The organism is Kribbella sp. VKM Ac-2568 (assembly GCF_004345365.1).
Taxonomy (GTDB): Bacteria; Actinomycetota; Actinomycetes; order Propionibacteriales; family Kribbellaceae; genus Kribbella; species Kribbella orskensis.
The window spans coordinates 736330-792088 of record NZ_SLVF01000001.1; the positions used below are offsets into that span (position 1 = coordinate 736330).

General features: G+C 67.7%; 64 protein-coding genes and 1 pseudogene (2 of these 65 running past the window's edge). 54 read left to right on the forward strand and 11 right to left on the reverse strand.

The genetic code is table 11. The annotated features are described in order from the left end of the window. From EV648_RS03515 to EV648_RS03555, 9 genes are all read left to right on the forward strand, one after another. Positions 1-140, forward strand: partial view of an MCE family protein gene (locus tag EV648_RS03515; protein ID WP_132284877.1) — the 3' end only. Its footprint begins 1072 nt before the window's first position; only the last 140 of its 1212 coding nucleotides appear in the window; the start codon falls outside the window, past its left edge; the stop codon is at positions 138-140. Next, positions 137-1429 (forward strand): MCE family protein, encoded by a 1293-nt coding sequence (locus EV648_RS03520; protein ID WP_132284879.1) that lies wholly within the window; start codon positions 137-139, stop codon positions 1427-1429. The genes EV648_RS03515 and EV648_RS03520 overlap by 4 nt, the downstream gene beginning before the upstream one ends. Then, the gene (locus EV648_RS03525) at positions 1426-1977 is read left to right on the forward strand and encodes a hypothetical protein (RefSeq protein ID WP_241994848.1); all 552 of its coding nucleotides are present in this window, start codon (positions 1426-1428) and stop codon (positions 1975-1977) included. Before EV648_RS03520 ends, EV648_RS03525 begins: the two co-directional genes overlap by 4 nt. Then, positions 1977-2651, forward strand: a complete 675-nt coding sequence (locus EV648_RS03530) for a hypothetical protein (protein ID WP_132284881.1) — start codon at positions 1977-1979, stop codon at positions 2649-2651. Before EV648_RS03525 ends, EV648_RS03530 begins: the two co-directional genes overlap by 1 nt. 261 nt (positions 2652-2912) lie before the next feature. Further along, on the forward strand, positions 2913-6395 hold the full coding sequence (gene rpoB, locus EV648_RS03535) for a DNA-directed RNA polymerase subunit beta (RefSeq protein ID WP_132284883.1): 3483 nt from the start codon (positions 2913-2915) through the stop codon (positions 6393-6395). A gap of 68 nt (positions 6396-6463) precedes the next feature. Continuing rightward, a complete protein-coding gene (locus EV648_RS03540) occupies positions 6464-10324 on the forward strand; it encodes a DNA-directed RNA polymerase subunit beta' (protein ID WP_132284885.1) in 3861 nt (1286 codons plus the stop codon). Between the two features lie 81 nt (positions 10325-10405). Next, positions 10406-10813, forward strand: coding sequence for a DUF1801 domain-containing protein (locus EV648_RS03545; protein ID WP_132284887.1), 408 nt, complete (start codon positions 10406-10408; stop codon positions 10811-10813). Positions 10814-11018: 205 nt separating this feature from the next. Then, entirely contained in the window at positions 11019-12371 is a 1353-nt protein-coding gene (locus tag EV648_RS03550; RefSeq protein WP_132284889.1) for a nuclear transport factor 2 family protein, read from the forward strand. Beyond that, complete coding sequence (locus tag EV648_RS03555; RefSeq protein WP_132284891.1) at positions 12364-13146, forward strand: maleylpyruvate isomerase family mycothiol-dependent enzyme; 783 nt, start codon at positions 12364-12366, stop codon at positions 13144-13146. Before EV648_RS03550 ends, EV648_RS03555 begins: the two co-directional genes overlap by 8 nt. Here the strand turns inward: EV648_RS03555 and EV648_RS03560 are convergent. Both EV648_RS03560 and EV648_RS03565 read right to left on the reverse strand, forming a co-directional pair. Then, complete coding sequence (locus tag EV648_RS03560; protein ID WP_132284893.1) at positions 13143-14510, reverse strand: DUF1501 domain-containing protein; 1368 nt, start codon at positions 14508-14510, stop codon at positions 13143-13145. The two genes, EV648_RS03555 and EV648_RS03560, sit on opposite strands and share 4 nt — an antisense overlap. A 45-nt stretch (positions 14511-14555) precedes the next feature. After that, a complete protein-coding gene (locus tag EV648_RS03565) occupies positions 14556-16283 on the reverse strand; it encodes a DUF1800 domain-containing protein (protein ID WP_132284895.1) in 1728 nt (575 codons plus the stop codon). Between the two features lie 569 nt (positions 16284-16852). Between EV648_RS03565 and rpsL the strand changes: the two genes are divergently transcribed. From rpsL to EV648_RS03720, 31 genes are all read left to right on the forward strand, one after another. Continuing rightward, entirely contained in the window at positions 16853-17227 is a 375-nt protein-coding gene (rpsL, locus tag EV648_RS03570) for a 30S ribosomal protein S12 (protein WP_012923692.1), read from the forward strand. After that, positions 17227-17697: a 30S ribosomal protein S7 gene (gene rpsG, locus EV648_RS03575; RefSeq protein ID WP_112243231.1), complete on the forward strand. Its 471-nt coding sequence runs from the start codon at positions 17227-17229 to the stop codon at positions 17695-17697. Before rpsL ends, rpsG begins: the two co-directional genes overlap by 1 nt. A 71-nt stretch (positions 17698-17768) precedes the next feature. Beyond that, positions 17769-19880, forward strand: a complete 2112-nt coding sequence (gene fusA, locus EV648_RS03580; RefSeq protein ID WP_132284897.1) for an elongation factor G — start codon at positions 17769-17771, stop codon at positions 19878-19880. Between the two features lie 72 nt (positions 19881-19952). After that, positions 19953-21146, forward strand: a complete 1194-nt coding sequence (gene tuf / locus EV648_RS03585; RefSeq protein WP_132190614.1) for an elongation factor Tu — start codon at positions 19953-19955, stop codon at positions 21144-21146. Positions 21147-21262: 116 nt separating this feature from the next. Then, positions 21263-24487, forward strand: coding sequence for an isoleucine--tRNA ligase (gene ileS / locus EV648_RS03590; RefSeq protein WP_132284899.1), 3225 nt, complete (start codon positions 21263-21265; stop codon positions 24485-24487). Between the two features lie 478 nt (positions 24488-24965). After that, complete coding sequence (gene rpsJ, locus EV648_RS03595; protein ID WP_012923688.1) at positions 24966-25274, forward strand: 30S ribosomal protein S10; 309 nt, start codon at positions 24966-24968, stop codon at positions 25272-25274. A 16-nt stretch (positions 25275-25290) separates the two neighbouring features. Further along, positions 25291-25947: a 50S ribosomal protein L3 gene (gene rplC / locus EV648_RS03600; RefSeq protein ID WP_241994849.1), complete on the forward strand. Its 657-nt coding sequence runs from the start codon at positions 25291-25293 to the stop codon at positions 25945-25947. Further along, positions 25944-26639, forward strand: a complete 696-nt coding sequence (gene rplD / locus EV648_RS03605) for a 50S ribosomal protein L4 (protein ID WP_132284901.1) — start codon at positions 25944-25946, stop codon at positions 26637-26639. Before rplC ends, rplD begins: the two co-directional genes overlap by 4 nt. Further along, positions 26636-26941, forward strand: a complete 306-nt coding sequence (gene rplW / locus EV648_RS03610) for a 50S ribosomal protein L23 (RefSeq protein ID WP_132190617.1) — start codon at positions 26636-26638, stop codon at positions 26939-26941. The genes rplD and rplW overlap by 4 nt, the downstream gene beginning before the upstream one ends. Continuing rightward, entirely contained in the window at positions 26941-27774 is an 834-nt protein-coding gene (rplB, locus tag EV648_RS03615; protein ID WP_132190618.1) for a 50S ribosomal protein L2, read from the forward strand. The genes rplW and rplB overlap by 1 nt, the downstream gene beginning before the upstream one ends. Positions 27775-27791: 17 nt before the next feature. Then, on the forward strand, positions 27792-28073 hold the full coding sequence (gene rpsS, locus EV648_RS03620) for a 30S ribosomal protein S19 (protein WP_132190619.1): 282 nt from the start codon (positions 27792-27794) through the stop codon (positions 28071-28073). 58 nt (positions 28074-28131) lie between these two features. Then, a complete protein-coding gene (rplV, locus tag EV648_RS03625; RefSeq protein ID WP_370452689.1) occupies positions 28132-28638 on the forward strand; it encodes a 50S ribosomal protein L22 in 507 nt (168 codons plus the stop codon). Next, on the forward strand, positions 28638-29489 hold the full coding sequence (gene rpsC / locus EV648_RS03630; RefSeq protein WP_132190621.1) for a 30S ribosomal protein S3: 852 nt from the start codon (positions 28638-28640) through the stop codon (positions 29487-29489). The genes rplV and rpsC overlap by 1 nt, the downstream gene beginning before the upstream one ends. A 3-nt stretch (positions 29490-29492) precedes the next feature. Next, complete coding sequence (gene rplP, locus EV648_RS03635) at positions 29493-29912, forward strand: 50S ribosomal protein L16 (RefSeq protein WP_132190622.1); 420 nt, start codon at positions 29493-29495, stop codon at positions 29910-29912. Next, entirely contained in the window at positions 29912-30226 is a 315-nt protein-coding gene (gene rpmC, locus EV648_RS44910) for a 50S ribosomal protein L29 (RefSeq protein WP_132284905.1), read from the forward strand. Before rplP ends, rpmC begins: the two co-directional genes overlap by 1 nt. Beyond that, a complete protein-coding gene (rpsQ, locus tag EV648_RS03645) occupies positions 30223-30519 on the forward strand; it encodes a 30S ribosomal protein S17 (RefSeq protein ID WP_132190624.1) in 297 nt (98 codons plus the stop codon). Before rpmC ends, rpsQ begins: the two co-directional genes overlap by 4 nt. Before the next feature lie 91 nt (positions 30520-30610). Then, the gene (gene rplN / locus EV648_RS03650; protein WP_077019238.1) at positions 30611-30979 is read left to right on the forward strand and encodes a 50S ribosomal protein L14; all 369 of its coding nucleotides are present in this window, start codon (positions 30611-30613) and stop codon (positions 30977-30979) included. 1 nt (position 30980) lies between these two features. After that, positions 30981-31382 carry a 50S ribosomal protein L24 gene (gene rplX / locus EV648_RS03655; protein ID WP_132284907.1) on the forward strand — a complete coding sequence of 134 codons (402 nt, stop codon included), beginning with the start codon at positions 30981-30983 and terminating at the stop codon, positions 31380-31382. Continuing rightward, entirely contained in the window at positions 31382-31954 is a 573-nt protein-coding gene (rplE, locus tag EV648_RS03660) for a 50S ribosomal protein L5 (protein ID WP_132284909.1), read from the forward strand. The genes rplX and rplE overlap by 1 nt, the downstream gene beginning before the upstream one ends. 1 nt (position 31955) lies before the next feature. Next, entirely contained in the window at positions 31956-32141 is a 186-nt protein-coding gene (locus EV648_RS03665) for a type Z 30S ribosomal protein S14 (RefSeq protein ID WP_012923674.1), read from the forward strand. Between the two features lie 121 nt (positions 32142-32262). After that, the gene (gene rpsH, locus EV648_RS03670; protein WP_132190627.1) at positions 32263-32670 is read left to right on the forward strand and encodes a 30S ribosomal protein S8; all 408 of its coding nucleotides are present in this window, start codon (positions 32263-32265) and stop codon (positions 32668-32670) included. Between the two features lie 27 nt (positions 32671-32697). Beyond that, positions 32698-33240, forward strand: a complete 543-nt coding sequence (gene rplF, locus EV648_RS03675; protein ID WP_132284911.1) for a 50S ribosomal protein L6 — start codon at positions 32698-32700, stop codon at positions 33238-33240. Positions 33241-33242: 2 nt separating this feature from the next. Next, positions 33243-33626, forward strand: coding sequence for a 50S ribosomal protein L18 (gene rplR, locus EV648_RS03680; RefSeq protein WP_132190629.1), 384 nt, complete (start codon positions 33243-33245; stop codon positions 33624-33626). A gap of 33 nt (positions 33627-33659) precedes the next feature. Beyond that, the gene (rpsE, locus tag EV648_RS03685) at positions 33660-34259 is read left to right on the forward strand and encodes a 30S ribosomal protein S5 (RefSeq protein ID WP_132190630.1); all 600 of its coding nucleotides are present in this window, start codon (positions 33660-33662) and stop codon (positions 34257-34259) included. Beyond that, complete coding sequence (gene rpmD / locus EV648_RS03690) at positions 34259-34441, forward strand: 50S ribosomal protein L30 (RefSeq protein WP_012923669.1); 183 nt, start codon at positions 34259-34261, stop codon at positions 34439-34441. The genes rpsE and rpmD overlap by 1 nt, the downstream gene beginning before the upstream one ends. Position 34442: 1 nt before the next feature. Beyond that, complete coding sequence (gene rplO, locus EV648_RS03695) at positions 34443-34883, forward strand: 50S ribosomal protein L15 (RefSeq protein WP_132284913.1); 441 nt, start codon at positions 34443-34445, stop codon at positions 34881-34883. 133 nt (positions 34884-35016) lie between these two features. Beyond that, positions 35017-36318: a preprotein translocase subunit SecY gene (secY, locus tag EV648_RS03700; RefSeq protein WP_132284915.1), complete on the forward strand. Its 1302-nt coding sequence runs from the start codon at positions 35017-35019 to the stop codon at positions 36316-36318. Further along, entirely contained in the window at positions 36318-36890 is a 573-nt protein-coding gene (locus EV648_RS03705) for an adenylate kinase (protein ID WP_132284917.1), read from the forward strand. Before secY ends, EV648_RS03705 begins: the two co-directional genes overlap by 1 nt. A gap of 12 nt (positions 36891-36902) precedes the next feature. Next, a complete protein-coding gene (gene map, locus EV648_RS03710; protein ID WP_199234422.1) occupies positions 36903-37724 on the forward strand; it encodes a type I methionyl aminopeptidase in 822 nt (273 codons plus the stop codon). A gap of 88 nt (positions 37725-37812) precedes the next feature. Beyond that, a complete protein-coding gene (locus EV648_RS03715; protein WP_132284921.1) occupies positions 37813-38265 on the forward strand; it encodes a DUF1707 domain-containing protein in 453 nt (150 codons plus the stop codon). Continuing rightward, the gene (locus EV648_RS03720; RefSeq protein WP_132284923.1) at positions 38262-39086 is read left to right on the forward strand and encodes a hypothetical protein; all 825 of its coding nucleotides are present in this window, start codon (positions 38262-38264) and stop codon (positions 39084-39086) included. The genes EV648_RS03715 and EV648_RS03720 overlap by 4 nt, the downstream gene beginning before the upstream one ends. Here the strand turns inward: EV648_RS03720 and EV648_RS03725 are convergent. Further along, the gene (locus EV648_RS03725) at positions 39083-39976 is read right to left on the reverse strand and encodes an NAD(P)-dependent oxidoreductase (protein ID WP_132284925.1); all 894 of its coding nucleotides are present in this window, start codon (positions 39974-39976) and stop codon (positions 39083-39085) included. The genes EV648_RS03720 and EV648_RS03725 overlap by 4 nt on opposite strands. 90 nt (positions 39977-40066) lie before the next feature. Between EV648_RS03725 and EV648_RS03730 the strand changes: the two genes are divergently transcribed. From EV648_RS03730 to EV648_RS03785, 12 genes and pseudogenes are all read left to right on the forward strand, one after another. Then, complete coding sequence (locus EV648_RS03730; protein WP_132190638.1) at positions 40067-40405, forward strand: helix-turn-helix domain-containing protein; 339 nt, start codon at positions 40067-40069, stop codon at positions 40403-40405. Positions 40406-40647: 242 nt separating this feature from the next. Beyond that, the gene (gene infA, locus EV648_RS03735; RefSeq protein ID WP_012923661.1) at positions 40648-40869 is read left to right on the forward strand and encodes a translation initiation factor IF-1; all 222 of its coding nucleotides are present in this window, start codon (positions 40648-40650) and stop codon (positions 40867-40869) included. Positions 40870-40901: 32 nt separating this feature from the next. Then, complete coding sequence (gene rpmJ / locus EV648_RS03740) at positions 40902-41015, forward strand: 50S ribosomal protein L36 (protein ID WP_008361054.1); 114 nt, start codon at positions 40902-40904, stop codon at positions 41013-41015. 198 nt (positions 41016-41213) lie between these two features. Then, on the forward strand, positions 41214-41585 hold the full coding sequence (gene rpsM / locus EV648_RS03745) for a 30S ribosomal protein S13 (protein ID WP_020388083.1): 372 nt from the start codon (positions 41214-41216) through the stop codon (positions 41583-41585). A gap of 59 nt (positions 41586-41644) precedes the next feature. After that, on the forward strand, positions 41645-42052 hold the full coding sequence (gene rpsK, locus EV648_RS03750; RefSeq protein ID WP_012923659.1) for a 30S ribosomal protein S11: 408 nt from the start codon (positions 41645-41647) through the stop codon (positions 42050-42052). Between the two features lie 24 nt (positions 42053-42076). Beyond that, positions 42077-42685: a 30S ribosomal protein S4 gene (rpsD, locus tag EV648_RS03755; RefSeq protein WP_132190640.1), complete on the forward strand. Its 609-nt coding sequence runs from the start codon at positions 42077-42079 to the stop codon at positions 42683-42685. Between the two features lie 103 nt (positions 42686-42788). Next, a complete protein-coding gene (locus EV648_RS03760; RefSeq protein ID WP_112243143.1) occupies positions 42789-43814 on the forward strand; it encodes a DNA-directed RNA polymerase subunit alpha in 1026 nt (341 codons plus the stop codon). A 72-nt stretch (positions 43815-43886) separates the two neighbouring features. Beyond that, a pseudogene (gene rplQ / locus EV648_RS45030) lies at positions 43887-44441 on the forward strand (50S ribosomal protein L17); the annotation flags it as partial. 296 nt (positions 44442-44737) lie between these two features. After that, positions 44738-45475, forward strand: a complete 738-nt coding sequence (locus tag EV648_RS03770) for a tRNA pseudouridine(38-40) synthase TruA (RefSeq protein WP_370452690.1) — start codon at positions 44738-44740, stop codon at positions 45473-45475. After that, positions 45468-46088 carry a class I SAM-dependent methyltransferase gene (locus EV648_RS03775; RefSeq protein WP_132284931.1) on the forward strand — a complete coding sequence of 207 codons (621 nt, stop codon included), beginning with the start codon at positions 45468-45470 and terminating at the stop codon, positions 46086-46088. Before EV648_RS03770 ends, EV648_RS03775 begins: the two co-directional genes overlap by 8 nt. 16 nt (positions 46089-46104) lie before the next feature. Then, positions 46105-46626 (forward strand): SigE family RNA polymerase sigma factor, encoded by a 522-nt coding sequence (locus EV648_RS03780; protein ID WP_241994850.1) that lies wholly within the window; start codon positions 46105-46107, stop codon positions 46624-46626. After that, entirely contained in the window at positions 46619-47383 is a 765-nt protein-coding gene (locus tag EV648_RS03785) for a hypothetical protein (protein ID WP_132284935.1), read from the forward strand. The genes EV648_RS03780 and EV648_RS03785 overlap by 8 nt, the downstream gene beginning before the upstream one ends. Here EV648_RS03785 and EV648_RS03790 read toward each other — a convergent pair whose 3' ends face one another. Then, on the reverse strand, positions 47384-48403 hold the full coding sequence (locus EV648_RS03790; RefSeq protein ID WP_132284937.1) for a hypothetical protein: 1020 nt from the start codon (positions 48401-48403) through the stop codon (positions 47384-47386). A 5-nt stretch (positions 48404-48408) separates the two neighbouring features. Next, the gene (locus EV648_RS03795) at positions 48409-48822 is read right to left on the reverse strand and encodes a hypothetical protein (RefSeq protein WP_132284939.1); all 414 of its coding nucleotides are present in this window, start codon (positions 48820-48822) and stop codon (positions 48409-48411) included. A gap of 71 nt (positions 48823-48893) precedes the next feature. On the opposite strand from EV648_RS03795, the gene EV648_RS03800 reads away from it, so the two are divergent. Continuing rightward, entirely contained in the window at positions 48894-50576 is a 1683-nt protein-coding gene (locus tag EV648_RS03800) for an ABC-F family ATP-binding cassette domain-containing protein (RefSeq protein ID WP_132284941.1), read from the forward strand. 34 nt (positions 50577-50610) lie between these two features. Here EV648_RS03800 and EV648_RS03805 read toward each other — a convergent pair whose 3' ends face one another. Genes EV648_RS03805 through EV648_RS03820 form a run of 4 tightly spaced genes read right to left on the reverse strand, consistent with a single transcriptional unit; the run spans position 50611 to position 53448 of the window. Continuing rightward, positions 50611-51156, reverse strand: coding sequence for a GNAT family N-acetyltransferase (locus EV648_RS03805; protein WP_132284943.1), 546 nt, complete (start codon positions 51154-51156; stop codon positions 50611-50613). 59 nt (positions 51157-51215) lie between these two features. After that, positions 51216-51797 carry an ABATE domain-containing protein gene (locus tag EV648_RS03810; RefSeq protein ID WP_132284944.1) on the reverse strand — a complete coding sequence of 194 codons (582 nt, stop codon included), beginning with the start codon at positions 51795-51797 and terminating at the stop codon, positions 51216-51218. Positions 51798-51826: 29 nt separating this feature from the next. Further along, entirely contained in the window at positions 51827-52858 is a 1032-nt protein-coding gene (locus EV648_RS03815; RefSeq protein WP_241994851.1) for a hypothetical protein, read from the reverse strand. 26 nt (positions 52859-52884) lie between these two features. Next, positions 52885-53448 (reverse strand): TetR/AcrR family transcriptional regulator, encoded by a 564-nt coding sequence (locus tag EV648_RS03820; RefSeq protein ID WP_132284946.1) that lies wholly within the window; start codon positions 53446-53448, stop codon positions 52885-52887. Between the two features lie 129 nt (positions 53449-53577). Here EV648_RS03820 and EV648_RS03825 point away from each other — a divergent pair, with 129 nt between their 5' ends. Continuing rightward, positions 53578-54015: a nuclear transport factor 2 family protein gene (locus EV648_RS03825; RefSeq protein WP_132284948.1), complete on the forward strand. Its 438-nt coding sequence runs from the start codon at positions 53578-53580 to the stop codon at positions 54013-54015. Between the two features lie 105 nt (positions 54016-54120). On the opposite strand, the gene EV648_RS03830 is transcribed toward EV648_RS03825, so the two are convergent. Together EV648_RS03830 and EV648_RS03835 are read right to left on the reverse strand one after the other, a co-directional pair. Then, entirely contained in the window at positions 54121-54582 is a 462-nt protein-coding gene (locus tag EV648_RS03830) for a DoxX family membrane protein (RefSeq protein WP_132284950.1), read from the reverse strand. A 236-nt stretch (positions 54583-54818) separates the two neighbouring features. After that, a protein-coding gene (locus EV648_RS03835) for a citrate synthase (protein WP_241994852.1) crosses the window boundary here: on the reverse strand, positions 54819-55759 show its 3' portion. It continues 346 nt past the right edge of the window; 941 of the gene's 1287 nt are visible here — the last part of the coding sequence; its start codon lies beyond the right edge, outside the window; the stop codon is at positions 54819-54821.

Below are 55759 nucleotides of genomic sequence, written 5' to 3' on the forward strand. Positions count from 1 at the left end.
TGCCGTCGTTGCCGGTGCCGACCGGCGCCACGACGACCTGCATCACCCTGCTCGGCCTCCCGGTCTGTACGCCGAAGCTGAACCGCTCCGCGTTCGACCCGGAACTGGCGAAGGTCCTGATGCCGGGGGTGGCCAAGTGATCAGCAAGACGGTCCGGATCCAGCTGATGGTGTTCCTGCTGATCACCGTCGTCGGCGTCGCGTACGTCGGCGGCAAATACGCGCAGGTCGACCAGTTGCTCTTCGACGACGACTACACGGTGAGCGCCAGCTTCGCCGAGTCCGGCGGCATCTTCAGCGGTGCCGAGGTGACGTACCGCGGCCAGCCGGTCGGCCGGGTCGGCAAGCTCGAGCTGCTCTCGGACGGCGTCGAGGTCGACCTGGACATCGACAAGCGGGTGAAGATCCCGAACGACCTGGTCGCGGTGGTCGCGAACCGCTCCGCGATCGGCGAGCAGTACGTCGACCTGCAGCCGCGCCGCGACAACGGCCCGTACCTGCAGGACCGGTCCAAGATCGCCCGGCAGGACACCGCGATCCCGATCGACACCACCGAGCTGCTGCTGAATCTCGACCAGCTGGTGAACTCGGTCGACAAGAACAGCCTGAAGACCACCGTCAAGGAGCTCGGCGACGCGCTGCGCGGCAAGGGCAGCGACCTGCAGAAGATCATCGACAGCTCCGGGCTGCTGATCAACGACGCGGACGCGAACATCCTGCAGACGATCAAGCTGATCAACGACGGCAACACCGTGCTCGCCACCCAGGTGGCCAGCGGCGACGCGATCAAGACCTGGGCGAAGAACCTCGCGCTGCTGTCCGACACCCTGGTCAGCTCGGACGCGAACCTGCGCTCCGTGATCGACAACGGTTCGGCCGCCTCGCAGCAGGTGACCGCCCTGATCCAGGAGAACCGGGCGGACATCGCGGTGCTGCTCGGTAACCTCCTCACGGTGAACGAGATGACCGCGGTACGCCTGGACGCCGTCGAGCAGCTGCTGGTGGTGTACCCGGCGGTCGCGATGGGCGGTTACGTCGTACCGGCGAAGGACCCGGGGACCGGGCACTACGACGCGCACTTCGGCCTGGTGCTCGGCTTCAGCCCGCCTGCCTGCCGGGCCGGCTACAACGGCACCGACAGGCGGGTCCCGCAGGACACCACGAACAAGCCCGCCAACACCAAGGCCGGCTGTACTGCATCACCCGGGTCCGGCGTGAACGTCCGCGGCTCGCAGAACAAGCCGACCCCGTCGTCCCGTTCGGACGCGAACAGGATCGGCTACGGCGTCGGGTACGACCCCGCCACGGGAGCCGCCGGAGGCACCGGCGGCATGCCCGAGCTGGTGCTCGGCTCGACCGGCGGCCAGGAGGAACTGCTCGGCAAGGACTCCTGGAAAGCCCTGATTCTCGGACCGGTGAGCGGCAAGTGACTACTACATCCACCCTTCTGCCCGGCAAGACCGCAGGCGACGGCGACAACCACGACCCCGGCTCCGGCCGTAAGCGCTTGGTTGCGGTCTGGGCACTCAGCGTGCTGCTGCTGATCGCGCTCGTCGGCGCGATGCTGGCGATCTTCGCGATCCGCCGCCAGACCACCAGCGACGAGGACCGCGCGGCGGCGATGCAGGCGGCCCGCCAGTTGGCCCTCGACTTCACCACCTATGACTACAAGACCTGGGACGCGGACTCGAAGCGGGTGCTCGACGACGCCACCGGGCAGTTCAAGGAGGAGTTCGCGGCCGGCTCGAACTCGGTCAAGGCCGAGGTGCTGACCAACCAGGCGACCTCCAAGGGTGACGTGAAGGAGGCCGCGGTGGTCTCGAACGACAAGGACTCGGCCCAGGTGCTGGTGATCGTGAACGCCGTGGTGACGAACACCGCCAGCAAGGACGGCGTCGAGCGGCGCTACCGGATCAAGCTGGACATGGTCCGGGAGAAGGACCGCTGGCTGACCGCGGACTTCCAGGTGGTCGGCTGATGGCCCGCCGGATCGCCGGTCAGCGGCGCGGCACCGACCGCCGGACCGAGACCACCGAGGTGACTCAGGCCACACCAGACGCTCCCGAGGTGGTTTCGAAGCCTTCCCCGGAGGCTCCCGAAATTACTGAGAGTGAGCAAACGGAGGAAGTAAAGGCTTCCGAGACTGTTCGAAAGGACCCCGCTCCGGGCGGGCGGGTCACGCTGATCCTGTCGGCGGTCCTCGCCGTTCTGGTCGTGCTGATCCTGGCGCTCGGCGGCGTTCTCGGGATCAAGGCGCTGAAGGGCCGGGAGGCCGAGGACGCCCGCGGCCAGGCGGCGACGGCGGGCCGGAAGGCGGCCGAGACCGCGCTCAGCTACGACTACCGCACGCTGGACAAGAGTTTCGCGGCCGCCCGGGCGACCATGACACCGGACTTCGCGGCCAAGTTCGACGACACCGCCAAGGTGGCCGGCGAACTGGCCGCCAAGACCAAGGCCACCGTCCGCGCCGACGTCCGGGAGGTCGGCGTCCGGGACGGGGACGCGGACCGGGTCACGCTGATCATCTTCGTGAACCAGACCACCACCAGCACGATCACACAGGGTAAGCCCCGGGTCGACCTGAACCGGACGAGATTCACAATGGTCCGAAACGGGGATCAATGGCTGGTCCAGGAGATCGCCGGACTGTAGTCTCTTTGTGACTCCGGACAGGACGGACCGGGCGGCTCGCGGGTGCTCTACCCGTTGGAGAACCCGGGTCGATCCTTGACGGAGTGGGTGGTCCGACGGCATAGTGTCGGACCCCATTGGACAGGCTTGCCCTGATCGGGTAGCCTATTGCTTTGCGCTGCCTTTAACCCCACCCTGGTTCGGCTCAAAACTTGACTAGGGCGGTTCGGCGTGCGCTCCCAGCACCGAAGTGATTTCTGCGAGCCCGTGGAAGGACGCCCCTTGGTCGCCTCGCGCAACCCCCAGTCCGACAGCATTACCGACGTTTCCGGCTCCCGCCGCATCTCCTTCGCAAAGATTTCCGAGCCTCTCGAGGTTCCGGATCTGCTTGCGCTGCAGGTGGACAGTTTCGACTGGCTGGTCGGAAACGAAACCTGGCAGGCTCGAGTGGCCGCCGCCGAGGCGGAGGGACGGACCGATCTGTCCTCCCCGTCCGGCCTGGAGGAGATCTTCGAAGAGATCTCCCCGATCGAGGACTTCAGCGGCACCATGTCGCTGTCGTTCCGCGACCACCGGTTCGAGCCCCCGAAGAACACGGTCGACGAGTGCAAGGAGCGTGACGTCACCTACTCGGCGCCGCTGTTCGTCACCGCCGAGTTCATGAACAACGAGACCGGCGAGATCAAGAGCCAGACCGTCTTCATGGGTGACTTCCCGTTGATGACGCGCAAGGGCACGTTCGTGATCAACGGCACCGAGCGTGTCGTCGTGTCCCAGCTGGTTCGCTCGCCCGGTGTGTACTTCGAGCGCACGCCGGACAAGACGTCGGACAAGGACATCTTCACCGCCAAGATCATCCCGTCGCGCGGTGCGTGGCTGGAGTTCGAGGTCGACAAGCGCGACATGGTGGGCGTGCGGCTGGACCGCAAGCGCAAGCAGAACGTCACCGTGCTGCTCAAGGCGCTCGGCTGGACCGACGCGCAGATCCTCGAGGAGTTCGGCGAGTACGAGTCGATCCGCCTCACCCTGGAGAAGGACCACACTTCCGGGCAGGACGACGCGCTGCTCGACATCTACCGCAAGCTCCGTCCGGGCGAACCGCCGACGCGCGAGGCTGCCCAGGCACTGCTGGACAACTACTACTTCAACGGCAAGCGCTACGACCTGGCCAAGGTCGGCCGCTACAAGATCAACAAGAAGCTCGGCCGTGACGAGACTCACGACACCGCGGTTCTGACGATCAACGACATCGTCGCGACGATCAAGTACCTGGTCGCGCTGCACGAGGGCAAGACCGAGCTGGACGCGCCGCAGGGCGAGATCGTCGTCGAAGAGGACGACATCGACCACTTCGGCAACCGCCGTCTGCGCACGGTCGGCGAGCTGATCCAGAACCAGCTCCGTACCGGCCTGGCCCGGATGGAGCGGGTGGTCCGCGAGCGGATGACGACCCAGGACGTCGAGGCGATCACGCCGCAGACCCTGATCAACATCCGTCCCGTGGTGGCGGCGCTGAAGGAGTTCTTCGGCACCTCCCAGCTGTCCCAGTTCATGGACCAGACCAACCCGATCGCGGGTCTGACCCACAAGCGCCGCCTGTCGGCACTTGGCCCGGGTGGTCTGTCGCGTGAGCGGGCCGGCTTCGAGGTTCGTGACGTGCACCCGTCCCACTACGGCCGGATGTGCCCGATCGAGACCCCGGAAGGCCCGAACATCGGCCTGATCGGATCGCTGGCCACCTACGGCCGGGTGAACCCCTTCGGGTTCGTCGAGACGCCGTACCGCAAGGTCGTCGACGGCCGGGTCACCGACCAGGTCGACTACCTGACCGCGGACGAGGAGGACCGGTTCGTCATCGCCCAGGCCAACGCGGCGCTGAACGACGACGACTCGTTCGCCGAGGACCGGGTGCTGGTTCGCCGGCGCCACGGTGAGGTCGAGCTCGTGCTGGTCGACGACGTGGACTACATGGACGTCTCGCCGCGCCAGATGGTGTCGGTCGCGACGGCGATGATCCCGTTCCTCGAGCACGACGACGCCAACCGCGCCCTGATGGGCTCCAACATGCAGCGCCAGGCCGTTCCGCTGATCACCGCGGACGCCCCCCTGGTCGGTACCGGCATGGAGTTCCGCGGTGCGGTCGACGCCGGTGATGTGCTGGTGTCGGAGAAGGCTGGTGTGATCAAGGAGGTCTCGGCCGACCTGATCGAGGTCGCCGCCGACGACGGCACGTACCAGACCTACCGGCTGGCGAAGTTCCGCCGCTCGAACCAGGGCACCTGCATCAACCAGCGTCCGCTGGTCGACGCGGGGCAGCGGGTCGAGATCGGCTCGCCGCTGGCCGACGGTCCGTGCACCGACGAGGGCGAGATGGCCCTCGGCCGGAACCTGCTCGTGGCGTTCATGCCGTGGGAGGGTCACAACTACGAGGACGCGATCATCCTCAGCCAGCGCGTCGTGCAGCAGGACCTGCTGACCTCGATCCACATCGAGGAGCACGAGGTCGACGCCCGCGACACCAAGCTGGGCCCGGAGGAGATCACCCGCGACATCCCCAACGTCTCCGACGAGATGCTGGCGGACCTGGACGAGCGGGGCATCATCCGGATCGGCGCCGAGGTCACCACCGGTGACATCCTGGTCGGCAAGGTCACGCCCAAGGGTGAGACCGAGCTGACCCCGGAGGAGCGGCTGCTGCGCGCGATCTTCGGTGAGAAGGCCCGTGAGGTGCGCGACACCTCGCTGAAGGTGCCGCACGGTGAGAACGGAACCGTCATCGGGGTCCGCGTCTTCGACCGCGACAACGGCGACGAGCTGCCGCCGGGCGTGAACCAGCTGGTCCGCGTGTACGTCGCGCAGAAGCGCAAGATCTCCGTCGGTGACAAGCTCGCCGGACGCCACGGCAACAAGGGCGTCATCTCGAAGATCCTGCCGGTCGAGGACATGCCGTTCATGGAGGACGGCACCCAGGTCGACATCATCCTGAACCCGCTGGGCGTGCCCGGCCGGATGAACGTCGGTCAGGTGCTCGAGACCCACCTCGGCTGGGTTGCCAGCCGCGGCTGGAAGGTCGACCCGGACAGCAAGGAGGAGTGGGCCCAGCGGCTGATCAAGATCGGTGCCGGCGAAGCCGCTCCGTTCACGAACGTCGCCACCCCGGTCTTCGACGGCGCCAAGGAGGAGGAGGTCACCGGCCTGCTCGGCTCCACGCTGCCGAACCGCGACGGCGACCGGATGGTCGACAGCACCGGCAAGGCCCGGCTGTTCGACGGCCGCTCGGGTGAGCCTTTCCCGCAGCCGGTCGGCGTCGGCTACATGTACATGCTGAAGCTGCACCACCTGGTGGACGACAAGATCCACGCCCGCTCGACCGGTCCGTACTCGATGATCACGCAGCAGCCGCTGGGTGGTAAGGCGCAGTTCGGTGGTCAGCGGTTCGGCGAGATGGAGGTGTGGGCCCTGGAGGCCTACGGTGCCGCCTTCGCGCTGCAGGAGTTGCTCACCATCAAGTCCGACGACGTCGTCGGTCGCGTCAAGGTGTACGAAGCGATCGTCAAGGGCGAGAACATCCCGGAGCCGGGTATCCCGGAGTCCTTCAAGGTTCTGGTCAAGGAAATGCAGTCCCTGTGTCTCAATGTCGAGGTGCTCTCGTCCGACGGAAGCCGGGTCGAGATGCGCGACAGCGAAGAGGACGTCTTCCGCGCTGCGGAGGAACTGGGCATCGACCTGTCCCGGCGTGAGCCGAACAGCGTCGAGGAGGTCTGAGCGGGTTGCCGCTTGAGATCAACAACCAACTCACTCAGACCATCTTTACAATCGGGAGATAACACATCGTGCTCGACGTGAACTTCTTCGACGAGCTTCGGATCGGCCTGGCGACCGCGGATGAGATCCGCCAGTGGTCGCACGGCGAGGTCAAGAAGCCCGAGACGATCAACTACCGGACGCTCAAGCCCGAGCGTGACGGACTGTTCTGCGAGAAGATCTTCGGTCCCACCCGGGACTGGGAGTGCTACTGCGGTAAGTACAAGCGCGTTCGCTTCAAGGGCATCATCTGCGAGCGGTGTGGCGTCGAGGTCACCCGCTCCAAGGTGCGCCGTGAGCGGATGGGCCACATCGAGCTGGCCGCGCCGGTCACCCACATCTGGTACTTCAAGGGTGTCCCGTCGCGACTCGGCTACCTGCTCGACCTCGCCCCGAAGGACCTCGAGAAGGTCATCTACTTCGCGGCGTACATGATCACCGACGTCGACGACGAGGCGCGGCACCGCGACCTCTCGTCGCTGGAGGGCCGGACCGACGTCGAGCGCAAGCAGCTCGAGGGCCGGCGCGACAACGACATCGAGACGCGGATGAAGAAGCTCGAGGAGGACCTCGCCCAGCTCGAGGCCGAGGGCGCCAAGGCCGACGTCCGCCGCAAGGTGAAGGAAGGCGCCGAGCGTGAGGTCAAGCAGCTGCGCGATCGTGCGCAGCGCGAGATCGACCGCCTCGACGAGGTCTGGAGCCGGTTCAAGAACCTCAAGGTCCAGGACCTGGAGGGCGACGAGATCCTGTACCGCGCCATGAAGGAGCGGTTCGGCAAGTACTTCGAGGGCGCGATGGGTGCCGCCGCGATCCAGCGGCGCCTGGAGACCTTCGACCTCAAGGCCGAGGCGGACAGCCTGCGGGAGACCATCAAGACCGGTAAGGGCCAGCGCAAGACCCGTGCCCTGAAGCGGCTCAAGGTCGTCACCGCGTTCCTGGCCACCAACAACAGCCCGATGGGCATGGTGCTCGACTGCGTCCCGGTGATCCCGCCGGACCTGCGGCCGATGGTCCAGCTCGACGGTGGCCGGTTCGCCACCTCCGACCTGAACGACCTGTACCGCCGGGTGATCAACCGGAACAACCGGCTCAAGCGCCTGCTCGACCTGGGTGCGCCGGAGATCATCGTCAACAACGAGAAGCGGATGCTGCAGGAGGCTGTCGACGCGCTGTTCGACAACGGCCGTCGTGGCCGTCCGGTCACCGGCCCGGGCAACCGGCCGCTGAAGTCGCTGTCCGACATGCTCAAGGGCAAGCAGGGCCGGTTCCGTCAGAACCTGCTCGGCAAGCGCGTCGACTACTCCGGCCGTTCGGTCATCGTGGTCGGCCCGCAGCTGAAGCTGCACCAGTGCGGTCTGCCGAAGGCGATGGCGCTGGAGCTGTTCAAGCCGTTCGTGATGAAGCGGCTGGTCGACCTCAACCACGCGCAGAACATCAAGTCCGCCAAGCGGATGGTCGAGCGTCAGCGCGCCCAGGTCTGGGACGTGCTGGAAGAGGTCATCACCGAGCACCCCGTGCTGCTGAACCGCGCGCCTACCCTGCACCGGCTGGGTATCCAGGCGTTCGAGCCGCAGCTGATCGAGGGCAAGGCGATCCAGATCCACCCGCTCGTCTGCTCCGCGTTCAACGCGGACTTCGACGGTGACCAGATGGCGGTGCACCTGCCGCTGTCGGCCGAGGCCCAGGCCGAGGCGCGGATCCTGATGCTGTCGACGAACAACATCCTGAAGCCTGCTGACGGCCGTCCGGTCACGATGCCGACCCAGGACATGATCATCGGCATCTACTTCCTGACCATGCTGAAGGAAGGCGCCCTCGGTGAGGGTCGCGCGTTCAGCTCGGTGGCCGAGGCGCTGATGGCCTTCGACCGTGGCGAGCTCTCGCTGCAGGCGAAGATCACGCTGCGCCTGAACGAGGCCGGTACGCCGAAGGGCGCGCTGGAGCTGGCCGAGGGCGAGTTCTCGCTGGAGACGACGCTGGGTCGCGCCCTGTTCAACGAGGCGCTGCCGGCGGACTACACCTTCGTGGACACCGAGGTCGGCAAGAAGCAGCTGGGCTCGATCGTCAACGACCTGGCCGAGCGCTACTCCAAGGTCCAGGTGGCGAACTGCCTGGACGCGCTGAAGGACCTCGGTTTCCGCTGGGCCACCCGCTCGGGTGTCACGGTGTCGATCGACGACTTCAGCACGCCGCCGAGCAAGCCGGAGATCATGGCTCGCTACGAGTCGCAGGCCGAGAAGGTCCAGAAGCAGTTCGAGCGGGGTCTGATCACCTCGTCCGAGCGGCGCCAGGAGCTGATCGAGATCTGGACCGGCGCGAACGCCGAGGTCGGCAAGGCCATGGAGGAGAACTTCGCCAAGGCCAACCCGATCTGGATGATGGTCCACTCGGGTGCGCGAGGCAACATGATGCAGATCCGGCAGATCGCCGGTATGCGTGGTCTGGTGGCCAACCCGAAGGGCGAGATCATCGCCCGGCCGATCAAGTCCAACTTCCGCGAGGGCCTGTCGGTGGTCGAGTACTTCATCGCCACCCACGGTGCTCGTAAGGGTCTTGCCGACACCGCGCTGCGGACCGCCGACTCGGGGTACCTGACCCGTCGTCTGGTGGACGTCTCGCAGGACGTCATCATCCGCGAGGAGGACTGCGGCACCGAGCGCGGCCTGCCGAAGAAGATCGGCGAGCCGGGTCCGGACGGCAAGGTCGTGCACGCGGAGAACGTGGAGACCAGCGCCTACGCGCGCACCCTGGCGACCGACGTGTCGGACGCCAAGGGCAACGTGGTGCTGACCGCGGGCAGCGACCTGGGCGACGTGTCCATCGCCGCCCTGGTGGCCGCCGGGATCGAGGAGGTCAAGGTCCGCTCCGTGCTGACCTGTGACGCCAAGACCGGTACGTGTGCGAAGTGCTACGGCCGTTCGCTGGCGACCGGCAAGCCGGTCGACATCGGCGAGGCCGTCGGCATCATCGCGGCGCAGTCCATCGGTGAGCCGGGTACGCAGCTGACGATGCGGACCTTCCACACCGGTGGTGTCGCGGGTGATGACATCACCCACGGTCTGCCGCGTGTGGTCGAGCTCTTCGAGGCCCGCCAGCCCAAGGGCAAGGCGCCGATCTCGGAGGCGGCCGGCCGGATCTCGATCGAGGACACCGACAAGACCCGGAAGCTGGTGCTCACCCCGGACGACGGTTCCGAGGAGGTCGCCTACCCGGTGTCGAAGCGGACCCGTCTGCTTGTCGAGGAAGGTCAGCAGGTCGAGGTCGGTCAGCAGCTGACGCAGGGTACGCCGGACCCGCAGGAGGTTCTGCGGATCCTGGGTGTCCGCAAGGCGCAGGAGCACCTGGTGGACGAGGTCCAGGAGGTGTACCGGTCGCAGGGTGTGGCCATCCACGACAAGCACATCGAGATCATCGTCCGGCAGATGCTGCGCCGGGTCACGGTGATCGAGTCCGGCGAGGCGAACCTGCTGCCGGGCGAGCTGGCGGACCGCCTGATGTTCGAGGCGGAGAACCGTCGGGTGGTTGCCGAGGGCGGTACGCCGGCGTCCGGACGTCCGGTGCTGATGGGTATCACCAAGGCGTCGCTGGCGACCGAGTCGTGGCTGTCGGCCGCCTCCTTCCAGGAGACGACCCGCGTCCTCACCGAGGCCGCGATCCACGGCAAGTCCGACTCGCTGGTCGGTCTGAAGGAGAACGTCATCATCGGAAAGCTGATCCCGGCGGGTACCGGCATGGACCGTTACCGCAACATCCGGGTGGAGCCCACCGAGGAGGCGAAGGCCGCGATGTACTCGATGGTCGGCTACGAGTCGTACGACTACGACTTCGGCCCGTCCGCGGGTCAGTCGGTCCCGCTCGACGACTTCGACCTCGGTTCCTACCAGAACTGATTCGCAGTACGAGCAAACCGCCGAGGGCGGCACTCCCACCAGGGGGTGCCGCCCTCGCGGCGTTCTGGGGCACGATGAGTCATGGCCGAGAACAAGACCACCCGGACCGGCAACAGCGTCGAGGACTTCCTGGCGAGCGTGCCGGAGCCACGGCAGTCCGATGCCCGGGAGGTGGACGCGCTGCTGACCGAGGTGACCGGCCTGCCGGCGGCGCTGTGGGGGCCGTCGATCGTCGGCTACGGCCAGCGGCACCTGGTCTACGAGAGCGGCCGCGAGCTCGACTGGTTCGAGATCGGCTTCGCGCCGCGCAAGGCGTCGACCACCCTCTACCTCACCGAGGGCTTCGACGGGTACGACGAACTGCTGGGCCGGCTCGGCAAGCACACCACCGGCAAGTCCTGCCTCTACCTCAAACGCCTGGATGACATCGATCGCGACGTCCTGAAGGAACTCGTCACTCGCTCCGTCAGCCACCTCCGCGGGTCCTGACCCGGAGCTCGAGCCAGGCCTGCAGACGGGTACGGCGCGAGGCGCGGTTGCCGAGGGCAACTGGTCCCCGGAGCGGCGATCGGACGGTCTGGCTGGGAGTTCGGGATCGCGGCGGCGGGCGACACGCCGGGGGTGCGCGGACGGTTCCCGGGCGACGCGCGGGGCGGGCGTGGAAGTGTCGGCCGGATGCGCGAAGATGGCGCTCATGAAGGATCTCCCGGGGTATCTGCAGCCTTTCGTCCTGACGGTCGAAGGAGCCGCGGACCTGCGGATCGAGCGAGTCGGCGACCTCGACTTCTACCGGCCCGCGAGCACTGCCCGGACGGGAGCGATCCTGCTCGTCCACGGAGGTCCCGGGCCTGCCGATCTCGAGGTGCAGCCTCGCGACTGGCCGGTCTACCAGGGCTACGCCAAAGCCATCGCTCAGCGCGGCCTGGTGGCCGTCACGGTCGACCACAGCCTGATCCGTGGGTATGACCAGCTGACCGCCGCAGCGGACGACGTGGAGGCTGCCGTCGGCATCCTGCGGGCCGACCCGCAGGTAGACCAGGGCAAGGTCGGGCTGTGGTTCTTCTCCGGCTCCGGGCTGCTGGCCGGGGAGTGGCTGGACAGCCGGCCCGACTGGCTGCGCTGGATCGCCCTGACCTATCCCTGCGTCGCCACCCCGCCCGGTGTCGACGAACTGGTTTCCGCCGCCGAAGTGATCGGCAAACACAAGGACCTGCCGGTGCTGCTGACGAGGGTCGGCCGCGAGCGAGAAGCACTCGCCGGGCCGGTGGCGGAGTTCGTCTCCGCCGGTGGCGCCGCGCTGGACATCATCGACGTACCGAAAGGGCAACACGGCTTCGACATGCTCGACCACACCGAAGAGTCCCGCGCCGCGGTGACCAAGGCACTGGACTGGGCGATCGCGCACCTCGGCGAAGAACCCGCCGGCCAACTGCCGATCCCCGCAGTCACGACCACCTCCGACCCCATTCCCGCCACCACAATCCCGGCCCCGCCCCGTCAGCCGGCCACCAAGGTGGCAGCCACCCCGACCCCAGCCGCCAAGACCACCAAGCCCCGCACCCCGGCAGCACCCGCGACCCCGGCAACGCCCGCTGAGCCCGCCAGCCAGCCGGCCACCGCCGAAGCCGCAGCTGCCCAGGCCGCCCCGACCGAGGCCACCGCGACGACCAGCGCGCCTGCGCAAGCCGCTCCCGCGGCGGCTCCCGTGCCGCAGCAGGCGGATTCGCCGGCGGCTCGGGTGGTGGGGCGCGAGCACGCCGCCTACGAGGCGCACGATCTCGAGGCGTTCCTGGCGATGTACTCGCCGACGGCCCAGCTCCAGCTGGAGGACGGCACCGTGATGCGCGGCCGCCGGTCTCTCCGGGAGTACTACCAGCCTCGGTTCGACGCAGGCCAGTGCAAGACCGAGCTGGTGCAGCGGATGCTGGTCGGCGAGTGGGTGGTCGAGCGGTCGATCGTCCACGACTCCGACCGGGGCCCGACCCCGACCATCGGCCTGTACCGCGCACAGGACGGCCTGATCGTCGAAGTCAGGTTCCTTGCCTGACCCGACCTCATCCCCGGCCCCAGGCCGACCCGATCCGTCGGGCCGGCCCGGGGTCGCGGACTTCCTGGCGGAGTTCGAGCGGACCGCCGCCGAGCTGGCGGCCGCCTTCGCGGACCTCGACCCGGCCGCGACCGTGCCCTCCTGTCCCGGGTGGACCGTCGCCGACCTCGCCGCGCACATGGTCAGCGGCGAGCGCTGGGCAGCCTCGATCCTGCTGAGCGGCAAACGCCAGTCCGTTCCGGCCGTACTGCGAACCACCTCGTGGTCCGACCAGTACGCCGGGACCTCGGCCGCCCTGGCTGCTGCGATCCGCGCGGTGGACCCGGACGAGCCCTGCTGGAACTTCGCCCCGGTGGACCAGCGGGCGGGATTCTGGAGCCGCCGGCGGCTGCATGAGACCACGGTTCACCTGGCCGACGCGATCCAGGCCGGCGGGGGAGTAGCGGTAATACCTCCGGCCGTGGCGGCGGATGGCGTCGACGAGGTGTTCGGGGTGTTCCTGCCACGGATGCTGGCCAGGGGAGCCGCTCCAGCCGCGGAGACGCAACTCGGCGTACGGGCTGTCGACACCGGCCACGAGTGGACGCTCACCCCGTCAGAGCCCGGCGAGCCGCCTGCGATCGACCGGACCAAGGCAACCGGAGTCGCCGTCATCTCCGGCACGGCATCCGACCTGGATCTCTGCCTCTGGAAACGCCTCCCGGCGAGCACCCTCACCATCGAGGGCGACGCCACAGCAGCCCTCGCGTTCCTGGCCGGCCGAGCGACTCCCTAACTCATGACCCCGAGTGGGGTGGCCTTCCAGTCGGGGAAGACCTTCGTGGCCTGCGCGGCGGAGAGACCGAGGCGGCCCATCACCACTTCGGAGAGGACGTCGCGGTAGTCGTTGGTACCGGGGACGTCGCCCTGGTCGAGAACGGACGGGGCGAGACCTTCCCAGCGGCCGTGCACGCCGCCCTTGACGCCACCACCGAGGATCATCGTCACGCCGCCGTGGCCATGGTCCGCGCCGCTGTTGGCGTTCTGCTCGACCCGCCGGCCGAACTCGCTCATCGTGACCACGGTGGTCTTGTCGAGGTCCGGCCCGAGCTCCGCGGCGAAGGCGGCCAGCGCCGCGCCGACGGACTTCAGCGAGTTCGTCATGTCGCCGCCCTCGACCGTGCCGATGTCCGTGTGCATGTCCCAGCCACCGACGTCGATCGTCGCCACCCGCACGCCCGCCTTGGCCTTGATCAGCTGGGCCAGCGTCGCCAGGGAGTTGCCGAAGTCGCCGTCCGGGTAGCCACGCTCCTTGGCCGGCTTCTGCTCCTGCTTGCCATAGGCCTGGGCCTTCGCCGAGGCCCGGAGCGCGTCGAGACCCTGCACGCCCAGCGGGTGGTCGATCCCGGTGTAGAGGGTGGTCAACGCCGCCAGCGTCTGCGGTGCTACCCCGTCGATGCCCTTGACGCCGAAGTCCTTCAGCGAGGTGAGCACGATGGGGTTCGACGAGCCCAGCAGCGAACGGCTCATTCGGGCGCCGATGCCCAGCGCGCGGAACGTAGTACCGGGTCCTAGTTGCTGGAGGACGCGGTCGAGCCAGCCGGACTGCACCGTCGAGCCGGCCGCACCGCCGCGCTCCAGGCAGTCCTGGGCCTGGAAGTGGCTGCGGGTCAGGTCCGGGGTGGAGACCGCGGGAACGGCCGCGAACCGGCCCGCGCTGATGAGCGGCTGCAACGCCGCCAGCGAAGGGTGCAGTCCGAATCCGCGCTGCAGGTTGATCAGCGACCCGGCCCGTACTGCGATGCCTGGCCGCGCCTTCAGCAGGTTCGGGTCGTCGGCGGGCACCAGCACCGACAGACCATCCATGCCGCCCCGGAGGAACACCACGATCAAGGTGCCGGTGGGGCTCGCATTCGGGGCGGCCCAGGAGATCCGGGTGGTCACGAGCTGGCTGGCCATCGCGGCGACGCCCACCCCGAGACCGCCGGCCAGCAGGCGGCGCCGGGTGAAGCCGTGGCTCCACTGGTCTTCGCGGTCATCGGCGTCGGCGGTCACCGCGGCGGCCTGGGCTCGGAGCGCGGCGTCCTCCGCGGTCGGGCCGAGCTTCTGCCAGTCGGGGCAGTCCGGGTGCAGTGAGGCGAACTGGTCGGGGCGGCTCATGATCGCGGGGAACTCCTGCCGTAGTACAGAACGAGGTGAGCGAGGTCAGCGGGCCAGGAACTGCGGCGAGTCCAGCACCAGGGCGACGACGTGGCCGGCCTGCCACTCCATCCGGCCCTGGTCGACCCGGGCGGTGGACTTGGCGCCGACGAAGGTGGACAAGGCGGCGCGCTGCCGGGCGTTCGGGCGTTGCCCGATCAGACGCACGCCGAGCCGGTCGAACCAGGCGCGGTAGGTGTCGCCCTTCCGCGGCCGGAGGTCGGCGGGGAGCTTCTCCCGCTTCATGCCCTCCCACCAGCCGTGGGCGAGGGCGCGGTGCATCGACCAGCGGTCCAGCATCTGCCCGGCGGACGACCAGGCCGGAGCGACGTCCGGGTAGCCGTTGGGCGACGGCCAAGCCAGTGGTGCATGACCGAGGTTGTTCAGCTGCCAGTAGACGGCTTCCAGTCCCTTGCCCGTTGTCGGGCCGATCGGCAGATCCAACGCCCGGGCACTGCTGACCACGTCCTCGAGCGGACGCTTGGTCTTGCTGCCGAAGGAGTTCCAGAACTCGCTGCTACGGAAGAGCGTGATGAGCATCGGCAGGATGGCGGTGTTGTTGCGCAGGTACACCTGGGCGAGGCGGTTGACCAGGTCGGCCGGGGGAGAGTCGTCGACGAAGCGAACCACGAGCTTGCGGGCGATCGTCCGGGCGGTCGCGGGGTGGATGGCGAGGTAGTCGAGGTACCGGTCGCCGGTCGCGAGGCCGCCCTTGCCGGAGGCGTTCGAGGCGCTCCACCCGAGCACCTTGACCCGGCCGGTCCTGTGCCGGTCCGCCAGATACTCGAACTTGCCCTCATCCGTCGCGCCGCGCCCACTCAGTACATAGGCACTGTTGCGGACGTCCTTCTCCGTATAGCCCGACGAGACCCCGACCGTGTGCAACTCGAGCAGTTCGCGGCCGAGGTTCTCGTTGACGCTCTCGCGGTTCGACTGGTCGTTGTCGAGGTACCGCAGCATCGCCGGGTGCCGCATCGCCGCCTTCAGCATGGCGTTGTACCGCCCGAAGGCGTGCTTGCGGATCACCGAGACGGCGTACTGCGGGGCGACGTCCCAGCCGCGGTCGGACGGCGTCGAGACCATCAGGTGGTTGGCGAACACGTCCACCACCACCTCGAACAACTGGCGGCTGCCGAAGACCTGCCGGCCGAGCGTGGCCATCCCGGTGTCGAACATGGCCTCCCACGAGTAGTTCTCGATCGAGCGGCGGATCGTCGCGGGATCCGCGCCGGCCAGCGGGCGCGACCGCCAGGCCTGGTCACCCGCCGGGTCCTTGGCGGTCGGGGAGAGCTGGGCGGCGAGCCAGCGGTCGATGCCGAGCTTCTCGAGGTTCTTCACGTCCGACGGCCGGGGACCGAAGGTGACGCGGTTCAAGAGGTGCTGACGAGCCTGGGCGTCGGTCAGCGGGCCGCCCTTGGCGACCAGCAGGCTCGGCTCGGTCACGCCCGCCTTGGCCGCCGCGGCGAAGCCGGAGAACTGCTGGGGCTTGGCGGCATTCTTGGCGGGTGGTTTGGCCTGTCCGGCGACGAAGCTGGAGTCCCGGTCCTCCCCGTCGGCGGCGAGGCTCGGCTGCTGAGCAACCTTGGCCCGGGAGGACGGGGCCCCGGAGGGTGAAGGAGCGCCTGCGGCGAGAACGCGGTTGCGGAGGGTGTCGGGCCGGCTGATCACCTCGAGTGCCAGCCCGCCGGCGGCCAGCGTGCCGGCGACGGCACCGATGGCCGCCCGGCGGACCACCGGCGACGTGGTCCCTGGGGCGGCAGGACCCGGCGGCGGCGCTTGCGAGGGACGCGGTGGAGGAGGGACAGGGCGGTGATCCACGAAGTGCTCCCGGGCGCAGGGCGGTTCGGAACGATCCCCGTTACCAGGTCGTTACACCTGATTGGCGTGACTATGCCGCAGGACTCCAGGCGCGAACACAGACCGTCGCCGACATTTACCTGGATCAGACATTCGGTTTCCCGATCGCCGCGGACCGGCGGCGAGGATCGGCCTCCACAGGCGGTCGGGGCCTGGCTGGAACCACGTGGCGCGTCCGGTAGACTGACAATGCGGCTGCGTCCCATCTGCGCGCTCGGTCAGCTGTTTTGACCGTGCTTGAGGCAGCCGCTAGTCTTAACGATCGTGCCCGGGTCATCCTGGGCCGTCATGCGTGCCCCTCGTAGTTTCGGGACAGCGCGTGGAACGGGACTTCTGCCGACAGTCAGAAAGTTTATGACTCAGGCGCGCCCGTACCCATGCGACACACCCGACCGCGGGGGTCAGGCGCGCAGCAACCGACCGGACGACAGAAAGAGACCTACGCGGTGCCCACCATCCAGCAGTTGGTCCGCAAGGGCCGCCAGGACAAGGTGTCCAAGAACAAGACGCCGGCCCTGAAGGGTTCCCCTCAGCGTCGTGGTGTGTGCACGCGCGTCTACACGACCACTCCGAAGAAGCCGAACTCGGCGCTTCGCAAGGTCGCACGCGTCCGCCTCACCAGCGGCATCGAGGTCACCGCCTACATCCCGGGTGTCGGCCACAACCTGCAGGAGCACTCCATCGTGCTCGTGCGTGGCGGCCGTGTGAAGGACCTCCCCGGTGTCCGGTACAAGATCATCCGCGGTTCGCTCGACACCCAGGGTGTGAAGAACCGGAAGCAGGCTCGCAGCCGGTACGGCGCGAAGAAGGAGAAGAGCTAATGCCGCGCAAGGGTCCCGCCCCGAAGCGGCCGGTCATCATCGACCCGGTCTACAGTTCGCCGCTGGTCACCCAGTTGATCTCCAAGATCCTGGTGGACGGCAAGAAGCAGATCGCGCAGAGCATCGTCTACACGGCGCTCGAGGGCACCCGGACGAAGACCGGCACCGACCCGGTCATCACGCTCAAGCGCGCTCTGGACAACGTGAAGCCCAGCATCGAGGTGAAGAGCCGCCGCGTCGGTGGCGCCACCTACCAGGTGCCGATCGAGGTCAAGCCCGGTCGCTCGACCACGCTCGCCCTGCGCTGGCTCACGTCGTACTCCCGGGCGCGTCGCGAGAAGACCATGTCCGAGCGCCTGATGAACGAGATCCTGGACGCGTCCAACGGTCTCGGCGCGTCGGTGAAGCGTCGCGAGGACACGCACAAGATGGCCGAAGCCAACAAGGCTTTCGCCCACTACCGCTGGTGATCCGGGGTCCGATCCGGACCCCCGAGTTCACTCTTTTGAAGCACGACAGAAGCGAGAGGTAGACCACCGAGGTGGCCGTACAAATCACCACCGACCTGAGCATGGTGCGCAACATCGGCATCATGGCCCACATCGACGCCGGCAAGACGACGACGACCGAGCGGATCCTCTTCTACACCGGTATCACCTACAAGATCGGTGAGGTCCACGACGGCGCCGCCACGATGGACTGGATGGAGCAGGAGCAGGAGCGCGGCATCACGATCACGTCCGCCGCGACGACCTGCACCTGGAAAGACCACACCATCAACATCATCGACACCCCCGGGCACGTCGACTTCACCGTCGAGGTGGAGCGCTCGCTGCGCGTCCTCGACGGCGCCGTCGCGGTGTTCGACGGTGTCGCCGGTGTCGAGCCGCAGTCCGAGACCGTGTGGCGCCAGGCGGACCGGTACGGCGTACCGCGGATCTGCTTCGTCAACAAGCTGGACCGGACCGGCGCGGAGTTCATGCGCTGCGTCGACATGATCGTCGACCGGCTGGCCGCGGTGCCGCTGGTGCTGCAGCTGCCGATCGGCGCCGAGGCCGACTTCATCGGTGTCGTCGACCTGATCGGGATGCGCGCGCTGACCTGGCGCGGCGAGACCACGATGGGTGAGGACTACACCGTCGAGGAGATCCCGGCCACCCACACCGAGATCGCCGCCGAGTGGCGCGACAAGCTGATCGAGACGCTGGCCGAGGCCGACGACGAGATCATGGAGATGTACCTGGAGGGCGAGGACCCGACCCAGGAGCAGATCGTCGCCGGCATCCGGCGGGCCACCATCGCCAGCAAGCTGACCCCGGTGCTGACCGGTACGGCCTTCAAGAACAAGGGCGTCCAGCCCCTGCTCGACGCGATCAACGCCTTCCTGCCGAGCCCGCTCGACGTGCCCGACATCGAGGGCCACGACGTCAAGGACTCCTCGGTCGTCGTCACCCGCAAGCCGGACGACTCCGAGCCCTTCTCGGCGCTGGCGTACAAGATCGCGGCCGACCCGCACCTGGGCAAGCTGACCTTCATCCGGGTCTACTCGGGCAAGCTCGAGACCGGCACGCAGGTCCTGAATCCCACCAAGGGGCGCAAGGAGCGGATCGGCAAGATCTACCGGATGCACGCGAACAAGCGTGAGGAGATCGCGTCGGTCGGCGCCGGCCACATCGTCGCCGTGATGGGTCTGAAGGACACCACCACCGGTGAGACGCTGTCCGACCCGGCCAAGCCGATCATCCTGGAGTCGATGCAGTTCCCGGCTCCGGTCATCTCGGTCGCCATCGAGCCCAAGTCGAAGGCGGACCAGGAGAAGCTCGGCGTCGCGATCCAGCGCCTGGCCGACGAGGACCCGACCTTCCAGGTCCGGACCGACGAGGACACAGGCCAGACGATCATCGCCGGTATGGGTGAGCTCCACCTGGAGATCCTGGTCGACCGGATGAAGCGCGAGTTCCGCGTCGAGGCCAACGTCGGCAAGCCCCAGGTCGCCTACCGCGAGACGATCAAGAAGAAGGTCGAGAAGGTCGACTACACGCACAAGAAGCAGACCGGTGGTTCGGGTCAGTTCGCGCGCGTGATCATCGACATCGAGCCGACCAGCGCCGAGGCCGGTGGTGAGGGCGGGTACGAGTTCGTCAACGCCGTCACCGGTGGCCGCATCCCCCGGGAGTACATCCCGTCGGTGGACGAGGGCGCCCAGGAGGCGATGGAGTTCGGCGTACTGGCCGGCTACCCGATGGTGGACGTCAAGGTGACGCTGCGCGACGGCGCCTACCACGACGTCGACTCGTCCGAGCTCGCCTTCAAGATCGCCGGTTCGATGGCCTTCAAGGACGCCGCCCGCCGGGCGACGCCCGTCATCCTCGAGCCGATGTTCTCGGTCGAGGTCACCACGCCCGAGGACTACATGGGTGAAGTGATCGGCGACCTCAACTCACGCCGCGGCCAGATCCAGTCGATGGACGAGGGCCCCGGTGGCAGCCGGGTCGTGAAGGCCCTGGTGCCGTTGTCCGAGATGTTCGGGTATGTCGGTGACCTGCGGTCCAAGACCCAGGGCCGCGCGTCGTACTCGATGCAGTTCGATTCCTACGCCGAGGTTCCGAAGAACGTGGCGGAAGAGATCATCAAGAAGGCCCGCGGCGAGTAATCTCGCCCCGGACCAACCAACCCACAGCGCGTCGGCGTACGGCGTAAGTCAACATTTTCCAGGAGGGCCCCAGTGGCTAAGGCGAAGTTCGAGCGGACTAAGCCGCACGTCAACATCGGCACCATCGGTCACATCGACCACGGTAAGACCACTCTTACCGCGGCGATCACCAAGGTGCTGCACGACAAGTACCCGGACCTCAACGAGGCGTCGGCCTTCGACCAGATCGACAAGGCGCCGGAAGAGCGTCAGCGCGGTATCACCATCTCCATCGCGCACGTCGAGTACCAGACCGAGGCCCGGCACTACGCGCACGTCGACTGCCCGGGTCACGCGGACTACATCAAGAACATGATCACCGGTGCGGCCCAGATGGACGGTGCGATCCTGGTCGTCGCCGCCACCGACGGCCCGATGCCGCAGACGCGTGAGCACGTGCTGCTCGCCCGTCAGGTCGGCGTGCCGGCGATGGTGGTCGCCCTGAACAAGTGCGACATGGTCGACGACGAGGAGATCCTGGAGCTCGTCGAGCTCGAGGTCCGCGAGCTGCTCTCCGAGCAGGAGTTCGACGGCGACAACGCGCCGGTCGTGCACGTGGCGGCCCACCCGGCTCTGCAGGGTGACGCCAAGTGGGGCGAGTCGATCATGGAGCTGATGAACGCGGTCGACTCCTACATCCCGCAGCCGGAGCGCGAGATCGACAAGCCGTTCCTGATGCCGGTGGAGGACGTCTTCACCATCACCGGTCGTGGCACGGTCATCACCGGTCGTATCGAGCGGGGCGTCGTCAAGGTCAACGAGACCGTCGACCTGATCGGCATCCGCCCGGAGAAGCAGACCACCACGGTCACCGGTATCGAGATGTTCCGCAAGCTGCTCGACGAGGGCCAGGCCGGTGAGAACGTCGGTCTGCTGCTTCGTGGCACCAAGCGCGAGGACGTCGAGCGCGGCATGGTCGTCATCAAGCCGGGCACCACGACCCCGCACACCAACTTCGACGCGTCGGTCTACATCCTGTCGAAGGAGGAGGGCGGCCGTCACACGCCGTTCTTCCAGAACTACCGCCCGCAGTTCTACTTCCGCACCACGGACGTCACCGGCGTCGTCACGCTGCCCGAGGGCACCGAGATGGTCATGCCGGGCGACAACACCGACATGTCGGTCGAGCTGATCCAGCCGATCGCCATGGAAGAGGGCCTGAAGTTCGCGATCCGTGAGGGTGGCCGCACCGTCGGCGCCGGCCGGGTCACCAAGATCCTCAAGTAGTTCCCAGCAGTTCAGCGGTACCGCGAGCCGCCCATCCCCGACGAGGGGGTGGGCGGCTCTCGCGATTCGGGGCACCAGGACGAGGTTCGCAGTACCAGGGCGAGGAGTATGCAGAGATGACCTATCCGAAGGCGTCGGCCGGCGCTGCCGCGGCGAAGCTCACCGCGAGTCCTGACTTCCCCCGGATCGAGGAGGAGGTGCTGGCGTACTGGAAGACCGACGGCACCTTCCAGGCGTCGATCGACAACCGCCCGGCCGGTGCGAACGGCGAGAACGAGTTCGTCTTCTACGACGGCCCGCCGTTCGCGAACGGACTGCCGCACTACGGTCACCTGCTGACGGGGTACGCCAAGGACGTCATCCCGCGGTACCAGACGCTGCGTGGGCGCCGGGTGGAGCGCCGCTTCGGCTGGGACACCCACGGGCTGCCGGCCGAGCTGGAGGCCCAGCGGGTGCTCGGGCTGAAGACCAAGGCGGACATCCTGGCCCTGGGGATCGAGAAGTTCAACGAGGCCTGCCGGACCTCGGTGCTCAAGTACACCGGCGAGTGGCAGGCCTACGTCACCCGCCAGGCCCGCTGGGTCGATTTCGAGAACGACTACAAGACGCTCAACCGGGACTACATGGAATCGGTGATCTGGGCGTTCAAGACCTTGTACGACAAGGGCCTGGTGTACGAGGGACTGCGGGTCCTGCCGTACTGCTGGAACGACGAGACCCCGCTGTCGAACCACGAGCTGCGGATGGACGACGACGTCTACCAGCCGCGCCAGGACCCCTCCGTGACGGTCGCGGTGACGCTGGAGACGGGGGAGCGGCTGCTCGCCTGGACCACGACGCCCTGGACGCTGCCGAGCAACCTGGCGATGGCGGTCGGGCCGGATCTCGACTACGTCGTGGTCGAGGACGCCGAGGGCCGTCCGTCGATCCTCGCGGGGGCCCGGCTGGACGCGTACGCCACCGAGTTCGGCGCCGACGCCCGCGAGCGGATCACCCGGCGCCTCAAGGGCTCCGAGTTGATCGGGCTGCGCTACACGCCGCTCTTCCCGTTCTTCGCCGACACGGAGCTGTGGGGCACGGAGAACGCGTTCCAGGTGATCGCGGCCGACCACGTCACCACCGAGAACGGCAGCGGTGTCGTCCACATGGCGCCGGCGTACGGCGAGGAGGACCAGGCGGCCTGTGACGCCGTCGGCATCCCCACCCTGCTGACGGTCGACGAAGGAGCCCGCTTCACCTCCGTGGTGGCTCCCTACGAGGGGCTGTTCGTGTTCGAGGCGAACCGGCCGATCATCAACGACCTCAAGGCCGCCGGCGTGCTGGTCCACGAGGAGAGCTACGTCCACAGCTACCCGCACTGCTGGCGGTGCCGCAACCCGCTGATCTACAAGGCGGTGTCGAGCTGGTTCGTCGAGGTGACCCGGATCCGGGACCGGATGGTCGAGCTGAACGAGCAGATCACCTGGGTCCCCGAGCACGTGAAGCACGGCCAGTTCGGCAAGTGGCTGTCGAACGCGCGGGACTGGTCGATCAGCCGGAACCGCTTCTGGGGCAGCCCGATCCCGGTCTGGCGCTCCGACGACCCGGCCTACCCGCGGATCGACGTGTACGGCTCGGTCGCGGAGCTCGAGCGCGACTTCGGCGTACCGGTGGCTGATCTGCACCGGCCGTTCATCGACGACCTGACCAGGCCCAATCCGGACGACCCGACCGGCCGTTCGACCATGCGGCGGGTGCCGGACGTGCTGGACGTCTGGTTCGACTCGGGCTCGATGAGCTTCGCCCAGGTGCACTACCCGTTCGAGAACACCGACTGGTTCGAGCACCACTTCCCGGGCGACTTCATCGTCGAGTACATCGGCCAGACCCGCGGCTGGTTCTACACCATGCACATCCTGGCCACCGCGTTGTTCGACCGGCCGGCGTTCTCCTCCTGCGTCAGTCACGGGATCGTGCTCGGCAGCGACGGCCAGAAGATGAGCAAGTCGCTGCGCAACTATCCGGACGTGTCCGCGGTGTTCGAGCGCGACGGGGCCGACGCGATGCGCTGGTTCCTGATGTCGAGCCCGATCCTGCGCGGCGGCAACCTGATGGTCACCGAACAGGGCATCCGCGAGGGCGTCCGCCAGGTGATGATCCCGCTCTGGAACGCCTGGTACTTCTTCGCCCTGTATGCGAACGCCGCCAACGGCGGCACCGGGTACGACGCGACGTGGAGCACCGGGTCCGAAGTACTGCTGGACCGGTATCTGCTGGCGAAGACGCGGGCGTTCGTCGAGGACATCCAGGGCCGGCTCGACGCGCTGGAGATCTCGGCCGCCTGCGAGTCCGTCGCGGCGTACTTGGAGGTGCTGACCAACTGGTACATCCGGCGGTCGCGTGAGCGGTTCTGGGACGACGGGGACGTGTCCTTCGGTGACGCGGCGAACACCCTCTACACCGCCCTCGAGGTGGCCACCAGGGCGATTTCCCCGCTGCTGCCGCTGGCGGCCGAGGAGGTCTGGCGTGGGCTGACCGGTGGCCGGTCGGTCCATCTGACCGACTGGCCCGACGTCACGGACCTGCCGAGCGACCCGGCCCTGGTAGCCCAGATGGACCGGATCCGGGAGGTGTGCTCGGTCACCTCGGCGGTCCGGAAATCGACCGGGATCCGCGGCCGGCAGCCGCTGTGCAAGCTGACGGTGGCCACGACGGACGCCAAGGCGCTCAAGCCGTTGACCTCGATCGTCGCCGCCGAGGCCAACGTCCAGGAGGTCGTCCTGGTGGACTTGGCAGACGTCGACGACGAGCACGCGCCGGTCTCGCAGAAGTTGACCGTCAACGCCCGGGCCGCGGGTCCTCGGCTGGGACGGGATGTCCAGTCGGTGATCAAGGCGGCCAAGAGCGGGGACTGGTCCGTCGACGACGCGGGCGTCGTGACGGCTGGCGGGATCGACTTGCAGGAAGGCGAGTACACCCTCGAGACGACCCTTGCCGACCACAACGGTACGGAGGACGCGGCCGCGGGGGAGAGCCGCGCGAGCGGGCTGCTGGGCGACGGTGGATTCGTAGTACTGGACACCGCGATCACCCCCGAACTGGCCGCTGAGGGGGTCGCGCGGGACGTTATCCGGGCGGTCCAGCAGGCCAGGCGCGATGCGGGTCTCGACATCACTGACCGGATTCGGATCAGGCTGGCGACCGACGACGAGGACGTCCGCCAAGCGGTCGAGACGCACCGCGCCCTGATCATGAACGAGACCCTGGCGCTGGCGATCGACGAGGTCGCCGCCGCCGAATCAAGCGACCCAGTGCAGGTCGGCGACGGCCAGTCGCTCCAGATCCGGATCGAGAAGGCCTGAGCCGGAGCACGAGCGGGGAGGCGCCTCTGAGGGGTTAACCCCTCAGAGGCAGGGTTGCCCTTCAGGTTTCTCGATGGGCAACCCTGCAGCTCGGGGGTTGACCCCTCAAACGCTGACCGTTGGCAGGCACGGCGCGCCCGTTCAGGCGGCCTTCTGGACTGGATTTGTCTTCTCCCGCCGGTATCTGTCAGACTGGTTCGGTTGCTCCGGCGCGACCCGCGCTTGGGGCGGCTGTTTTGTGTGGTCCGTCGGGCGTAACACCGAGCCTGGGAACACGCAGCGCCGCTCTTTCTGGTGGGTCAGCCCGGCCTGGTGCAGTCAAGCCGGGTCCAACTAACTAACTCGAGATCAGTAACGTCATGCCTGCGACAGGCGCGACACACCCGACCTCGGGGGCCGTAGTTCGGTGGCGACCACGCCCACTCTCCGAGGGTGGGCGGAGGTTCAGAGAAGACGAAGAGAAGGACGAAGCGAAGCGATGGCGGGACAGAAGATCCGCATCCGGCTGAAGGCCTACGACCACGAGGTCATCGACAGCTCGGCGCGCAAGATTGTCGACACGGTGACGCGTACTGGTGCGAAGGTTGCTGGCCCGGTGCCGTTGCCGACGGAAAAGAACGTGTTCTGCGTCATCCGCTCGCCGCACAAGTACAAGGACAGCCGCGAGCACTTCGAGATGCGCACCCACAAGCGGCTCATCGACATCATCGACCCCACGCCGAAGACCGTCGACTCGCTGATGCGTCTCGACCTGCCGGCCGGTGTCGACATCGAGATCAAGCTCTGAGGGAAACGCGAAACCAATGAGCATTCAGAAGAACACGCGCGGTCTGCTGGGCACCAAGCTCGGCATGACCCAGACCTGGGACGAGAACAACCGGGTCGTCCCCGTCACCGTGATCCAGGCCGGCCCGTGCGTCGTCACCGAGGTGCGTACCTCGGACAGCCACGGCTACGACGGTGTCCAGATCGCCTTCGGCGACATCGACCCCCGCAAGGTGAACTCGCCGATGCGCGGCCACTTCGAGAAGGCCGGCGTGACCCCGCGCCGTCACCTGCTCGAGCTGCGGACCGCTGACGCCAGCGAGTACACCCTGGGCCAGGAGATCAAGGCCGAGGCCTTCGAGGCCGGAGAGATCGTCGACGTCTCCGCCACCAGCAAGGGCAAGGGCTTCGCCGGTGTGATGAAGCGCCATGGCTTCCACGGTCTTCGCGCCACCCACGGTGTGCACAAGAAGCACCGTTCGCCGGGCTCCATCGGCGGCTGCGCGACCCCGGGCCGGGTCTTCAAGGGCCTCAAGATGGCCGGCCGGATGGGCAACGAGAAGGTCACCACGCAGAACGTGACGGTCCACGCGATCGACGCGGAGCGCGGTCTGGTCCTGCTCAAGGGCGCCGTCCCCGGTCCCAAGGGCGGCCTCGTGCTGATCCGCAACGCCGCGAAGGGAGCTACCAAATGAGCACCGTTGACGTCGTCGTCGTGAAGGGCGACAAGGTCAGCAAGAAGGGCTCCGCGGAGCTCCCGGCCGAACTCTTCGACGTTCAGGTCAACATCCCGCTAATCCACCAGGTCGTCGTGGCACAGCTGGCCGCGGCCCGTCAGGGCACGCACAAGGTCAAGCGCCGTGGCGAGGTGTCCGGTGGTGGCGCCAAGCCGTACCGCCAGAAGGGCACCGGCCGCGCCCGTCAGGGCTCGACCCGCGCACCGCAGTTCACCGGTGGTGGCGTCGTGCACGGCCCCACGCCGCGCGACTACAGCCAGCGGACCCCGAAGAAGATGATCGCCGCCGCGCTCCGCGGTGCGCTCTCCGACCGGGCCCGAGACGGCCGCGTCCACGTGGTCGAGAAGTTCGTGGACGGCGACGCGCCCTCCACCAAGGCCGCGCGGAAGGTCCTCGCCGAGGTCACCGAGTACCTCAAGGTGCTGGTGGTCGTCGAGCGGACCGATGACGTGTCGCTGCTCAGCCTGCGCAACGTGCCGACCGTGCACCTGATCGCGGCCGACCAGCTGAACGCGTACGACGTGCTGTGCAACGACGCGGTGATCTTCACCAGCGCTTCGCTGGACGCCTTCGTCGCCGGTACGCCGAAGGGCAAGTCCGTCAAGGCCGTCGCAACGTCGACCGAGGCCGAGCAGGAGGTAGAAGCATGAGCCACGGAGTCAACAAGGACCCGCGGGACGTGCTGCTGCGGCCGGTCGTGAGCGAGAAGAGCTACGGCCTGCTGGACGAGCAGAAGTACACGTTCGAGGTCGCTCCGGACGCCAACAAGACCGAGATCAAGCTCGCGGTCGAGAAGGTGTTCAACGTCCGGGTCACTTCCGTCAACACGATCAACCGCAAGGGCAAGCGTCGCCGCACCCGTACGGGCTGGGGCAAGCGTCCTGACACCAAGCGAGCGATCGTCAGCCTCTCCGGCGACGACCGCATCGACATCTTCGGAGGCCAGTCGTAATGGGTATCCGCAAATACAAGCCGACGACGCCGGGCCGCCGTGGCTCGAGCGTGGCCGACTTCGTCGAGCTCACCCGTTCGACCCCTGAGAAGTCCCTGCTCCGCCCGCTGCCCAAGAAGGGCGGCCGGAACAACTCCGGCAAGATCACCACCCGGCACCACGGTGGCGGTCACAAGCGGGCGTACCGCCTGATCGACTTCAAGCGGTACGACAAGGACGGTGTGCCGGCCAAGGTCGCCGAGATCGAGTACGACCCGAACCGCACCGCGCGGATCGCGCTGCTGCACTACGTCGACGGCGAGAAGCGCTACATCCTCGCGCCGGCGAACCTGAAGCAGGGCACGATCGTCGAGAACGGCCCCGCGGCCGACATCAAGGTGGGCAACAACCTGCCGCTGCGCAACATCCCGGTCGGCTCGACGGTGCACGCCGTCGAGATGCGCCCGGGCGGTGGCGCCAAGATGGCCCGCTCCGCCGGTGCCAGCGTTCAGCTGGTCGCCAAGGAGGGCCGGATGGCCACCCTGCGGATGCCGTCCGGCGAGGTCCGGATGGTCGACGTGCGCTGCCGCGCCACCCTCGGTGAGGTCGGCAACGGCGAGCAGTCGAACATCAACTGGGGCAAGGCCGGCCGGATGCGCTGGAAGGGCAAGCGCCCGACCGTCCGTGGTGTCGCCATGAACCCGGTCGACCACCCGCACGGTGGTGGTGAGGGCAAGACCTCGGGTGGACGTCACCCGGTGTCCCCGTGGGGTCAGCCTGAGGGCCGCACCCGCACCCGCAAGGAAAGCGACCGCATGATCGTCCGGCGCCGCAAGGCCGGCAAGAAGCGCTGATAGGGAGCCGGACAGAGATGCCACGCAGCCTCAAGAAAGGCCCGTTCGTCGACCACCACCTGATGAAGAAGGTGGAGGTGCAGAACGAGAAGGGCACCCACAACGTCATCAAGACCTGGTCCCGCCGATCGATGATCGTGCCGGACATGATCGGCCACACGCTCGCGGTGCACGACGGTCGCAAGCACGTGCCGGTGTTCGTGACGGACGCGATGGTCGGGCACAAGCTCGGCGAGTTCGCCCCGACCCGGACGTTCAAGGGCCACGAGAAGGACGACCGCAAGGCACGGCGTCGCTGACCTCGGTCAGGACGAAGCGCAGAGCAACCGACGGAGAGATTCGAACATCATGAGCGTAATGGAGCGTAGGGCTGTCAGTGCCCGTCGCGAGAGCCTGCTGGGCGAGGAGCCCGGGGCCTTCGCGGTCGCGCGCTTCGTCCGCGTGACGCCGATGAAGGCGCGTCGCGTGGTCGACCTGGTGCGCGGCATGGGCGTCGACGACGCACTCGCCACTCTGAAGTTCGCCCCGCAGGCCGCTGCCGCGACCGTGTACAAGGTCGTCGACAGCGCCGCGGCGAACGCCGAGGGCACCGAGCACCTGAGCCGGGCCGAGCTGGTCGTGGTGAAGGCCTTCGTGGACGAGGGACCGACGCTGAAGCGTCACCGCCCGCGTGCACAGGGCCGGGCCACCCGGATCGACAAGCGGACCAGCCACATCACCGTGGTAGTGGGCCCGAAGGTCGAGGCGGAGCAGGCCGAAGCCAAGAAGGACGGCAAGAAGGCCGACGGCGCCAAGAAGGCCGCCGCGAAGAAGGCCGACGGCACCAAGAAGGTCGCCGCTGAGAAGAAGGGCAGGACCCGCTAGTGGGCCAGAAGGTTAACCCGCACGGGTTCCGACTCGGCATCAGCACGGACCACAAGAGTCGTTGGTACGCCGAGAAGCTGTACAAGGACTACGTGGGCGAGGACGTCAAGATCCGCCGCCTGCTGAGCAAGGGCATGGAGCGCGCCGGCATCTCCCGCGTGGAGATCGAGCGCACCCGTGACCGCGTCCGCGTCGACATCCACACCGCCCGTCCGGGCATCGTCATCGGTCGCCGCGGCGCCGAGGCGGACCGGATCCGGGGCAGCCTGGAGGAGCTCACCGGCAAGCAGGTGCAGCTGAACATCCTCGAGGTCAAGAACGCCGAGGTCGACGCGCAGCTGGTCGCCCAGGGTGTGGCCGAGCAGCTGTCCGGCCGCGTGGCGTTCCGCCGCGCGATGCGCAAGGCGATGCAGACCACCATGCGTGGCGGCGCCCTGGGCATCCGGATCCAGTGCTCCGGTCGGCTGGGTGGCGCCGAGATGTCGCGGTCGGAGTTCTACCGCGAGGGCCGGGTGCCGCTGCACACGCTTCGCGCTGACATCGACTACGGCTTCTACGAGGCCCGCACGACCTTCGGCCGGATCGGCGTGAAGGTCTGGATCTACAAGGGTGACGTCGCCGGCTCCCGCGCCGAGCGCGAGGCGCAGGCCGCTGCCCGCGCCGCCACTCAGCAGCGTGGCCGTCCGGCCCGCCGTGACGGTGGCGACCGCGGCGACCGTGGTGGCCGTGGCGGCGACCGTGGTGGCCGTCGTGACGACCGTCGCGACGGCGGCGCCCGTAACGAGGCCCCCAAGGCCGACGCAGCGCCGGCAGCCGACAAGCCGGCCGAGACGACCGGAACGGAGAGCTGAACCGTGCTCATCCCCCGCAAGGTCAAGCACCGCAAGCAGCACCACCCGAAGCGCTCCGGCGCTGCCAAGGGTGGCACCACGCTGGCGTTCGGTGACTTCGGCATCCAGGCCCTGGAGAGCCACTACGTCACCAACCGGCAGATCGAGTCCGCTCGTATCGCGATGACCCGGCACATCAAGCGTGGCGGAAAGGTCTGGATCAACATCTACCCGGACCGCCCGCTGACCAAGAAGCCGGCCGAGACCCGGATGGGTTCCGGTAAGGGTTCGCCCGAGTGGTGGATCGCCAACGTGAAGTCCGGTCGCGTGATGTTCGAGCTCTCGGGTGTGCCCGAGGACGTCGCCCGCGAGGCCATGCGCCGCGCGATCCACAAGTTGCCGATGAAGTGCCGCTTCATCACCCGAGAGGCAGGTGAGAACTGATGGCTACCCTGACCGCCGCCGAGCTGCGGAACCTGGGAAAGGACGAGCTTCTGGAGAAGCTCGGTAACGCCAAGGAGGAGCTGTTCAACCTCCGGTTCCAGGCTGCCACGGGTCAGCTGGAGTCCCACGGCCGGCTGCGCGCCGTCCGCAAGGACATCGCCCGCATCTACACGGTGCTGACCGAGCGGGCGCTCGGCATCACCGACGAGGTCGACGCCCCCGCGGCTGACGCCGCTGACGCCGAGGTCGAAACCGACGCTGTGTCAGATGAAGTGGCAGCGGACGACAGCGAGAAGGCCGGGAGCAAGGCATGACCGAGAACGCAGCGAAGGACGAGACCGTGAGCACGACCAAGGCGCGAGGTGCCCGCAAGACCCGTGAGGGTCTGGTGCTGAGCGACAAGATGGACAAGACCGTCACCGTCGAGGTCGAGGACCGGGTCAAGCACAAGCTGTACGGCAAGGTCATCCGTCGCACCAGCAAGCTCAAGGCCCACGACGAGCAGAACGCCGCCGGTATCGGCGACCGCGTCCTCCTGATGGAGACCCGGCCGCTCTCGGCGACGAAGCGCTGGCGCGTCGTGGAGATCCTCGAAAAGGCGAAGTGACAGACGTCGCCCCGCAGTACCCAATCGAAATCATTCGTTCCGCAAGGCTCACCACGGGTGAGAACCAGCGAGACAACCAGGAGATCAACAGATGATCCAGCAGGAGTCGCGACTGAAGGTCGCCGACAACACGGGTGCCAAGGAGATCTTGTGCATCCGCGTTCTCGGTGGCTCAGGTCGGCGCTACGCCGGTGTCGGTGACACGATCGTCGCCACCGTCAAGGACGCGATCCCGGGTGGTGGCGTCAAGAAGGGCGACGTCGTCAAGGCTGTCATCGTGCGCACCGTGAAGGAGCGCCGGCGTCCGGACGGCTCCTACATCCGGTTCGACGAGAACGCCGCGGTGATCCTGAAGGCCGACGGCGAGCCGCGCGGTACCCGTATCTTCGGGCCGGTCGGCCGCGAGCTGCGGGAGAAGCGCTTCATGAAGATCATCTCGCTCGCTCCGGAGGTGCTCTGAGATGGCGCAGGAGAAGGTGCGGCGCACGCTGCACGTCAAGAAGGGTGATCTCGTTCGCGTGATCGCCGGCAAGTCCAAGGGTCTCGAGGGCAAGATCATCTCGGTCCTGCCCGAGGTCGAGAAGGTCATCGTCGAAGGCGTCAACCGGGTCAAGAAGCACACCAAGGTGCAGCAGGCCCAGCGCGGCGGCACCACGGGTGGCATCGTCACCCAGGAAGCCCCGATCCACGTCTCCAACGTGATGCTACTCGTCGAGATCACCGACGCGGATGGCAAGAAGCAGAAGGTCACCACCCGCGTCGGCTACAACCGCGTCGAGGTGCAGAAGCGGCGCCCCGACGGTTCGACGTACACCGGGTTCCGCAGCGTGCGTATCTCACGCCGCACCGGCGAGGAGATCTGATGACGACCGCAGCCACCGAGGCGAAGACGCTGCCCCGGCTGAAGACCAAGTACCGCGACGAGATCGTCGGCAAGCTGCAGGACGAGTTCCACTTCGAGAACGTGATGCAGGTACCCGGACTCACCAAGATCGTGGTGAACATGGGTGTCGGCGAGGCGGCTCGCGACTCCAAGCTGATCGACGGCGCCATCAAGGACCTGGCCGCGATCACCGGCCAGAAGCCGTCGGTGACCAAGGCCCGCAAGTCGATCGCGCAGTTCAAGCTGCGTGAGGGCATGCCGATCGGCGCGCACGTCACGCTGCGCGGCGACCGGATGTGGGAGTTCCTGGACCGGCTGCTGGCGCTCGCGCTGCCCCGGATCCGCGACTTCCGCGGCCTGTCGGCCAAGCAGTTCGACGGCAACGGGAACTACACCTTCGGCCTGACCGAGCAGGTGATGTTCCACGAGATCAACCAGGACCGGATCGACCGGGTTCGCGGGATGGACATCACCGTGGTGACCACCGCCAAGAACGACGACGAGGGGCGCGCGCTGCTGCGGCAGCTCGGCTTCCCGTTCAAGGAGAACTGACGTGGCGAAGACAGCACTCAAGGTCAAGCAGGCCCGCAAGCCGAAGTTCGCGGTGCGTGGTTACACGCGCTGCCAGCGCTGCGGCCGGCCCAAGGCCGTCTTCCGCAAGTTCGGCCTGTGCCGGATCTGCCTGCGCGAGATGGCGCACCGGGGCGAGCTGCCCGGCGTGACGAAGTCCAGCTGGTGACGCAGTACCAAGTCCAGCTGGTGACCATCCGTACCACGGGCACCGTTTTTCTCTCCAACCACCATCTAGTCACCGTAGGTCGCCCGAAGGCGAAACCACGGCGGGAAAGAGGCCCCAGGCCATGACGATGACCGACCCGATCGCAGACATGTTGACACGTCTGCGCAACGCCAACCAGGCGTATCACGAGTCGACCCAGATGCCGTACAGCAAGATCAAGCAGGGCATCGCCGACATCCTCCAGCAGGAGGGCTACATCTCCTCCTACAAGGTCGAGGAGCCGAAGGAAGGCGCCGTCGGCAAGACCCTGATCGTCGATCTGAAGTTCGGCCCGAGCCGGGAGCGCTCCATCGCGGGCGTGCGCCGGATCAGCAAGCCCGGCCTGCGGGTGTACGCGAAGTCGACCAATCTGCCCAAGGTGCTCGGTGGCCTCGGCGTCGCGATCATCTCGACGTCGCAGGGACTCCTGACCGACCGGCAGGCCAAGAACAAGGGCGTTGGCGGGGAAGTCCTCGCCTACGTCTGGTGACGAAGAACCGGAAGGAGGACCACTCTCATGTCTCGCATCGGTAAGCTCCCGATCACGGTCCCGTCCGGCGTCGACGTCACGATCGACGGCCAGACGGTCACCGTGAAGGGTCCCAAGGGTCAGCTCTCGCACGTTGTTGCGGAGCCGATCGTGGTCAACCGCGACGAGGACGGCACGATCGCCGTCTCGCGTCCGGACGACCAGCGCAAGAGCAAGGAACTGCACGGCCTGTCCCGCACCCTGATCGCCAACCTGGTGACCGGCGTGACGGACGGCTACGAGAAGAAGCTCGAGATCGTCGGCGTCGGTTACCGCGTCCTGTCCAAGGGCCCGGGCACGCTGGAGTTCTCGCTCGGCTACAGCCACACCATCACGGTGGAGGCGCCGGACGGCATCACCTTCGCGGTGGAGACGCCGACCCGGTTCTCGGTGCAGGGAATCGACAAGCAGTCGGTCGGCGAGGTCGCCGCCAACATCCGCAAGCTGCGCAAGCCCGAGCCGTACAAGGGCAAGGGTGTGCGGTACGCGGGCGAGCAGGTGCGCCGCAAGGTCGGAAAGGCTGGTAAGTAACCATGGCGATCGGATTGCGTCACAACAAGCACTCCGCCAAGAAGACCTCCTCCCGGCTGCGTCGCCAGATCCGCGTCCGCAAGAAGGTCAACGGCACCCCCGACCGGCCGCGCCTGGTGGTCAGCAAGTCCTCGAAGCACCTGTTCGCTCAGGTCATCGACGACGTCGCCGGCGTCACCCTGGTCTCTGCTTCCACCATGGAGGCGGACCTGCGCGGTGCGGAGGCGAACAAGACCGACAAGGCCAAGACCGTGGGCGGCCTGATCGCCGACCGCGCCAAGGCAGCCGGCATCGACTCGGTCGTCTTCGACCGGGCCGGGAACAAGTACCACGGCCGTATCGCGGCCCTGGCCGACGCCGCCCGTGAGGGCGGCCTCGGCTTCTGACATGGCGACACAAAAGGAAGAAGGTAGTTCGAAATGAGCGGAGGCCAGCAGCGTCGCGGAGGCGGCGCCGGTGGTGAGCGCCGTAACCGCGACGGTGGTCGTGGTGCGGCAGCTGACAAGACCGCCTACATCGAGCGCGTGGTAGCCATCAACCGTGTCGCCAAGGTCGTGAAGGGTGGTCGTCGCTTCAGCTTCACCGCCCTCGTGGTCGTCGGCGACGGTGAAGGCACCGTCGGTGTTGGGTATGGCAAGGCCAAGGAGGTGCCCGCGGCGATCGCCAAGGGTGTCGAGGAGGCCAAGAAGGCATTCTTCAAGGTGCCGAGGATCCAGGGCACCATCCCGCACCCGGTCCAGGGCGAGAAGGCCGCAGGCGTTGTGATGCTGCGTCCGGCCGCTCCCGGTACCGGTGTGATCGCGGGTGGTTCGGCACGCGCGGTACTGGAGTGCGCCGGGATCCACGACATCCTGAGCAAGTCGCTGGGCTCGTCCAACGCCATCAACGTGGTTCACGCCACGGTCGAGGCGCTGCGTAGCCTGGAGACTCCGGAGGCCGTGGCGGCTCGCCGTGGTCTGCCGGTCGAGCACGTCGCCCCGGCGGCGCTGCTGAAGGCGCGGGCGGAGGTGGCTTCCTGATGGCTCGCCTGAAGGTGACCCAGACCCGTTCCGGCATCGGTGGCAAGCAGAACCAGCGCGACACGCTGCGGACCCTGGGCGTGAAGCGGATCGGCGACGTCGCCGTTCACGACGACCGCCCGGAGATCCGGGGCATGGTGCGTACGGTTCGCCACCTCATCACCGTTGAAGAGGTTGACTGACATGGCGCTCAAGGTTCACCACCTGCGTCCGGCGCCCGGCGCCAAGACCGCCAAGACCCGCGTGGGTCGTGGTGAGGGCAGCAAGGGTAAGACGGCCGGCCGCGGTACCAAGGGCAGCAAGGCCCGCAACAACATCCCCGAGAACTTCGAGGGTGGCCAGATGCCGCTGCACATGCGGCTGCCGAAGCTGAAAGGCTTCAAGAGCAGGAACCGAGTGGAGTTCCAGGTCGTTAACCTGGACAAGCTCGGACAGCTGTTCCCCGAAGGTGGCGAGGTCGGCGTGACCGACCTGGTCGCCAAGGGCGCGGTCCGCGACAGTCTCCCGGTGAAGGTGCTGGGCGACGGCGAGCTGACCGTTGCACTGCAGGTTTCGGTACACAAGTTCTCCAAGACCGCCAAGGACAAGATCCTTGCGGCCGGAGGATCAGCCACCGAGGTGTGAGTGCCAGGGCTCGTGCGAGCCAGCGTTTGTTATTGTCGCGCTGGAGTTCGGACGAGCCCTGGTTCGTCTCTTGCCCAGCTGCTTTGCTAGGCCCCTGCCCTGACCGGGCAAGGGAAACTTGTGGGAGGACAGGGTGTTAGGCGCCTTTGCCAACGCGTTCAAGACTCCGGACCTGCGCCGGAAGATCTTGTTCGTGCTCTTCATCGTCGTGATCTTCCGGATCGGCTCGGTCGTGCCGGCGCCTGGCGTCAACGTCAAGTCGCTGGACACCTGCCTCAATCAGGCGACCTCGGGTTCCAACGCGAACCTGTACAACCTGATCAACCTGTTCTCCGGTGGGGCGCTGCTGCAGCTCGCGATCTTCGCGCTCGGCATCATGCCGTACATCACCGCCAGCATCATCCTGCAGCTGCTCACCGTGGTCATCCCGCGGCTGGAGTCGCTGAAGAAGGAAGGCCAGGCGGGACAGGGCAAGATCACCCAGTACACCCGCTTCCTGACCGTCGGTCTGGCGATCCTGCAGGCGACCGCGTTCGTCGCGCTCGCCCGGACCCCCGGCCGGCTGTTCCAGGGCTGCAACGAGCCCCTGCTGCACAACGACGGCTGGTTCGCGGTCACCGTGATGGTGCTGACCATGACCGCCGGTACCGGCGTGGTGATGTGGCTCGGTGAGCTGATCACCGACCGCGGCGTCGGCAACGGCATGTCGATCCTGATCTTCACCCAGATCGTCGCCACCTTCCCGTCGCAGCTGTGGAGCATCCGCAAGCAGAAGGGCATCGGCACCTTCATCGTCGTGCTCGCCATCGGTCTGGTCATCATGGCCGCCGTCATCTTCATCGAGCAGGCGCAACGCCGGATCCCGGTCCAGTACGCCAAGCGCATGGTGGGCCGCAAGATGTTCGGCGGAACCTCCACCTACATCCCGCTGAAGGTGAACCAGGCCGGTGTGATCCCGGTCATCTTCGCCTCGAGTCTGCTCTATCTACCGGTGCTGGTCAGTCAGTTCCGGCAGGACGAAGGCTGGGCGCAGTGGATCCAGGGCAACCTGGTCAAGGGCGATCACCCGATCTACATGGTGACGTATGTCGCCCTGATCATCTTCTTCACGTACTTCTACGTCTCGATTACCTTCAATCCGAAGGAAGTTGCAGACAACATGAAGAAGTACGGCGGCTTCATCCCCGGGATCCGGGCGGGCCGGCCGACCGAGGAGTACCTCTCCTACGTCCTGTCCCGCATCACGCTGCCCGGCGCGATCTACCTCGCGGCGATCTCGATGATCCCGCTGATCGCACTGGTCCTGCTGAACGCCAGCCAGAACTTCCCGTTCGGCGGCACGTCGATCCTGATCATGGTCGGCGTCGGTCTCGACACGGTCAAGCAGATCGAGTCGCAGCTGCAGCAGCGTAATTACGAAGGGTTCCTGCGCTGATGAGAATGTTGCTGATGGGTCCGCCCGGAGCGGGTAAGGGGACGCAGGCAAAGGTGCTTGCGGACCGTCTCGGAATCCCGGCCGTATCCACCGGCGACATCTTCCGCGCGAACGTGAAGGACGAGACCGAGCTCGGTCTCGAGGCGAAGCGGTACATGGACGCGGGCAACTACGTCCCGGACGAGGTCACCAACGCAATGGTGCGGGACCGGCTGTCCGAGGCGGACGCGGGCGAGGGCTTCCTGCTGGACGGGTACCCGCGCACGTTGCCCCAGGTCGGCACTCTCGACGACATCCTGGCCGACCACGGCCACCAGTTGAACGCCGTGGTCGCGCTGGTCGCGGACACCGATGTGCTGGTGGACCGGATGCTTCGCCGGTCCAAGGTCGACGGCCGCTCGGACGACTCCGAAGAGGTCATCCGGCACCGCCAGGAGGTCTACGCCGCCGAGACCAAGCCGCTGCTGCGGGTCTACGCCCAGCGCGGCCTGCTGGTCGAGGTGGACGGCGTCGGCGAGATCGCCGAGGTCAGCGAGCGCGTGCTCGCCGCCCTCAAGACTCTGGATGGTTAGAACCGAGCTGTGATGTTCAAGGACCGCGGGATCGAGATCAAGAGCCGCGAGCAGATCCTGTCCATGCGTGCGGCCGGCCTGGTGGTCGGCCGCACCCTGGAACTGCTCCGCGCCGAGGTCCGGCCCGGTATCACCACCGGTGAGCTGGACGCGATCGCCGAGGACCACATCCGGTCCTCCGGCGCGACCCCCTCGTTCAAGGGCTACCACGGCTTCACCGGCTCCATCTGCGCGTCGGTGAACGAGGAGATCGTGCACGGCATCCCGGGCGACCGGGTGCTGGCCGAGGGCGACCTCATCTCGATCGACTGCGGCGCGATCGTGGACGGCTGGCACGGCGACGCCGCGATCACGGTGCCCGTCGGCGAGGTGGTTCCCGAACTGCTCGAGCTCGCGAAGGTGTGCGAGGAGTCGATGTGGCACGGGTTCGCCGCCGCTCGGCTGGGTGGCCGGCTGACCGACATCTCCGCCGCCGTCGAGCGCCACGTCCGCGCCAACTCGTCGTACGGGATCGTCGAGGACTTCGTCGGGCACGGGATCGGGTCGGCGATGCACCAGCCGCCGAACGTGCCGAACTACGGCAAGGCCGGCAAGGGGCCGAAGCTGATCGAGGGCCTGGCCCTGGCGGTCGAGCCGATGCTCACGCTGGGCCAGCAGGACAACCACACGCTCGAGGACGACTGGACGGTCGTCACCGACGACGGCACGGCCGCGGCGCACACCGAGCACACGTTCACGTTGACCCCGCAGGGTCCGTGGGTGCTGACCGCCCTGGACGGCGGCGAGGCCCGACTCAAGGAGCTCGGCGTCACCTTCGGCCCGCTGGCCGACTGAGACTGACCGGCGGCCCACTGGCTGACGGATAGCGGGGTCCGTCCATCGGGGGACGCCGTGCGCTCCCAGGCTGAGGCACACTTGGGACATGCCCAGTCAGTACCAGCCACACCAGCGCTTCACCGAGGCCGACCGCGACAAGATCGCGGGCCGGCTGCGGGACGCCTTTGCCGACGGTCGGCTGGACCAGCCCGAGTTCACCTCGCGGCTCGACCAGCTGTACGCCGTTCAGACGTACGGCGAGCTGGAACCGCTGGTGCGCGACCTACCGCCGGTCCGGACCTACCAGACCCCCGCGATGGTGCAGGACAGCAAGCCCGCTCCCGCCCCCGGTGAGTTCCCCGAGCGGAAGAAGAACAGCCAGCAGCAGCCGTCGCTGCGCCAGGCGGCCGGCGGCTTCACCGGCATCGTGATGATCAACGTGGTCATCTGGTTCGTCATCGGCGTCGCCAACGGTGGGAACTGGCCGCACTTCTGGCCGGTCTGGCTGCTCATCCCCTGGACGTTGATCGTCCTGGGCAACCTCGGAAAGCGCCGTTGACGGCGGCTCCGGTCGGTCGCCGCGCCCTACGGCCGCGGCTCAAGCCGGCCTGGGCGTGGCAACTGCGGCAGGGGTCCGCGCTCGTCTACGTGCTCTGGTTCGTCGTTGCGGTCCCGCTGGTGATCGTCGGCCTGCTCGTCGAACCGCGCTGGGTCGGCTGGATGATGCTGGCCTGGTTCCTGGTGTTGATCGTCTTCACCCTGGCCACCCGGCTGTCCGAGGCCAGGCTGAGACGGTCCTGGGAGGACGTCGTCGAGCAGATGGGCTGGCACTTCAACGCGGTCGATCCCGACCTGCCGGAGCGCTGGCCGTTCCCGCCGTTCAACGCTGACCCCGCGGCGGAGGTCGTCGACGTCACGGCGGGTCGGCATCGCGGCCGGGAGTTCTGGACCGGCCGCTTCCGGCACAAGGTCCGGCGCCGCCAGCTCGGCTTCGACTTCCTCGACCTGGAGGTCGAGCGGCCGCTGCCGCCGCTGCAGGTGCTGCCCGCCTCACTGGCCCCCCTGGCTGCGGCCAGTCTGCTGCCGATCAATCTGTCCGTGGACGGGCTTCCCGAGCCGTACCAGTTGTTCAATGGCCGGGAAGACCTGGCCCTCGAGGTGCTCCACCCGCGGGCAGTCGAGGCCCTCACCCCTGTCCCGCCCTTCGGCTTCAGCTGCGAAGGCCGCCGCTTCGTCGTGGTTCTCGCCGCCTACCGCGACGCCAGTACTGCGCTGGCGCAGCTGGACGCCGCCTGCGACCTCCTGGACCTCATGCCCGAGCACGTCTGGCAGACCGGCGAGCAGTGGGCCGCCACCAGACCCCTCACCGACCAGACCTAGTTCGCCTGCTGATTCGCCTTCTGGAGCAGGCGAACCGTCACCGCGAGGTCCTCGTCGCCGTGCCCCCCGGCGACCGCCCGATCGAGCAACTCGCCCATCGGAGCCAGCAGCGCCGGATCCACCCCTTGAGCGACCGAGGCGTCGAGCAGGTTGACGAACCCGGCCGCCTGCATCGCCAGGTTCGAACCCGCCGCACCCGGCTCAGCGCCGTACTCGAGATCGTTGGCGATTCCGGTGATCGAGCCGAGCATGGCGGTGAGCCAGGGGATCAGCAGGTCGGCGGTGAAGGCGGTGGGGGAGACCTTCTCGCTGGAGACCAGCGCGAGGGCCTGCGCGGCGCCGCCGAACATCCCGTACATGCCACTGAGCAGCGCGAGATCCTGCAACGCCGCAAGCCCCGGATCGCTGCCCACATAGGTCGTCTTCGCGATCGCCGCAAGAGTCGTCTGGTGGCGGTCGAAGGCATCAGGTGCGCCGCTGTAGAGCACGAACGCCGCCGGTCCGCCGATCATCGCCGGCACCGCCATGATCCCGCCGTCCAGGTACTGCGCGCCGTGCCGCTGCGCCCACTCGCCGGTACTCCGGGCCTGGGCAGGCGTGCCGTTCGTCAGGTTCACCAGAGTCTTGCCTTGAAGCAGCGAGGTGTCCGCATCCAGCGGGGCAAGGGTGGTGTGGACGCTGGCGTAGTCCAGCAGGCAGGCGATCACCAGCGGGGCGGCCTGGACCGCCTCGGCCAGAGTGGTGGCGCGGGTGGCGTCGAGGTCGTCGAGTTCGGGGGAGCGGCCGGGGGTGCGGTTCCAGACGGTGGTCGGGTGGCCGGCGGCCAGGAACGCCCGGGCGAGGGCGGTCCCCATCGCGCCGAGGCCGAGAACGGTGACAGGAGTCTTCATGTGGTCCAGACTTGCCGAGGGGCTATAAAGTCGACAAGTACCTACTATTTAGTCAGGTACTCACCATTTGGTCAGTGAGGAGCTCCGGGCATGGTGGCAGCGACGCCGTACACGTGTGGGTTGGACGCGGCCGCGGACGTGATCGGCGGGAAGTGGAAGCCGCGCATCCTCTGGGCGCTGCACCACGGGCCGCGCCGGTTCGGGGAGCTCCGCAAGGACGTCGCCGGGGTGACCGAGAAGATGCTGATCCAGCAGCTCCGCGAGCTGGAGAGCCGTGACATCGTGCACCGCGAGGTCTTCCACCAGGTGCCGCCGAAGGTCGAGTACTCTCTGACCAAGCTCGGTGAATCGCTGAACCTGGCGTTGGCGCCGCTCGACGAGTGGGGAGCCGAGCACCTGGACGAGCTGGAACTCACCCGCGGCTGTTGACCGCTCACTCTCCGTCGCCAGGCGGGCGCTCCGGCCCGGAGTACCGAGGCCGGCGGAGGCCGATTGGGTTTCCGGACAGTAGGTGGCGTACACTCTTCCCTTGGCCCATTGTGGCCTCTGATCGTGCTGCCCGCGGCTGCTCGATGAGCGCATTCTGTGTGCCGTCGGGAGGGTGACATTCGTTCAGGGGTGCGGGCCGGTAGTACCACCCATTCAGTTGTCGTCTACAGAAGTGCGAGGACATGCCCAAAAAAGAGGGAGTCATCGAACTCGAGGGCACCATCGTTGAGGCCCTGCCGAACGCGATGTTCCGTGTTGAGCTGTCCAACGGGCACAAGGTGCTCGCGCACATCAGCGGCAAGATGAGGCAGCACTACATCCGGATCCTCCCCGAGGACCGGGTCGTCGTGGAGCTGTCGCCGTACGACCTCACCCGGGGTCGCATCGTCTACCGGTACAAGTAACCACCACATCACCTGTCGAAGAAAGAAGCTCGATGAAGGTCAATCCGAGCGTCAAGAAGATCTGCGACAAGTGCAAGGTGATCCGCCGTCACGGCCGGGTCATGGTGATCTGCGAGAACCCGCGGCACAAGCAGCGGCAAGGCTGATCCAGCCCCACCTCGAGCAGCACAGCACTTTCGCACCACAGCGCGCACGCTCGTCCAGCAAAGCAACAGGCTGGATGCTGCCCCCGGAACAGAGGCCGGGGCCTTGCCGGTGAAATCCCGAGAGATCGGGCAGAGCACCGAGGCGGGCAAGGACGCGGCGCGCCACCACACCTCTGCCGACGAAAGGAACACCGCCACATGGCACGCCTCGTAGGGGTCGACCTGCCGCGCGACAAGCGCATCGAGGTCGCTCTCACCTACATCTTCGGTGTAGGTCGTACTCGCGCCCTGAAGACGCTCGAAGCCACCGGGATCTCCGGTGACAAGCGCGTCCACGAACTGGGCGACGAAGAACTGGTCAAGCTCCGGGACTTCATCGAAGGCAACTACAAGATCGAAGGTGACCTCCGTCGCGAGGTGACCGCGGACATCCGCCGCAAGATCGAGATCGGGTCGTACCAGGGTCGCCGGCACCGCAGCGGCCTGCCGGTGCGTGGTCAGCGCACGCGGACCAACGCCCGCAGCCGTAAGGGTCGTCGCAAGGCGATCGCCGGCAAGAAGAAGAAGTGACCCGGATGATCCACTGCCTCGACCCGATTGTTGCCAACTCTGCCAGGAGTAACTGACTTATGCCTCCCAAGAGCCGCACAGCGGCCGGCGCGAAGAAGGTGCGCCGCAAGGAGAAGAAGAACGTGGCCGCCGGCCACGCGCACATCAAGAGCACGTTCAACAACACGATCGTGACGATCACCGACCCGACCGGCGCGGTCATCTCGTGGGCCTCCGCGGGCACCGTCGGCTTCAAGGGTTCGCGCAAGTCCACCCCGTTCGCCGCGCAGATGGCAGCCGAGGCTGCCGGCCGTCGCGCGATGGAGCACGGCATGCGCAAGATCGACGTCTTCGTCAAGGGTCCCGGCTCCGGCCGTGAGACCGCGATCCGTTCGCTGGGTGCCGTCGGCCTCGAGGTCGGCACCATCCAGGACGTCACCCCGACCGCCCACAACGGCTGCCGCCCTCCCAAGCGGCGCCGGGTCTGACCCAGAGAAAGGTAGGCAGCGAAAATGGCCCGTTACACCGGACCCATGACCAAGAAGTCGCGCCGTCTCGGGGTCGACCTCGTCGGTGGCGACAAGGCGTTCGAGCGTCGTCCGTACCCGCCGGGTATGCACGGCCGCGGCCGTCCCAAGGAGAGCGAGTACCTGCTTCAGCTCCGTGAGAAGCAGAAGGCCCGTTACGCCTACGGCGTGCTGGAGAAGCAGTTCAGCCTGTACTACAAGGAGGCCTCGCGGCGTCCTGGTAAGACCGGTGACAACCTGCTGATCATCCTCGAGTCCCGCCTCGACAACGTCGTGTACCGCGCCGGTCTGGCCCGGACCCGTCGTCAGGCGCGTCAGCTCGTCGTGCACGGTCACTTCACCGTGAACGGCATCAAGGTGAACATCCCGTCGTACCGGGTCTCGGCCCACGACGTGATCGACGTCCGGCCGAAGTCGGCCGAGATGACGCCGTTCATCATCGCCAGGGAGACCCACTCCGAGCGAGTGGTTCCGGCCTGGCTCGAGGCGCTGCCCGAGCGGCTGCGGATCCTCGTGCACCAGCTGCCCACTCGGGCACAGATCGACACCCAGGTCGCCGAGCACCTGATCGTCGAGCTCTACTCGAAGAACTGACGTACTCCGCCCGCCGTGGCTCGCGCCGCGGCGGGCGGGTCGTCACTCTTCGGTTCGCGACCTCAAATAGTGGTCGTCGCGGAACTAGAAGGAAGAACACACAGTGCTTATTGCGCAGCGTCCCACCCTGGCCGAAGAGGTCGTCGACGAGCACCGCTCGCGGTTCGTGATCGAGCCGCTGGAGCCGGGCTTCGGCTACACCCTCGGCAACTCCATCCGCCGTACCCTGCTGTCGTCCATCCCGGGCGCCGCCGTGACCAGCATCAAGGTCGACGGCGTGCTGCACGAGTTCTCGACGGTTGCCGGGGTCAAGGAAGACGCCACCCAGCTGATCCTGAACCTCAAGGACCTGGTCGTCTCCTCCGAGCACGACGAGCCGGTCACCATGTACCTGCGCAAGCAGGGCCCCGGTGACGTCACCGCCGCCGACATCGCGCCGCCGGCCGGCGTCGAGGTGCACAACCCGGACCTGAAGATCGCCACCCTGAACGAGAAGGGCCGGCTCGAGATGGAGCTGGTCGTCGAGCGGGGCCGCGGCTACGTGTCCGCGATCCAGAACAAGTCCGCCGACGCCGAGATCGGCCGGATGCCGGTCGACTCGATCTACTCGCCGGTCCTCAAGGTCACCTACAAGGTCGAGGCGACCCGTGTCGAGCAGCGCACCGACTTCGACCGTCTCGTCGTGGACGTCGAGACCAAGCCGTCGATGCTGCCCCGCGACGCCGTCGCGTCGGCCGGCAAGACGCTGGTCGAGCTGTTCGGCCTGGCCCGTGAGCTGAACGTCGAGGCCGAGGGCATCGACATCGGCCCGTCGCCGGTCGACGAGCAGATGGCGGCCGACTTGGCCCTGCCGGTCGAGGACCTGCAGCTGACCGTCCGGTCGTACAACTGCCTCAAGCGTGAGGGCATCCACACCGTGGGTGAGCTGATCTCGCGCAGCGAGCAGGACCTGCTGGACATCCGCAACTTCGGCTCGAAGTCGATCGACGAGGTCAAGCTGAAGCTGGCCGAGATGGGCCTGTCGCTGAAGGACTCGCCCCCCGGCTTCGACCTGCGCGCCGCTGCCGAGGCGTACGGCGACGACGCCGAGGACGAGGACGAGAGCTTCGCCGAGACCGAGCAGTACTGACAGTCCGGCCCTGCACCGCAAGGCCCATCCCAAGGTCCGACCCGGGCCTGAGATTTTCTGGAGTCAACAGAGATGCCTACCCCTACCAAGGGATCCCGCCTCGGCGGCAGCCCGGCGCACGAGAAGCTGATCCTCAGCAACCTCGCGACCTCGCTGTTCGAGCACGGCTCGATCACCACCACCGCGACCAAGGCCAAGCGCCTGCAGCCGCTGGCGGAGTCGATGATCACCAAGGCCAAGCGTGGTGACCTCAACTCGCGTCGTCAGGTGATGAAGCGGATCCGCGACAAGTCCGTCGTGCACGTGCTGTTCACCGAGATCGGTGAGCGGTTCGCGGACCGTCCGGGCGGTTACACCCGGATCACCAAGCTCGGCCCCCGCAAGGGCGACAACGCCCCCATGGTGAAGATCGAGCTGGTCGAGGCCCTGGCGGACTCGCCGAAGGCCAAGGCCGCCGCGAAGAAGGCCACCCCGGCCAAGAAGGCGACGGCGAAGAAGGCCGCCGCCGAGGACGAGGCGAAGACCGAGGAGGCCGAGGCTCCGGCCGAGGAGACCAAGGTCCAGGACGTCGTGGCCGCCAAGTACGAGGGCTCCGCGGCCCCGAACGAGGACGGCTCGGCGCCGGAGGGCTTCGACATCAAGGGCAACGAGAACTCGATGAAGTACCACACCACCGAGTCGCCCTGGTACGACCAGACCGAGGCTGAGGTCTGGTTCCAGACCGAAGAGGCCGCCGAGGCCGCCGGCTTCACCAAGGCCGGCGAGACCGAGGACAAGTAACACCTCGCAGTCGCTGTCAGCGCCTCTCCACTTTCGAGTGGAGGGGCGCTGCTGCGTTAGATTGCCCTGTGCGTTGGCGAATTGACCTGAGGTACGACGGCACCGGTTTTCACGGCTGGGCCCGTCAGACAGCCCTCAGGACCGTGCAGGAAACCCTCGAGGAAGCGCTGCGGACCGTACTGCGGCTCCCGGAGCCTCCGGTGGTTACCTGCGCCGGGAGAACTGACACAGGAGTCCATGCCCGTGGCCAGGTGGCCCATGTGGACCTGGACACCCCTGTGACCGCCAGAGACCTGTTCAGGCGGCTCAACGGCGTACTGCCGGAGGATGTGGCCGTTACGGCGGTAGGGGAGGCTCCGGAGGGCTTCGACGCCAGGTTCTCCGCTTTGTCCCGTCGGTACGTCTACCGCGTCTGTGACGACCCGGCAGGCTGGGACCCGCTGCGCCGCCAGGAGGTACTGCGGGTCGGCAGGCCGCTGGACGTGGGCCGAATGAACCAGGCTGCTTCCGAGTTACTGGGCGAGCACGATTTCGCCGCCTTCTGCAAGAAGCGCGAGGGGGCGAGCACCGTCAGAGCCCTGCTGGACTTCTCCTGGGCCCGGGTGGCTCCCGGCCTTCTGGAGGGCACAGTGATCGCCGATGCCTTCTGCCATTCGATGGTGCGGGCTCTGGTGGGCTCGATCATCCCGGTGGGCGACGGACGCCGTGAGGTGGACTGGCCCGCCAGTGTGCTCGCCGCGCGCGTGCGGGACTCGGCAGTGACAGTGCTGCCCGCGCACGGGCTCACCCTGGAAGAAGTGCGCTACCCAGCAGACGAAGAACTGGCCGCGCGGGCCGTGCAGTCCCGCCAGGTCAGGGGAGAGGTGTACCAGCGTGGCTGACCACTACTTCTCGGCGGAGCCCACCTCGGCCGACGTACGGCGTACGGTCGAGGCGCGGATCTGGGGGCGCGAGTACACCTTCACCACGGCGACCGGAGTCTTCTCCCGGGACCGCCTGGACCTCGGTACGTCGGTCCTGCTGCGCGAGGTGCAGCCACCCAGCGGCGGCGGGACGTACCTCGACCTCGGGACGGGGTACGGGCCGATCGCCTGCGCACTGGCCGTGGAGGCTCCGGAGGCCCAGGTGTGGGCGGTCGACGTGAACAACCGGGCGCTCGAGCTGACCGCCGAGAACGCGAAGGCCGCCGACGTCGCGGACCGGGTGCACCCGGCGCTGGTGGACGACGTACCGGCCGACCTGCGGTTCGACGAGATCTGGTCCAACCCGGCGATCCACATCGGCAAGCCCGAGCTGCACAGGATGCTGCTGCACTGGCTGGCCCGGCTTGCCCCCGGCGGCGTGGCATGGTTCGTCGTCGGCAAGAACCTGGGCGCGGACTCGCTGCAGCGATGGCTGACGGAGCAGGGGTACCCCTGCGAACGAACGGCCAGCGCGAAGGGTTTCAGGGTTCTGCGGGTGACTGCAACGAATGAGGCTCCAGCGCCGTCCTGAGGGTATGGAGGCAGCCTTGGCGGCAGCAGAGGCGCACACCGGCGCGATCGACTTCGAGCTGTGGGTGACGGAGAAGTCGGACGCGCTGCTGCGGTTCGCCTACATCCTCACCGGTGACGTCACGCTGGCCGAGGATGCGGTCCAGGACGCCCTCACGACGGCCTGTGCGCGCTGGGGCCGGGTCAGCCGGGCCGACGACCCCGAGGCGTACGTGAAGCGGATGGTGGTCAACGCGCACATCTCCTGGTGGCGCCGCTTCCGCCGCCGCGAGGCACCGGCCGCGGAGCCCACTCGAACAGCACCGGCCTCGCCGGATGGCACAGCCGCCCGGGCCGACGCGGAAGCCGTTTGGGCCCTCTGTGCGACCCTCCCGGACCGGCAACGCGCCGCGGTGGTGCTGCGCTTCTACGAGGAGCTCTCGTACGCCGAGATCGGAGTACTGCTGCATTGTGCGGAGGCGACAGCCAGATCGCACGTCCACCGGGCCCTGGGGGTCCTGAAGAACACGCTGAGCAGGGAAGGAGCCGAGGATGCCTGAACCGGAGTACGGGCCTGAGCAGGAACTCGGCCCCAAGATCGCCGACGCTCTCCAGACCAAGGCGCACACCGCCCGTGGGCTGCAGGCTCGCGGACTGGCTCAGGTGGCGCGTAAGCGGGTTCGCCGCCGCCGGCAGACGTTGATCGCTGGCTCGGCGGCTGTGGTGGTTGCCCTGTCGATCGGTGGTGTCTGGGGTGCCATCGGCGGTCCTTCGCCGGTCTCGACGAGCGCCGACAGCAGCAGCGCCGGGGGTGCGGGCGACGCTGACTCCAAGGAGGCGGCGCCGTCCTTGCCGGGTCCGGCCTGTCCGGAGCAACACCCGATCCTGACGGCCGGCAGTCACGAGGCAGTGCCGGCCGGTGTCGGCCTCGATGTGGAACTTCCGGTCTACGGGCTCCAGGCGTGCCGCTACCGGCTCCTGGCGGGCGACACGATGCTGCTGGGCGCGGCGACCTTCAACGCGACCACGGCCCAGCAGGTGGTCGACGCCATCAAGGTGCTCCCCGAGCGGAACCCGACGCTGCCCGTCTTCAAGTGCACGCCGGACACGGCCCGTCCGTCGGAGGCGATCGTCCTGCGCTTCGACACCAGGCTCGGCATCCGCGAGATCTGGGTCGGCTACGACGGCTGCTCCTCGGCCGGCTTCTTCACCGGCTCGCGCACCTTCGGCCTGTACGCCGCCCCCCTCAAACTCTTCATGACCGGCACGGTCCGCCCCACCGGCGGCACCTACCTCGACCACCTCAAGGGCTGGTAGCTACTCCAACGACTGCCCATGCCCCCGCCTGCTGTTCAGCTGCCGCACGTTGTCCGGTACCGCGCCGTCCCCGCCACTCGCCCGGAAGGACGCGTCAGGCGGCGTCTGCCCACCCAGAAACTTCCGCAGGTGGTCGACCTCAGGATCAGGGGCTGCCTGGTTGATCGCCTGGTCGCGGTGCCAGTCGCGGTAGTGATTCTCGATGCCGGTTGTTGAGGTGCTCAAGGCGATCACCGCGCGGCCGGCACTCTGGTGACCGGCGATGCTCTTGGCCACGTCGGACTGGAGTTCGCTGCCTTGCGCGGCTGCGACATCTGCCAGGTGTGGCCGCATCGCCTGGACCAGTTGGGTTCTGACCACCTCCCGATGTTCGGCGGGCATAACGTCGCCCAGCCGCTCGTCGATCACCATGTCGGCGACGGCTGCCCAGCGGTCGGTTCGGTCCGCCTGCTCGAGGCCTTCGCGTACCTGGCTCTGGGGCAGGCCGGAGACCGCTGCCGCACCGCGAATCAGTTCGTCGGACGCCGCTGTGTAGGCCGGATAGGAGTCGATCGACTCGGTGCTGAGCAGTCCCGGCTGCGCGCGGTCCATGCCGATGTCCTGGATCACGTCGTCGACGTTCTCGTGCGCCCAGGTCTCGGTCAGCCCTTCCTCCAGCGCCAGGGTGTCGGGGGAGTAGACCGGGGTCGCGCCGGGAGCACTGTCATCCCCGAGCGTGTTGCTCAGGTGCTTGGCCTCATGGACCACGGTGAGGACAGCATCCCGCGCATTGACCAGTTCGTCCTCGGTGAGCGGTCGGCCGGCGGTATAGGCCTGGGCGACCGGTTTGAGCACCCTGTCGACGTTGACAGTCATCCCACCGTCGTCCATGGCACTCCCGCCGGCGTTCGACCGCGTTTCCTCGTACAGCTCGCCGTTCCAGCGCGACGCGGTACCGGACAGCTTCTCCACCGACCGGACGACGCCGGCTACCCAGAGGTACTCGTTGCTGTTGGGTGGTACCGGTCGACCCGCGCTCATCCGGCCTAACTCTGCAGGTGGTCGATCAGCCGGACCAGCGGGCTGTTGAGCCTGCGGATCGCTCCGGCCTCGCGGACCGGCGCCTCGTCGGCGAGGGCGCCGATCTGCTCGATGGTCCGCTCGAGCTGAGGTATCCGGGTCCCGGCCGGTCCGTCGCCATTGATCGCCCGGGCGAACAGGACCTGGGCCTGCTGGAACTGCTCGCTGCTCGCCTTGGCGGGACCGGCGAGCAGGCGGGGCAGTTGGCCGGCGCGAAAGCGCGCGCGTTCGCGGCCGCGCTCGTCCTGGACTTGTTCCGCCAGGTTGCGCAGTCGCTCGCCCTCGGCCTGCACCACGTCGGGCGTGGCGCCCTTGAGGTCGGACAGCAGCCGCCTCATCTCGGCCTGGAAGGTCTCGTAGTCGACCGGCTCGTCGTTCATCGGGCTCCCTGTTCGCTCGGCGTAGACGATAACGGTTCGCGGTCGCACGGAGCGCCGGTCAGACTGGGGGTATGGGTCATGTGGATGTCGCCGGGATCGGGTTCGAGTTGCCGGACGGGCGGGTGTTGCTGGACGACATCACGTTCCGGGTCGGGGACGGGGCCAAGGTCGCGCTGGTCGGCGCGAACGGGTCCGGGAAGACCACGCTGACCAGGATCATCGCGGGCGACCTGAAGCCACACAGCGGGAGCATCGGGCGGTCCGGTGGGCTCGGCGTGATGCGGCAGTTCGTCGGGTCGGTGCGGGACGAGACCACCGTCCGCGACCTGCTGCTCGGTGTCGCGCCGGAGCGGATCCAGACGGCCGCCGCGAAGCTCGACCAGGCCGAGTTGGCGATGATGGAGGCCGACGACGAGAAGACCCAGTTGCGCTACGCCCACGCCGTCTCCGAGTGGGGCGAGGCCGGCGGGTACGACGCCGAGGTGCTGTGGGACGTCTGTACTACGGCCGCCCTCGGCATCTCCTTCGACAACTGCCGGTGGCGCGAGGTGAAGACGCTGTCGGGTGGTGAGCAGAAGCGGCTCGTGCTGGAGGCGCTGCTGCGCGGGCCGGACGAGGTACTGATGCTCGACGAGCCGGACAACTACCTCGACGTGCCCGGCAAGCGCTGGCTGGAGGAGCAGCTCAACGCCACCCAGAAGACGGTGCTCTACATCAGCCACGACCGTGAGCTGCTGGCCAACACCGCGACCCGGATCGTCACCGTCGAACTAGGGGCCGCGGGCAACACCGCGTGGACCCACGGCGGCGGTTTCCGGACGTACCACGCGGCCCGCGAGCACCGGTTCGAGCGGTTCGAGGAGCTCCGCAAGGTCTGGGACGACGAGCACGCCAAGCTGCGCGCGCAGATGCTGATGTACAAGCAGAAGGCGGCCTACAACTCCGACATGGCGTCACGCTACCGGGCGGCGCAGACCCGGTTGCGGAAGTTCGAGGAGGCCGGGCCGCCAGAGGCGATCCCGCGCGAGCAGAAGGTCAGCATGCGGCTGACCGGCGGCCGCACCGGCAAGCGCGCGGTCGTCTGCACCGGCGTCGAGCTGACCGGCCTGATGAAGCCGTTCGACCTCGAGGTCTGGTACGGCGAACGCGTGGCCGTCCTCGGCTCGAACGGCTCGGGCAAGTCGCACTTCCTGCGCCTGCTCGCGAACGGCGGTTCCGACCCGGACATCGAGCACCAGCCCGTCGGGGAGGTGGCGATCCCACCGGTCGCGCACACCGGCAACGCCAAGCTCGGTGCGCGCGTGCGGCCCGGGTGGTTCGCGCAGACGCACGAGCACCCGGAGTTGGTCGGCAAGACATTGCTGGAGATCCTGCATCGCGGTGACGACCACCGCGAGGGCATGGGCCGCGAGCTGGCCTCGCGAAAGCTGGATCGGTACGAGCTGGCCCACGCCGCCGAGCAGACCTTCGACAGCCTGTCGGGCGGTCAGCAGGCGCGGTTCCAGATCCTCCTGCTCGAGCTGTCCGGCGCCACGCTGCTGCTGCTCGACGAGCCAACCGACAACCTGGACGTGGAGTCGGCCGAGGCGCTGGAGGAGGGCCTGGACTCCTTCGACGGCACAGTGCTGGCCGTCACCCACGACCGCTGGTTCTCCCGCGGCTTCGACCGCTTCCTGGTCTTCGGCAGCGACGGCTCGGTCTACGAGTCCCCGGAGCCCGTTTGGGACGAGGGCCGAGTAGAGCGCGCTCGCTAGTCGCAGTACTGCGGCATGGGCTGCTCCCAGCTCGCTAGACGGGCTGGGGGCGGTCCACGCGGTACACGTAGTGAAGTGGGTCGTCGATGGGGTTGTCAGGCTCCATCGGGCCTTCGGCCACGCGGCGGAAGCCGGTCCGCTCCAGCGCCCGCCAGGACGGCCGATTGCCGGCCACCACCGCGACCATGATCGCGGCCGAGTCCGGGTACGCCGACCAGGTGTCCGCGACGATGGCCGCGATCATCGCGGTCCCGATGCCCTGACCCGTGAGCCCGGCCTCGCCGATCAGGTAGTCGATCGTCGCCGTCTCGGCCGGTACGTCGGTCAGCGCCTCGAACTCGGTCAGGTACTCCGGATAGTCGCGCAGCTTGCACCGCTGGATCAGGCCCACCGGGAGATCGTCCCGCAGTACCAGCAGGTCCTCCGACGGTTCACCGCCGTCGGCGCTCGTCCCGAAGTCGCGCTCGACGGCCTCCGGGCTCGTCTCGTGGTTCCACCAGCGCGCGACGTGCGGGTTCGCCAGCCACCCGGCCAGCAACGGGAACTCGGCACGGGTCAACCGGCGGAAGCTGTAGCTCATGTCCCCTCCTGACAGCTGCTGACGCCAAAACCATAGATCAACCGTCAGCCTCACGCGCTCTATTTGCTGGTACGGCGCCGGTAGTACCGCGCTTGGCGGGCTCGCTGGCCGCAGGAGGGATCGCAGAATCGCCGTCGCGGGTGGGTCTTCACGAAGAGCATCCGGCAGTCCGGACCGAGGCAGCGCACCACCTCGTCGGGTCCGGCTGCGAGGGTGATCGCGTCGGTGGCCAGCTCGGCCAGTAGGCGCGTCGTGCCCGTGGTCGACGAGTTCCCGACGGCGACTGGGGTCTCGCCGGCACTCCATTCCAACTGCAGCGAAGAGTGTGCCTGAGCAGCGCATTCGTTGAGGGCGGCGATCGACTCGTCGCCCGGGTGTTCTCTGTCGGCGAGCGCGGCGAGCACCCGGTGGACGTGATCCCGGAAGTCCCGCACCCGTCCCGCATCCCGAGTCGGCACGAAGACCGGCCGCGCGGGTTCCCCGCTCGCATCCACCTCGCCCTGGAGTTCGGCGTACGAGGTGAACCAGCCGTTGAGGAGTTCGGCCGAGGCCAGGTAGTCCAGGATCACGCCGCGGTCGTCGTACCGCGTGTTCGCGAATTCGACCACGAGCGGCTCGGTGCCCAGCAGTGGATACTCCACGCACTGACGATAACAAGAACCTCTTGCCGTCAGACGCTGAAGCACCAGCCCTGGCGATAGGCGGCCCAGTGCTCCGGCGTAGCGGTGAAGTCGACGTACAACGCCAGCCCGAAGTTCTCCCGTCCGGCCTTCCCGAGCCCCAGCCGAGCGCCGCGCACGGCAGCCGCCACCGTCTCCGCATGGCCCCAGTGCGACGGGTTGCTCTCCCAGTACGCCGGCAGTCCCATCAGCAGGTCCACGTTCGGGGGAGTGACCTCGAGTGCCAGCTCGGTCTGGCGAGCCACGTAACCGCCGTACAGGGACTCGGTCGGCATCGCGGTGTCGTACGACATCACCGCGACCTGCTCAACCCGCCGGGCGACCTCGCCGAAGTAGTCCTGCGACCACCACTTGCCGTGCCCGGCGATGGCGATCGTGGCCTTGTCCAGCCCCGGCGCCGGGCTGATCTGCGCGGTCGCCACCGACAGCGGAACGTCCCGGGCGGCCGTCACCGCGCGCACCTGGTCCAACAGCGCCAGGAACCCCTTCGAGCCCGACCACACCGGCTCCACGTCGAAGTGGATCCCGTCGAAGCCCTGGTCGAGCACCTGAGTGGAGGTGGTGGTCACCCGGTCGCGGACCGCCGGATCCTCGAGATCCATGCCGGGCTTCTTCTCCGGTTGCAGTACGTCGCCGAGCCACGCCTGGACCCGGATGTTCGGCATCGCCTGGTGCACGGCGTCGGTGAACCAGCGGGCCCTGGGGGAGACCTTTGCCAACGGCAACGTCCCGTCGTGCTCCATCGGCCCGGTGTGCACGTAGAGATCGCGGACCCCGGTGTCCTTGAGCAACGCGGCCAGCGACGCCACATCCGCCGCGGACTTCCTGCCGTCGACCCACGCATGCCCGAGCCAGACCGCGTCCTCGCCGCGCGTCCGGGCGTCCACCGACGGATCACCCGTGTACTCGAGCCGCAGCGACACCGCCAGCACCCCCAACGGCAACGGAATCACCAACACGAACGCCAGTACTGCGACCAGCAGCACCTTCCGCCGGCGCGACCACCCCCGCCACCTCGCCACGAACCCGCGCGGGCTGGCGCCGGGCGTCACGGAGTACGGCCCGGGCGCAGGCCGTCGTACAGGAGGGCGAGCATGCGGTCGCGGACGGGTGGCTCGAGGCCGACCGCGGTGGCGCCGCGGGATGCGCCGATCAGCAGCGCGTACACCTCTGGCAGGGCGGCGTCGGCGCGGACGTCTCCGCACTTCTGTGCGCGTTCGAGCAGTTCCCCGAAGGCCTCGCGCAGTCCCAGTCCAGCCTGCTTGGCGTCCTGGCCGACGGCTGACTTCGCAGCGCCGAGGGCCTCCGCGATGGCCAGCTTCGACGCGGATTCCGAGACCACCTGGCTGAAGAAACCGTAGAAGGCCGCGCCTGGATCGTCGTCACCCGCCAACTCGATCGCGCGATCGCGGAGCCGCTCCAGCCGCCGGGTGAGCACGGCCTCGAGCAGTTCGACCTTGGTGGGGAAGTGCCGGAAGACGGTGGCGATCCCGACGTCAGCGAGCTTGGCGACCTCGTCGGTGGACGCGGTCGGCGACTGCCCGAAAACTTCCTCGGCCGCGGACAGGATCCGGGCCCGGTTGTCCCTGGCATCGGCTCGCAACGGCCTCATCGCACTCCTCGCTCGTGGTCGGCAACGACAGCCTAGGAGACGCCGGCCAGCGCTCCCGGGTTGTAAACGGAGTTGCGACTCCATATATTCGGAGTCACAACTCCGTTTAATCTCGTGGAAGAGGACCAGATGACTCCGACAGATGTGTTCCTGCGGCTCGTGCACGGCGTCGCCGACCGCGACTTCGAGGCGCTACCCGTGCTGTACGCCGAACAGACCGACGTCCGCCACCCGATGTCGCCGTACGGGGACCACCCGCTGCTCAGCCGCGACGCCCTGCGCGAGCACTTCGGCGCGACCGGGCCGCGTGTCGGCGAGGTGGTGAAGTTCCAGCCCGCCAACCTCCGCATCCACGAGACGAGGGATCCGGAGGTGATCGTCGCGGAGTTCGACTACGCCGGCACCGTGATCGCGACGGGCGAGCCGTTCACCGTGCCCTGTGTCTTCGTACTCCGCGTCCGCGACGGCCTGATCGTCGAGTCGCGCGACTACATCGACCAACTCGCGATGGCGAGGGCCAGGGGCCAACTCGACGAGCTCCTCGCAGCCCTGAAACCGGCAAGCTGAATCCCTGGGAACCGTGCGCCGGGACCGCGGCGTCGTAGTCGCCAGAAGCGCACAGAACGGCCCCGGTTCGTGGCGAAGATGCCGGACCGGGGCCGTCCCCAATGCTCAAATGCTGAGCCTCTTCAGCGGTGCCGCGGCGAGCGCCTTGGCGGCGATCACCAGCCCGGCCGCGGCGAGCACGATGTCCTTGAACACGTACTGCGCCTCAAGCGTGGGCGTCCCCGGGAACAGGTCCCCGAAGAAAAGCACCAGCGGCGACATGATGCCGACCAGCGAGAAGCCGAGCACCAGCAGTCCGGTGCGCAGCAGCTTCCCGGTGACCAGCGTGATCCCGATGAAGCACTCCATCACCGCGGTGAGGAGCAGTGCGGACTGCCCGCTGATCACGCCGAGGGTGAGGGTGTCGATGGTCCGGATCACGAGCGCCTCCGCCGGGCTCGCGCCGGGGAAGAACTTCAGGATCCCGAAGGCGAGGAAGACCAGGCCCAGGCTGATCCGCAGGATGTCGATGCTCCGCCGGCCGAGCCAGCCGGTGATTCTGTTGCCTTTGACAAGTAACGCGTTCATGGTCGCTTTCTCCCGTTCGCAGCTGATGACCACTTCAGCGTCGCGGTTTCGGGCCCGTCACCGCGTCCGGCCGGCGACGGCACTGCGACTACCCCAGCCGCGGTATTACGCCGTACCGGGGACTCGCCCGTACGGCGTACCGGCCAGGGTTGCCCTGATGCCCACGGGAGCAGACGGTGGGAACGCGAACGGCCCCCCGACAGGTGTCGAGGGGCCGTGAAGGTGGAGCGGACGGGTCAGCGGTCGCCCATCGGGACGTACTGCGTGCCGCGCGCGCCGGTGTAGATCTGCTTCGGCCGGGCGATCTTCTGGTCGCTGTCGCCGAGGCTCTCCAGCCACTGCGCCAGCCAGCCCGACGTCCGCGGGATGGCGAACAGCACGGTGAACATCTCCGGCGGGAACTGCAGCGCCTCGTAGATCAGGCCCGAGTAGAAGTCGACGTTCGGGTAGAGCTTGCGGGAGACGAAGTACTCGTCCTCCAGCGCGATCTTCTCCAGCTCGACGGCGATCTTCAGCAGCGGGTTGATGCCCGTCACCTCGAACACGTCGTCGGCGGCCTTCTTGATGATCTTGGCGCGCGGGTCGTAGTTCTTGTAGACCCGGTGGCCGAAGCCCATCAGGCGCTCGTCGCCGTTCTTCACGCCCTCGATGAACGACGGCACGTTGTCGACCGTGCCGATCCGGCGCAGCATCTTCAGCACCGCCTCGTTGGCGCCGCCGTGCAGCGGGCCGTAGAGGGCGGCGATGCCGCCGGTGACCGCGCTGTACGGGTCGACCTGGGTCGAGCCGATGGCCCGGACGGCGTTGGTGGAGGCGTTCTGCTCGTGATCGGCGTGCAGGATGAACAGGATCTCCAGGGCGCGCACCAGCCGGTCGTCGGCGGCGTACTTCGGCTCGCTCATCTTGAAGAGCATCGAGAGGAAGTTCGCCGCGTAGCTGAGCTCGTTGTCCGGGTACACGTACGGCTTGCCCTGGGCGTGCCGGAACGCGAAGGCGCCGAGCGTCGGCATCTTGGCGATCAGCCGGCGGATCTGCAGCGCCCGCGACTCCTCGTCGAAGATGTTGCGCGACTCGGGGTAGAAGGTGGACAGCGCACCGACCGAGGCGAGCAGCATGCCCATCGGGTGCGCGTCGTAGCGGAAGCCCTGCATGAAGGTCTTCAGGTTCTCGTGCACGA

Coding starts and splice junctions, on each gene's coding strand:
- EV648_RS03530 (WP_132284881.1), top strand. CDS start 1,977: ATGGCCCGCCGGATCGCCGGTCAGCGGCGCGGCACCGACCGCCGGACC.
- EV648_RS03545 (WP_132284887.1), top strand. CDS start 10,406: ATGGCCGAGAACAAGACCACCCGGACCGGCAACAGCGTCGAGGACTTC.
- EV648_RS03550 (WP_132284889.1), top strand. CDS start 11,019: ATGAAGGATCTCCCGGGGTATCTGCAGCCTTTCGTCCTGACGGTCGAA.
- EV648_RS03560 (WP_132284893.1), bottom strand. CDS start 14,510: ATGAGCCGCCCCGACCAGTTCGCCTCACTGCACCCGGACTGCCCCGAC.
- rpsG (WP_112243231.1), top strand. CDS start 17,227: ATGCCGCGCAAGGGTCCCGCCCCGAAGCGGCCGGTCATCATCGACCCG.
- ileS (WP_132284899.1), top strand. CDS start 21,263: ATGACCTATCCGAAGGCGTCGGCCGGCGCTGCCGCGGCGAAGCTCACC.
- rpsJ (WP_012923688.1), top strand. CDS start 24,966: ATGGCGGGACAGAAGATCCGCATCCGGCTGAAGGCCTACGACCACGAG.
- rplC (WP_241994849.1), top strand. CDS start 25,291: ATGAGCATTCAGAAGAACACGCGCGGTCTGCTGGGCACCAAGCTCGGC.
- rplD (WP_132284901.1), top strand. CDS start 25,944: ATGAGCACCGTTGACGTCGTCGTCGTGAAGGGCGACAAGGTCAGCAAG.
- rplW (WP_132190617.1), top strand. CDS start 26,636: ATGAGCCACGGAGTCAACAAGGACCCGCGGGACGTGCTGCTGCGGCCG.
- rplB (WP_132190618.1), top strand. CDS start 26,941: ATGGGTATCCGCAAATACAAGCCGACGACGCCGGGCCGCCGTGGCTCG.
- rpsS (WP_132190619.1), top strand. CDS start 27,792: ATGCCACGCAGCCTCAAGAAAGGCCCGTTCGTCGACCACCACCTGATG.
- rplV (WP_370452689.1), top strand. CDS start 28,132: ATGGAGCGTAGGGCTGTCAGTGCCCGTCGCGAGAGCCTGCTGGGCGAG.
- rpmC (WP_132284905.1), top strand. CDS start 29,912: ATGGCTACCCTGACCGCCGCCGAGCTGCGGAACCTGGGAAAGGACGAG.
- rpsQ (WP_132190624.1), top strand. CDS start 30,223: ATGACCGAGAACGCAGCGAAGGACGAGACCGTGAGCACGACCAAGGCG.
- rplN (WP_077019238.1), top strand. CDS start 30,611: ATGATCCAGCAGGAGTCGCGACTGAAGGTCGCCGACAACACGGGTGCC.
- rplX (WP_132284907.1), top strand. CDS start 30,981: ATGGCGCAGGAGAAGGTGCGGCGCACGCTGCACGTCAAGAAGGGTGAT.
- rplE (WP_132284909.1), top strand. CDS start 31,382: ATGACGACCGCAGCCACCGAGGCGAAGACGCTGCCCCGGCTGAAGACC.
- rpsH (WP_132190627.1), top strand. CDS start 32,263: ATGACGATGACCGACCCGATCGCAGACATGTTGACACGTCTGCGCAAC.
- rplF (WP_132284911.1), top strand. CDS start 32,698: ATGTCTCGCATCGGTAAGCTCCCGATCACGGTCCCGTCCGGCGTCGAC.
- rplR (WP_132190629.1), top strand. CDS start 33,243: ATGGCGATCGGATTGCGTCACAACAAGCACTCCGCCAAGAAGACCTCC.
- rpsE (WP_132190630.1), top strand. CDS start 33,660: ATGAGCGGAGGCCAGCAGCGTCGCGGAGGCGGCGCCGGTGGTGAGCGC.
- rpmD (WP_012923669.1), top strand. CDS start 34,259: ATGGCTCGCCTGAAGGTGACCCAGACCCGTTCCGGCATCGGTGGCAAG.
- rplO (WP_132284913.1), top strand. CDS start 34,443: ATGGCGCTCAAGGTTCACCACCTGCGTCCGGCGCCCGGCGCCAAGACC.
- EV648_RS03705 (WP_132284917.1), top strand. CDS start 36,318: ATGAGAATGTTGCTGATGGGTCCGCCCGGAGCGGGTAAGGGGACGCAG.
- map (WP_199234422.1), top strand. CDS start 36,903: ATGTTCAAGGACCGCGGGATCGAGATCAAGAGCCGCGAGCAGATCCTG.
- EV648_RS03715 (WP_132284921.1), top strand. CDS start 37,813: ATGCCCAGTCAGTACCAGCCACACCAGCGCTTCACCGAGGCCGACCGC.
- EV648_RS03725 (WP_132284925.1), bottom strand. CDS start 39,976: ATGAAGACTCCTGTCACCGTTCTCGGCCTCGGCGCGATGGGGACCGCC.
- EV648_RS03730 (WP_132190638.1), top strand. CDS start 40,067: ATGGTGGCAGCGACGCCGTACACGTGTGGGTTGGACGCGGCCGCGGAC.
- infA (WP_012923661.1), top strand. CDS start 40,648: ATGCCCAAAAAAGAGGGAGTCATCGAACTCGAGGGCACCATCGTTGAG.
- rpmJ (WP_008361054.1), top strand. CDS start 40,902: ATGAAGGTCAATCCGAGCGTCAAGAAGATCTGCGACAAGTGCAAGGTG.
- rpsM (WP_020388083.1), top strand. CDS start 41,214: ATGGCACGCCTCGTAGGGGTCGACCTGCCGCGCGACAAGCGCATCGAG.
- rpsK (WP_012923659.1), top strand. CDS start 41,645: ATGCCTCCCAAGAGCCGCACAGCGGCCGGCGCGAAGAAGGTGCGCCGC.
- rpsD (WP_132190640.1), top strand. CDS start 42,077: ATGGCCCGTTACACCGGACCCATGACCAAGAAGTCGCGCCGTCTCGGG.
- EV648_RS03785 (WP_132284935.1), top strand. CDS start 46,619: ATGCCTGAACCGGAGTACGGGCCTGAGCAGGAACTCGGCCCCAAGATC.
- EV648_RS03790 (WP_132284937.1), bottom strand. CDS start 48,403: ATGAGCGCGGGTCGACCGGTACCACCCAACAGCAACGAGTACCTCTGG.
- EV648_RS03795 (WP_132284939.1), bottom strand. CDS start 48,822: ATGAACGACGAGCCGGTCGACTACGAGACCTTCCAGGCCGAGATGAGG.
- EV648_RS03800 (WP_132284941.1), top strand. CDS start 48,894: ATGGGTCATGTGGATGTCGCCGGGATCGGGTTCGAGTTGCCGGACGGG.
- EV648_RS03805 (WP_132284943.1), bottom strand. CDS start 51,156: ATGAGCTACAGCTTCCGCCGGTTGACCCGTGCCGAGTTCCCGTTGCTG.
- EV648_RS03820 (WP_132284946.1), bottom strand. CDS start 53,448: ATGAGGCCGTTGCGAGCCGATGCCAGGGACAACCGGGCCCGGATCCTG.
- EV648_RS03825 (WP_132284948.1), top strand. CDS start 53,578: ATGACTCCGACAGATGTGTTCCTGCGGCTCGTGCACGGCGTCGCCGAC.
- EV648_RS03830 (WP_132284950.1), bottom strand. CDS start 54,582: ATGAACGCGTTACTTGTCAAAGGCAACAGAATCACCGGCTGGCTCGGC.